Origin of the sequence: Flavobacterium sp. (assembly GCF_031411595.1) — a bacterium.
In the GTDB taxonomy this organism is placed as follows: Bacteria; Bacteroidota; Bacteroidia; order Flavobacteriales; family Flavobacteriaceae; genus Flavobacterium.
In genome coordinates, this window is the sequence record NZ_JANOBI010000028.1 from 1 (window position 1) to 57,671 (window position 57,671).

Annotated in this window: 47 protein-coding genes, 1 tRNA gene and 2 pseudogenes (1 of these 50 running past the window's edge); 26 read left to right on the plus strand and 24 right to left on the minus strand. The window is 38.1% G+C overall.

Annotation, left to right across the window (positions count from 1 at the left end):
* Positions 1–343: 343 nt before the first annotated feature.
* The 3 genes and pseudogenes from RMO03_RS06165 to proC form a co-directional block, all read left to right on the plus strand.
* A pseudogene (locus RMO03_RS06165) lies at positions 344–439 on the plus strand (16S rRNA (adenine(1518)-N(6)/adenine(1519)-N(6))-dimethyltransferase); the annotation flags it as partial.
* Complete coding sequence (mgtE, locus tag RMO03_RS06170) at positions 429–1,778, plus strand: magnesium transporter (RefSeq protein ID WP_309641221.1); 1,350 nt, start codon at positions 429–431, stop codon at positions 1,776–1,778. The pseudogene RMO03_RS06165 and the gene mgtE, both read left to right, overlap by 11 nt.
* 11 nt (positions 1,779–1,789) lie before the next feature.
* Entirely contained in the window at positions 1,790–2,566 is a 777-nt protein-coding gene (proC, locus tag RMO03_RS06175) for a pyrroline-5-carboxylate reductase (RefSeq protein ID WP_309641222.1), read from the plus strand.
* 178 nt (positions 2,567–2,744) lie between these two features.
* Here proC and RMO03_RS06180 read toward each other — a convergent pair whose 3' ends face one another.
* Both RMO03_RS06180 and RMO03_RS06185 read right to left on the minus strand, forming a co-directional pair.
* Positions 2,745–3,704 carry a hypothetical protein gene (locus RMO03_RS06180; protein WP_309641223.1) on the minus strand — a complete coding sequence of 320 codons (960 nt, stop codon included), beginning with the start codon at positions 3,702–3,704 and terminating at the stop codon, positions 2,745–2,747.
* Between the two features lie 12 nt (positions 3,705–3,716).
* Positions 3,717–5,183, minus strand: a complete 1,467-nt coding sequence (locus RMO03_RS06185; protein WP_309641224.1) for an MBOAT family O-acyltransferase — start codon at positions 5,181–5,183, stop codon at positions 3,717–3,719.
* Between the two features lie 195 nt (positions 5,184–5,378).
* On the opposite strand from RMO03_RS06185, the pseudogene RMO03_RS06190 reads away from it, so the two are divergent.
* The 4 genes and pseudogenes from RMO03_RS06190 to RMO03_RS06200 form a co-directional block, all read left to right on the plus strand.
* Positions 5,379–6,269 (plus strand): annotated as a pseudogene (locus tag RMO03_RS06190) (2-hydroxyacid dehydrogenase); the annotation flags it as partial.
* Positions 6,264–6,680 carry a VOC family protein gene (locus RMO03_RS14130; RefSeq protein ID WP_409024910.1) on the plus strand — a complete coding sequence of 139 codons (417 nt, stop codon included), beginning with the start codon at positions 6,264–6,266 and terminating at the stop codon, positions 6,678–6,680. The pseudogene RMO03_RS06190 and the gene RMO03_RS14130, both read left to right, overlap by 6 nt.
* A gap of 40 nt (positions 6,681–6,720) precedes the next feature.
* The gene (locus tag RMO03_RS06195) at positions 6,721–7,005 is read left to right on the plus strand and encodes an NINE protein (RefSeq protein WP_309641225.1); all 285 of its coding nucleotides are present in this window, start codon (positions 6,721–6,723) and stop codon (positions 7,003–7,005) included.
* Positions 7,006–7,052: 47 nt separating this feature from the next.
* Entirely contained in the window at positions 7,053–7,427 is a 375-nt protein-coding gene (locus RMO03_RS06200; protein ID WP_309641226.1) for a VOC family protein, read from the plus strand.
* Between the two features lie 4 nt (positions 7,428–7,431).
* Here RMO03_RS06200 and RMO03_RS06205 read toward each other — a convergent pair whose 3' ends face one another.
* The gene (locus RMO03_RS06205) at positions 7,432–9,243 is read right to left on the minus strand and encodes a lysophospholipid acyltransferase family protein (RefSeq protein ID WP_309641227.1); all 1,812 of its coding nucleotides are present in this window, start codon (positions 9,241–9,243) and stop codon (positions 7,432–7,434) included.
* A gap of 122 nt (positions 9,244–9,365) precedes the next feature.
* On the opposite strand from RMO03_RS06205, the gene RMO03_RS06210 reads away from it, so the two are divergent.
* Together RMO03_RS06210 and RMO03_RS06215 are read left to right on the plus strand one after the other, a co-directional pair.
* Positions 9,366–10,127, plus strand: coding sequence for an exodeoxyribonuclease III (locus RMO03_RS06210; RefSeq protein WP_309641228.1), 762 nt, complete (start codon positions 9,366–9,368; stop codon positions 10,125–10,127).
* A gap of 202 nt (positions 10,128–10,329) precedes the next feature.
* Entirely contained in the window at positions 10,330–11,289 is a 960-nt protein-coding gene (locus RMO03_RS06215) for an OmpA family protein (protein ID WP_309641229.1), read from the plus strand.
* 85 nt (positions 11,290–11,374) lie between these two features.
* Here RMO03_RS06215 and RMO03_RS06220 read toward each other — a convergent pair whose 3' ends face one another.
* From RMO03_RS06220 to panC, 9 genes are all read right to left on the minus strand, one after another.
* Positions 11,375–12,736 carry a PQQ-dependent sugar dehydrogenase gene (locus RMO03_RS06220; RefSeq protein ID WP_309641230.1) on the minus strand — a complete coding sequence of 454 codons (1,362 nt, stop codon included), beginning with the start codon at positions 12,734–12,736 and terminating at the stop codon, positions 11,375–11,377.
* A 107-nt stretch (positions 12,737–12,843) separates the two neighbouring features.
* Complete coding sequence (locus tag RMO03_RS06225) at positions 12,844–14,454, minus strand: DUF4139 domain-containing protein (RefSeq protein WP_309641231.1); 1,611 nt, start codon at positions 14,452–14,454, stop codon at positions 12,844–12,846.
* 70 nt (positions 14,455–14,524) lie between these two features.
* Entirely contained in the window at positions 14,525–16,477 is a 1,953-nt protein-coding gene (locus RMO03_RS06230; protein ID WP_309641232.1) for a biosynthetic peptidoglycan transglycosylase, read from the minus strand.
* Between the two features lie 17 nt (positions 16,478–16,494).
* On the minus strand, positions 16,495–16,959 hold the full coding sequence (locus tag RMO03_RS06235; RefSeq protein ID WP_309641233.1) for a hypothetical protein: 465 nt from the start codon (positions 16,957–16,959) through the stop codon (positions 16,495–16,497).
* Positions 16,960–16,973: 14 nt separating this feature from the next.
* Entirely contained in the window at positions 16,974–18,335 is a 1,362-nt protein-coding gene (radA, locus tag RMO03_RS06240; protein WP_309641234.1) for a DNA repair protein RadA, read from the minus strand.
* A 6-nt stretch (positions 18,336–18,341) separates the two neighbouring features.
* Positions 18,342–19,484, minus strand: coding sequence for an alpha/beta hydrolase-fold protein (locus RMO03_RS06245; protein WP_309641235.1), 1,143 nt, complete (start codon positions 19,482–19,484; stop codon positions 18,342–18,344).
* A gap of 53 nt (positions 19,485–19,537) precedes the next feature.
* Positions 19,538–20,584: a lysylphosphatidylglycerol synthase transmembrane domain-containing protein gene (locus tag RMO03_RS06250; protein WP_309641236.1), complete on the minus strand. Its 1,047-nt coding sequence runs from the start codon at positions 20,582–20,584 to the stop codon at positions 19,538–19,540.
* A gap of 4 nt (positions 20,585–20,588) precedes the next feature.
* Positions 20,589–20,939, minus strand: a complete 351-nt coding sequence (gene panD, locus RMO03_RS06255) for an aspartate 1-decarboxylase (protein WP_309641237.1) — start codon at positions 20,937–20,939, stop codon at positions 20,589–20,591.
* Between the two features lie 8 nt (positions 20,940–20,947).
* Positions 20,948–21,796 (minus strand): pantoate--beta-alanine ligase, encoded by an 849-nt coding sequence (gene panC / locus RMO03_RS06260; RefSeq protein WP_309641238.1) that lies wholly within the window; start codon positions 21,794–21,796, stop codon positions 20,948–20,950.
* 109 nt (positions 21,797–21,905) lie between these two features.
* Between panC and RMO03_RS06265 the strand changes: the two genes are divergently transcribed.
* From RMO03_RS06265 to RMO03_RS06295, 7 genes are all read left to right on the plus strand, one after another.
* Positions 21,906–22,712: a glycogen/starch synthase gene (locus RMO03_RS06265; protein WP_309641239.1), complete on the plus strand. Its 807-nt coding sequence runs from the start codon at positions 21,906–21,908 to the stop codon at positions 22,710–22,712.
* Positions 22,713–22,732: 20 nt separating this feature from the next.
* Positions 22,733–24,310, plus strand: a complete 1,578-nt coding sequence (locus tag RMO03_RS06270) for a DUF4270 domain-containing protein (protein WP_309641240.1) — start codon at positions 22,733–22,735, stop codon at positions 24,308–24,310.
* Between the two features lie 3 nt (positions 24,311–24,313).
* Positions 24,314–26,161 (plus strand): glutamine--fructose-6-phosphate transaminase (isomerizing), encoded by a 1,848-nt coding sequence (glmS, locus tag RMO03_RS06275; RefSeq protein WP_309641241.1) that lies wholly within the window; start codon positions 24,314–24,316, stop codon positions 26,159–26,161.
* A gap of 287 nt (positions 26,162–26,448) precedes the next feature.
* The gene (locus RMO03_RS06280) at positions 26,449–29,364 is read left to right on the plus strand and encodes a TonB-dependent receptor domain-containing protein (RefSeq protein ID WP_309641242.1); all 2,916 of its coding nucleotides are present in this window, start codon (positions 26,449–26,451) and stop codon (positions 29,362–29,364) included.
* A 22-nt stretch (positions 29,365–29,386) separates the two neighbouring features.
* Positions 29,387–30,967, plus strand: a complete 1,581-nt coding sequence (locus tag RMO03_RS06285) for an SGNH/GDSL hydrolase family protein (protein WP_309641243.1) — start codon at positions 29,387–29,389, stop codon at positions 30,965–30,967.
* Between the two features lie 246 nt (positions 30,968–31,213).
* Positions 31,214–32,725 carry a F0F1 ATP synthase subunit beta gene (atpD, locus tag RMO03_RS06290; protein ID WP_309641244.1) on the plus strand — a complete coding sequence of 504 codons (1,512 nt, stop codon included), beginning with the start codon at positions 31,214–31,216 and terminating at the stop codon, positions 32,723–32,725.
* A 72-nt stretch (positions 32,726–32,797) separates the two neighbouring features.
* Entirely contained in the window at positions 32,798–33,079 is a 282-nt protein-coding gene (locus tag RMO03_RS06295; protein ID WP_309641245.1) for a F0F1 ATP synthase subunit epsilon, read from the plus strand.
* Positions 33,080–33,303: 224 nt separating this feature from the next.
* On the opposite strand, the gene RMO03_RS06300 is transcribed toward RMO03_RS06295, so the two are convergent.
* The gene (locus RMO03_RS06300; RefSeq protein ID WP_309641246.1) at positions 33,304–33,513 is read right to left on the minus strand and encodes a helix-turn-helix transcriptional regulator; all 210 of its coding nucleotides are present in this window, start codon (positions 33,511–33,513) and stop codon (positions 33,304–33,306) included.
* A gap of 3 nt (positions 33,514–33,516) precedes the next feature.
* Positions 33,517–34,032 carry a DUF2975 domain-containing protein gene (locus RMO03_RS06305; RefSeq protein ID WP_309641247.1) on the minus strand — a complete coding sequence of 172 codons (516 nt, stop codon included), beginning with the start codon at positions 34,030–34,032 and terminating at the stop codon, positions 33,517–33,519.
* A gap of 130 nt (positions 34,033–34,162) precedes the next feature.
* On the opposite strand from RMO03_RS06305, the gene RMO03_RS06310 reads away from it, so the two are divergent.
* From RMO03_RS06310 to RMO03_RS06325, 4 genes are all read left to right on the plus strand, one after another.
* Entirely contained in the window at positions 34,163–35,317 is a 1,155-nt protein-coding gene (locus RMO03_RS06310; protein ID WP_309641248.1) for a pyridoxal phosphate-dependent aminotransferase family protein, read from the plus strand.
* Between the two features lie 63 nt (positions 35,318–35,380).
* Positions 35,381–35,998, plus strand: a complete 618-nt coding sequence (gene bioD, locus RMO03_RS06315; protein WP_309641249.1) for a dethiobiotin synthase — start codon at positions 35,381–35,383, stop codon at positions 35,996–35,998.
* 2 nt (positions 35,999–36,000) lie between these two features.
* Entirely contained in the window at positions 36,001–37,272 is a 1,272-nt protein-coding gene (bioA, locus tag RMO03_RS06320) for an adenosylmethionine--8-amino-7-oxononanoate transaminase (RefSeq protein WP_309641250.1), read from the plus strand.
* A gap of 182 nt (positions 37,273–37,454) precedes the next feature.
* Positions 37,455–38,612, plus strand: coding sequence for a beta-ketoacyl synthase N-terminal-like domain-containing protein (locus RMO03_RS06325; protein WP_309641251.1), 1,158 nt, complete (start codon positions 37,455–37,457; stop codon positions 38,610–38,612).
* A 495-nt stretch (positions 38,613–39,107) separates the two neighbouring features.
* Here the strand turns inward: RMO03_RS06325 and RMO03_RS06330 are convergent, their stop codons facing one another.
* A complete protein-coding gene (locus RMO03_RS06330) occupies positions 39,108–39,578 on the minus strand; it encodes a regulatory protein RecX (protein ID WP_309641252.1) in 471 nt (156 codons plus the stop codon).
* A 167-nt stretch (positions 39,579–39,745) separates the two neighbouring features.
* Between RMO03_RS06330 and RMO03_RS06335 the strand changes: the two genes are divergently transcribed.
* Positions 39,746–43,390 (plus strand): choice-of-anchor D domain-containing protein, encoded by a 3,645-nt coding sequence (locus RMO03_RS06335; RefSeq protein ID WP_309641253.1) that lies wholly within the window; start codon positions 39,746–39,748, stop codon positions 43,388–43,390.
* A gap of 56 nt (positions 43,391–43,446) precedes the next feature.
* On the opposite strand, the gene bioB is transcribed toward RMO03_RS06335, so the two are convergent.
* The 3 genes from bioB to RMO03_RS06350 form a co-directional block, all read right to left on the minus strand.
* On the minus strand, positions 43,447–44,532 hold the full coding sequence (bioB, locus tag RMO03_RS06340) for a biotin synthase BioB (protein WP_309641254.1): 1,086 nt from the start codon (positions 44,530–44,532) through the stop codon (positions 43,447–43,449).
* A gap of 83 nt (positions 44,533–44,615) precedes the next feature.
* A complete protein-coding gene (locus RMO03_RS06345) occupies positions 44,616–45,053 on the minus strand; it encodes a hypothetical protein (protein ID WP_309641255.1) in 438 nt (145 codons plus the stop codon).
* Between the two features lie 103 nt (positions 45,054–45,156).
* The gene (locus RMO03_RS06350) at positions 45,157–46,086 is read right to left on the minus strand and encodes a bifunctional riboflavin kinase/FAD synthetase (protein WP_309641256.1); all 930 of its coding nucleotides are present in this window, start codon (positions 46,084–46,086) and stop codon (positions 45,157–45,159) included.
* Positions 46,087–46,265: 179 nt separating this feature from the next.
* Here RMO03_RS06350 and RMO03_RS06355 point away from each other — a divergent pair, with 179 nt between their 5' ends.
* Positions 46,266–48,950 carry a reprolysin-like metallopeptidase gene (locus tag RMO03_RS06355; protein WP_309641257.1) on the plus strand — a complete coding sequence of 895 codons (2,685 nt, stop codon included), beginning with the start codon at positions 46,266–46,268 and terminating at the stop codon, positions 48,948–48,950.
* Between the two features lie 72 nt (positions 48,951–49,022).
* Here RMO03_RS06355 and RMO03_RS06360 read toward each other — a convergent pair whose 3' ends face one another.
* The 4 genes from RMO03_RS06360 to RMO03_RS06375 form a co-directional block, all read right to left on the minus strand.
* Positions 49,023–49,610, minus strand: coding sequence for a hypothetical protein (locus RMO03_RS06360; RefSeq protein WP_309641258.1), 588 nt, complete (start codon positions 49,608–49,610; stop codon positions 49,023–49,025).
* A gap of 1 nt (position 49,611) precedes the next feature.
* Positions 49,612–50,235 carry an aminoacyl-tRNA hydrolase gene (gene pth / locus RMO03_RS06365; RefSeq protein WP_309641259.1) on the minus strand — a complete coding sequence of 208 codons (624 nt, stop codon included), beginning with the start codon at positions 50,233–50,235 and terminating at the stop codon, positions 49,612–49,614.
* Between the two features lie 364 nt (positions 50,236–50,599).
* Positions 50,600–51,202, minus strand: coding sequence for a 50S ribosomal protein L25/general stress protein Ctc (locus RMO03_RS06370; protein ID WP_309641260.1), 603 nt, complete (start codon positions 51,200–51,202; stop codon positions 50,600–50,602).
* Between the two features lie 281 nt (positions 51,203–51,483).
* Positions 51,484–52,425, minus strand: coding sequence for a ribose-phosphate pyrophosphokinase (locus RMO03_RS06375; protein ID WP_309641261.1), 942 nt, complete (start codon positions 52,423–52,425; stop codon positions 51,484–51,486).
* 269 nt (positions 52,426–52,694) lie between these two features.
* Between RMO03_RS06375 and RMO03_RS06380 the strand changes: the two genes are divergently transcribed.
* From RMO03_RS06380 to RMO03_RS06390, 3 genes are all read left to right on the plus strand, one after another.
* A tRNA-Leu gene (locus RMO03_RS06380) sits at positions 52,695–52,774 on the plus strand.
* Between the two features lie 366 nt (positions 52,775–53,140).
* Positions 53,141–54,493: a GH1 family beta-glucosidase gene (locus tag RMO03_RS06385; RefSeq protein WP_309641262.1), complete on the plus strand. Its 1,353-nt coding sequence runs from the start codon at positions 53,141–53,143 to the stop codon at positions 54,491–54,493.
* Between the two features lie 41 nt (positions 54,494–54,534).
* Positions 54,535–55,524, plus strand: coding sequence for a glycosyltransferase family protein (locus tag RMO03_RS06390; RefSeq protein ID WP_309641263.1), 990 nt, complete (start codon positions 54,535–54,537; stop codon positions 55,522–55,524).
* Position 55,525: 1 nt separating this feature from the next.
* Here RMO03_RS06390 and RMO03_RS06395 read toward each other — a convergent pair whose 3' ends face one another.
* Complete coding sequence (locus RMO03_RS06395) at positions 55,526–56,374, minus strand: UDP-2,3-diacylglucosamine diphosphatase (protein WP_309641264.1); 849 nt, start codon at positions 56,372–56,374, stop codon at positions 55,526–55,528.
* A 297-nt stretch (positions 56,375–56,671) separates the two neighbouring features.
* On the opposite strand from RMO03_RS06395, the gene RMO03_RS06400 reads away from it, so the two are divergent.
* Positions 56,672–56,995: a hypothetical protein gene (locus RMO03_RS06400; protein ID WP_309641265.1), complete on the plus strand. Its 324-nt coding sequence runs from the start codon at positions 56,672–56,674 to the stop codon at positions 56,993–56,995.
* 62 nt (positions 56,996–57,057) lie between these two features.
* On the opposite strand, the gene RMO03_RS06405 is transcribed toward RMO03_RS06400, so the two are convergent.
* Positions 57,058–57,671 carry the 3' portion of a GntR family transcriptional regulator gene (locus RMO03_RS06405; protein ID WP_309641266.1) on the minus strand. It continues 385 nt past the right edge of the window, so only the last 614 of its 999 coding nucleotides appear in the window; its start codon lies off the right edge, out of view; its stop codon occupies positions 57,058–57,060.

Sequence of the window (57,671 nt, forward strand, 5' to 3'; positions counted from 1 at the left end):
TCGACCTCTATTACCTCGGCTACCGCAACAGCCTCGCCGTGGCGCGCTTCAAACTCTAGTTCAAACATCAGTGGCACGCCAGATCAGTCCTTTCGACGACACGTAAGGCTGATGTGACCATAGGCCTTGCATTTCAAACAATTTTATCCGTGCCGCTCTGCTGTTGCTCGCGCGAAGCGTTATCCGCGCCTATTGACTTTGATTTGGTATATTCAGGAACTAGATTTCTAAGTTGTGTTATGCATCCATCGACGTCTTCTTTAGCAACGCATTTGGATAATTGGTCAATCATACGATTGAGGATTGGCAGATCTATCACACGCGGAGAGGCGATGAGATAGGTCTCTCCGCTCATGCTATCTTTGACCTCCGACCTGAACAATTGTCAGTAGAACAATTTATCGGATTGACTCAAAAAATAGAAGCCGATGGAGTTTAAAATCAGCAAAGAACTAATTCATCAATTAGAGCAACTTATTCAAAATAAAAATGACGAGCAACTCGAAATTTTATTGAATGACTTGCACCATGCTGATATTGCCGAAATTCTGGATGAATTGGATTTCGACGAAGCGACTTATATTTTTAAGGTACTCGACAGTGAAAAAACCGCAGAAATTCTTCTTGAATTGGAAGATGATTTGCGTGAAAATATCCTAAGCCGATTATCACCAAAAGAAATCGCAGAAGAACTCGATGAATTAGAAACCAACGATGCTGCGGACATTATTGCCGAACTTTCTAAAGACAGAAAAGAGGAAGTAATCTCCGAACTTCAAGATGTTGAGCACGCCAAAGACATCGTCGATTTGCTTCGTTATGATGAAGATACCGCTGGTGGAATCATGCATAAAGAGCTCGTTAAAGTCAATGAAAACTGGAACGTGCTTACTTGTGTCAAAGAAATGCGCATCCAAGCCGAGAATATTTCGCGCGTGCATTCGATTTATGTGGTTGATGATGAAGACCGACTCAAAGGCCGTTTGTCATTGAAAGATTTACTCACAACTTCCACCAAAACACCGATTCGCGATATTTATATCAGCAAACTCAATTCCGTAAAAGTCGATACCGAAGATGTTGAAGTAGCGCGAATCATGCAAAAGTATGACTTAGAAGCGATTCCTGTTATTGACGAACTCGGTCGTCTCGTAGGCAGAATCACCATCGATGATATCGTTGACGTGATCAAAGACGAAGCCGACAAAGATTACCAATTGGCTGCCGGTATCACGCAAGATGTCGAAGCCAATGACAGCGTTCTTGAACTCACCAAGGCGCGATTGCCATGGTTACTTATTGGAATGGTTATCGAAATTATAGCGTCTTATGTGTTGAAAGGCAATGAAGCCGCATTCCAAAAATATTCTACGTTAATTATATTCGTCCCGTTACTTTCTGCAACTGCAGGAAACATTGGAGTTCAAGCATCGGCGATTGTCGTGCAAGGTTTGGCGAACGGTACTTTAAAACAATTCAGCAGAAATTATTTCACCAAAGAACTTACGGTTTCGATGATTTCAGGAACCATTATTTCGATGCTATTATTGATTTATCATTCGGTTATGTACCAACAATACATGGTAGGAATTGCGATATCCACATCGATTATTGTCGTGATTTTATTCGCTGCGACTTTAGGGACATTGGTTCCGTTATTTCTCCATAAAAACAAAATCGATCCCGCTATTGCAACGGGACCGTTTATCACCACAACCAATGATGTTTTCGGAATCATTCTCTATTTCGGAATCGCAAGATTGATTTTAGGATTTTAAAACCAAAAGCCATGAACATACACATCATCGGTGGCGGAAATCTTGGCGTGGCCATCGCGTTGGGCATTTCAAAGTATACCGCCAATCATAAGGTAACCATCACGCGAAGAAATATAGAAAGCATTCAATATTTAGAACAAAAAGGCATCACGGTTTCGAGCAACAATACACACGAAATTCAAAATGCCGATGTGATTATCCTAACGATAAAGCCGTATCAAGTCGATACCGTTCTCAACGAAATCACACCATTGATCAACAATAAAATTGTCGCTTCAGCCGTAAGCGGCATGACCATCGAAAGCCTGCAAACCGCAACCCAAAATTCGTGTAGTGTCGTTCGCATTATGCCCAACATCGCAATACAATTCGGCGAATCAGCTACCTGTATTTCATTCCCAGAAAAAGACAAATCCGCCGCACAACCCATAGTCGATTTATTCCAAAAACTCGGCACAGCACCCGTCATAGAAGAAAAACTCATGGATGCTGCAACAGTTCTCGGAGCTTGCGGAACCGCGTATGCACTGCGTTATATTCGAGCGTCAATGCAAGCCGGAATAGAAATCGGTTTCGATTCGCAAACCGCATTAGCCATCGCATCACAAACCGCAAAAGGCGCTGCGCAAATGCTACTCGAAGAAAAAATCCATCCCGAACAACTCATTGATAGGGTCACCACACCACAAGGTTGCACCATCGTTGGCCTCAACGAAATGGAACACCAAGGATTCAGCTCGTCACTCATCAAGGGCATTAAAACGTCATTGAATAAAATCAAAGAGTAACTTAGTGCAATCCGTGTTTAAATTTTATTTGGGCATTCCCCTAAAAGGGTCGGGCTATCCGCACTCGCTTTTTTGCTGCGTTACACTCCACAAAAAGAGCTCAGACAATTGCTACTATCCCTAATGCGGCACCTCGTTTCAAAAGCGCAACAACCGACAACAAAAAATCCCTCACGAATCAACGAATAGGTTGTTTCAAATAAACATTCAAAGAATCTGAAAATTGTTTGCAGAAAACTGCGACGCCAACATCATTCATGTGAAAAGAGTTGTAGAAAAACTGTTTATCATGATTAAAAGGCTGTGTAGAAAAATCCCAAAAAACCACATTTTTATTTTGCTGCGCTATCTTTTTCATTTGTTTTTTCATCTGCGAAAGCGTTGGTTCCTGCAGATCACTCAACTCATTATATTGAGGCATCCAAACGAGTATCAATTTCGATTTGAGTTTGTTGCAATCGCGGATAATGTTTTGTAGTGCATTCAACTGAAGTGCAAGTTCCGCTTTTGAATACTTGATTTTTTTTCCGTGTAAGGATTTTTTTAAATAAATAAAATCATGATTCCACGTTTCGCAGTGTTTGTTGTAGCCTTTTACTTTTTTCCCTTTTTCAACATTAGGAAAACCAAATGCTTTTATAACTTGAAATTCAAATCCACGGTATTTACTCATGGGAATATACTTTTCATAAACAACCGTCGGGTCTATTTTTTTTAATTTATCATATATCGTAGGTTCATTATAATAAGGCAAATATTGTTTTTTATCGGCCAATGGTTTGTTGGTCAATGCATACAAATCAATATTTTGGACTACAATTTTAGGAGGTTTATTATGGGCCAAGTAACTTTTCCAGCGCAATTGTTCGACAGTCAGAGAAGCACCGGCTACGCCAAGGTTATAACTTGAAATTCCGGTATTCTTTTCGATGATTTCGGTATCGAAATGCGCTTCTGTCCTCGAGTTGCCTAAAAAAACCATCGGAGTATTTATTTTTCCTTTCATCAATAAATTCCAATCGTTATAAATAATACTGTTGCTATTTTGCAATCGATAATCCACGAACTTTTCCATCGCCCAAAGCAATCCGTAGAAAAGAATGAAAACAAGACCTGTTTTTTTAAAAAATTGCCGCATTGCTTTTAGGATTTAAAATTGAAAATAGATAAAATTACTGGCTTCATTTTTTACATTCAAAATAATAAACAACAGTGTGATAAAATAAAAACTATAACGAGCCACCGTGATCTGCCATTTTTTAGAAGCGAGATACGGATGCACAACATGATCATTATGTCGGCCAAACCATTCGATTACAATCAAAAAAGAAAGGTAACAAAGCAACGGAATGATTGAATTGTTGTAAGTCAATTCAGAACGTATTGTAAAAAAATGTGGATTCACAAAAACACTTCTTATATATAGAAATGCCTCATTTAAAGTTTTGGCTCTGAAGAAAATCCAAGCAAAAGTGACCATCGAAAAAGTCAAAAGCATCTGAAAAAACGCAGAAAGCGAAGGCCATAATGTTTCTTTTTCAATGCCGATTAATGACTTTTTCGAACTACTGAAAATCAATAATGGCAGCAGAAACAAAGCATTAATCAATCCCCAAAACACGAATGTCCAATTGGCACCATGCCAAAAACCACTGACTAAAAACACGATAAATACATTCCGGATTTTTAAAAGTTTAGAACCTCGATTGCCGCCCAATGGCAAGTACAGATATTCTCGAAACCAAGAAGTCAGAGAAATATGCCACTTCTGCCAAAATTCTGCTATGTTTTTAGAAAAATAAGGGTAATTAAAATTCCGCATCATATCGAAACCAAACAACCGCGCAAGTCCAATCGCAATATCGGAATACCCACTAAAATCGCCATAAATTTGAAACGAAAACAATACCGCGCCCATAATTAATGTACCACCGGAATATTGAGTGTAATGGGTGAAAATATCGTTTACATAGAACGCACAGTTATCGGCAATCACAATTTTTTTAAAGAAACCCCACAAAATGAGTTGCATGCCAACAACAGCTTTGTCACAATCGAAATTTCTTTTTTGGTAAAATTGTGGCAAGAAATGAGTAGCGCGTTCAATTGGCCCGGCCACCAATTGCGGAAAAAAACTCACAAATGCTAAAAAGGCAACGATGTCTTTCGTGGGTTCTAATTTTCTTCTGTAAACACTAATGCCATAACTCAAACTTTGAAACGTATAGAAACTAATACCGACAGGAAGAATAATCGAAAGGGTTTTAATGCCAAGTGGTTGTCCGAAAAAAGAAAATGCCGTGATGAAATTGTCTATAAAAAAATTGTAATACTTGAAAAAGCCAAGTAAGCCAAGGTTTAAAAAGATACTGATGCACAATAAATGTTTCCGGCGTTTGGGTTCGCTTTCTTTTCCTAAAGCCACTCCAACGCAAAAATCTACAAGTGAACTGAAGAGTAATAAGAATAAAAACCGCCAATCCCACCAACCGTAAAAAACAAAACTCGAGAGTACGATTAAGCCATTTTGTACAGTAAGGTTTTTCGACGTGACAAACCAATACAATACAAAAACAACCGGGAAAAAGACAGCAAAATCAATAGAATTAAAAAGCATGTTTTTAACGTATTGGTTTCGGAAAGCTCAGGCAGTGTTTTGGGAATAGCTAATGTATAAAAATACTTTAACAATCTGCCCTGTGGCAAAATCATTTCTAAAGATACTTTTTATAACTTTGAAATCTAAACATTCACACCTTTGAAATCAGAAAGCATCAAAGTTTTACATCTCGACAGCAATCATCCTTTGTTGATGAGACAACTACAAGAATCGGGTTTCACCAATGAGGAAGATTACACTTCTTCTAAAGAAACCATCGAGCAAAAAATTCACGAATATCACGGCATTGTCATCAGAAGTCGGTTCAAAATTGATAAAACATTTTTAGATCAAGCTGTCAATTTAAAATTCATCGCGCGCGTCGGAGCTGGATTAGAAAGCATCGATTGTGATTATGCCACAAGCAAAAACATTCAATTAATCGCAGCACCCGAAGGCAATCGCAATGCTGTTGGTGAACATACTTTAGCTTTGTTATTGGCTTTATTCAACAATATCAATAAAGCCAACAACGATATCAAATCCGGGCATTGGAACCGAGAAAGCAACCGTGGTCACGAACTCGACGGTAAGACAGTGGGCATCATCGGTTACGGCAATATGGGGAAATCCTTCGCCAAAAAACTGCGTGGTTTTGATGTGGATGTTTTGTGTTATGACATTCTAAACAACGTTGGCGATGCTAATGCAAAACAAGTTTCTCTGGAAGAACTTCAGCAAAAAACAAATATATTGAGTTTACACATTCCATGGTCAACAGCAACCAATGGCCTTGTCAACCACGATTTTATCAATGCTTTTCAAAAACCATTTTGGCTACTCAACACTGCAAGAGGAAAAAATGTAGTCACCGCTGATTTGGTGGCGGCCATCGAGTCTGGGAAAATTTTAGGCGCCGGTTTAGACGTCAGCGAATACGAAAACTTATCATTTGAAACACTCGCAAGCGAAAGTTTGCCTGAGCCGTATCAATACTTATTGCAATCCAACAAAGTAATACTCACGCCACACATCGCAGGCTGGACATTCGAAAGCCACGAGCGACTCGCACAAGTGATTGTCGATAAAATCAAAGCGTTGTATTTCGGTGAACCAAAATCAACCGAGGAAGAAAAAAGAGTTACCGGAATTGGTGGTGTATTTTTCAAATCAAAAGACCCGAAAGCTTTGGTGGCTTGGTACGGAAAACACCTCGGATTAAACACCGACGAATACGGTTCTACATTTTGGTGGAAAGACAAAAACGGTAATGATTGCTCCACACAATGGTCACCATTCAAAGAAGACACAACGTATTTTCAACCTAGTGAAAAAGCATTTATGCAAAATTTCCGCGTGCATGATTTAGAAACTTTATTACAAAATTTAAAACAAGAAGGCGTGACCATCATAGGCGAAATAGAATCTTACGACTATGGAAAGTTCGGCTGGATTCTCGATCCTGAAAACAATAAAATTGAACTTTGGGAGCCAATCGACAAAGCATTCCAATAATTTTTATATTTTTATAAAATCAACCAACAAAACAATAATAATGGAAAACGAAAAAAACGAAACTTGGAACCAACCTCAAACACCTCAAACCCGACCTGAAAACAAAAAAGTAGTCGCCGGAATATTAGGCATCTTGCTTGGAGGTTTAGGAATTCATAAATTTATTTTAGGGTATACTAATGAAGGCATTATTCAGATAGTAATTTCAGTAGTTACTTGCGGTATTGGTAGCGTCATCGGATTGATTGAAGGGATTATCTACCTTACTAAAACCGACGAGGAATTTTATCAGATGTACCAAGTCAACAAAAAAGCTTGGTTTTAAAAAACAGAAAAGAGGAAGTTTAGTTTCCTCTTTTTTATTTCACATTTATGAATTTAAATCAAATCACCATTGCAGTTGCCAATGTCGAGCAATCGATTGCATTTTACGAAAATCTCGGATTGCGCTTGATTGTAAAATCGCTGCCGAAATATGCTAGGTTTGAGTGTTTGAATGGCGAATCGACTTTCTCGTTACATCAATCTGAAATTCCGAATAATGGTAATACATGGCTTTATTTTGAAGTCGAAAATCTCGATCAAAAAGTAGCAGAATTAATTCAAAAAGGATTTGTTTTTGAAGAACGGCCCAACGATAAAGAATGGTTGTGGCGCGAAGCAAGAATCAAAGATTTAGACAACAACCAATTGATTTTGTATTACGCAGGAAAGAATAGGAAATATCCGCCTTGGCGTATTTCATAAATCACTATTCGCCTTTCTCCGCAAGCTTTCGTTCAAGTTCCGCCTGAAATTCTTCCATGACTGGTTTCATAGTGCTTTCAGGTAAATCGGCAATTCTGATATACATCAATCCATCAATCGCATTGTTGAATAAAGGGTCAACATTAAAAGCGACTACACGAGCATTTTGCTTGATGTATTTTTTAATCAACACCGGAAGTCTCAGAGTGCCCGGTTCGATTTCATCAATAATCTTATCGAACTTCACCAAATCGGCTTCGGCTTCATCGAAAATAAAATCCTTATCGGCATCTTTTAGTTTAACACGAAATTCCTTTTTAGGATGAATGTATTGAGCGATGTAAGGATCGTAATAATGCGACTTCATAAATTCAATCATCAGCGATTTGGAGAAATCCGTAAACTGGTTGCTGATGCTCACGCCGCCAATCAAAAACTTATGCTCCGGATGGCGTAATGTTGTGTGCACAATGCCTTTCCACAACAGAAATAAGGGCATGGGTTTGAGCTGATAATCTTTGGTAATAAACGCGCGGCCCATTTCAATCGACTTGCTCATCATATCGAAAAGCTCGGGTTCAAAACGAAAAAGCTCCTGCAAATAAAAACCACTAATACCATACTTGGTGAAAATTTCAGAACCCAATCCCATGCGATAAGCCCCGGCAATTTTCTGAGCTTCTTCATCCCATAAAAATAAGTGGTGGTAATATTGGTCGTACTTGTCTAAGTCGATCGGATTGTTAGTGCCTTCTCCGATTTCACGGAAAGTCACTTCGCGCAAACGCCCGATTTCATGTAGAATATTTGGAATTTTATGCGCTTCTGTAAAGAACACTTCGTAGTTTTTACTATGCGTCAATCGCGAATCCGAATGCCTCAAACTTTCGATTTCAGCAATCATCTTTTCCTGATTGGCAGGCGTTGCAATTTCTTTCGGACTTCTAGGAAGCTTCAATTGCAATTGGTTTAGATCGGATAAGAAATTATTATCCTTATCAAACGAATTCGCCAACATATAGGTTTTCTTTCTCAAGAATTCTGAGTAATCTTCAATGGTTTGATGCTCGTTTTGTTCAGCCACAGAAATCGGTTTCCCAATACGCACTTTAATAAGGCGGTCTTTCTGCGTCAACAACTCCGAAGGTAATTTCGCGGTACGCAATGTCGGATTCAATCGCGACAACAAATAAAACAATCGGCTGTTCTTCGCATGAAAATAAATCGGAACGACTGGCACTTGCGCTTTGCGAATCACTTTAATCGCACCTTCTTCCCATGCTTTATCGACCATCAATTTGCCGTCTTTATAAGTAGAAACTTCTCCCGCAGGAAACATACCCAACGGTTTTCCATCGCTCAAATGACGCAGCGTTTCTTTAATACCAATCACACTCGATTTCGCATCTTTGTGCGTTTCGAACGGATTCACTGGCATGATATAAGGTTTCATCGGATCGATGCGGTGCAACAGAAAATTGGCAATGATTTTAAAATTCGGCTCACGCTCCAACATCAATTTCAACAGCAAAATACCATCTATTCCACCAAGCGGATGATTTGAAACCGTAATGTAAGCACCGTCTTTTGGGAGTCGTTTAAAATCTTCTTCAGGAATGTCGAAATTAATTTGAAACTCATCCAAAATGGCATTCAGAAACTCAACATCCGAAAGATGCTTGTTCCTGTCGTAGATTTTATTGAGGGTCGAAATCTTAAGCACTTTCATCAATAACCAGCCTGAAAAAGTCCCAAAGATTCCGTATTTTTCAGCGTTTATTGCTTTCGCAACTTCTTTAGCAGTAACTAAACCCATGTAGTTTTTTTGTTTGTTGAGCCCGAAACAAAGATAGCAAAAAACGCTAATTTCTTTCTTTTTTCTTGATTTTACTTTGCGCTTTTTTATTACTTTTGAACGAGCAATTTTAAACGCCCGGTATGAATATTATTTCCTACAATGTCAACGGAATTCGAGCCGCCATCTCTAAAGGTTTCATCGCTTGGTTGCAAGCCGCAAACCCAGATGTAATCTGCCTTCAAGAAATAAAAGCAACGCCCGAACAAATCCCTTTACTCGATTTTGAACTCGCAGGTTATCCTTACCATTACTGGTTTCCAGCCGAGAAAAAAGGCTATAGCGGCGTGGCCATTTTATCGAAAATAAAACCCAACAATATCCAATTCGGAACCGGAATCGCCCACATGGATTTTGAAGGCAGAAACATCCGAGTAGATTTCGACGATGTTTCCGTGATGAGTTTATATTTGCCTTCAGGCACCAACATCGCCCGATTAGACCACAAGTTTATGTTTATGGACGATTTCCAAAACTACATCAACGAGCTCAAAAAAACGATTCCGAATCTCGTGATTTGCGGCGATTATAACATTTGCCATGAAGCCATCGACATCCACGATCCGATACGCAACAGAACCGTTTCAGGGTTTTTACCCGAAGAAAGAGCTTGGCTTGATGGTTTCATCAAAACAGGATTTGTCGACAGTTTTCGACATATGAATAAAGACCCGCATCATTATACTTGGTGGAGTTACCGCGCCGGAGCACGTGGCAACAATAAAGGTTGGCGCATCGATTATTGCATGGTCAGCGATTCTTTAAAAAACCGCATCAAAAGAGCCGTGATTTTACCCGAAGCCAAGCATTCCGATCATTGCCCGTCTTTGGTTGAAATTGATTAATAGGATTTATTCTGAACTTATTTCAGAAGCCGGGAACCTGCTATCCACTCCCAATCTTTTTATGCTGAACTCGTTTCAGCATCTATAAATAGTGACCGTATTGTGGTGGAGATGCTGAAACGAGTTCAGCATAAAAAGGATTTCCGTTGCTATCAGGGCTAGAGCATACATTACAATTGAAAAAACAAAACAAACAGAAACTATGAAATATACAATAACGCTTTTACTGTCCATCCTAATGTTGGCATCTTCGTGTGTGACCAAAAAAGTCTACCAAGATCTAGAAAACAAATACGCCGATCTTAAAAAAGAGAACCGCAGGATTCAAGACGAAACCGATGACTGCGTCAAATCGAAAGCCGACTTGGATATGGCCTACAACGCCATCAAAGACGAATTGAATACTACTCGTTTAGAACGCGACAAGAACATGGCGGATTACACTTCCACAAGCAATAACCTCAAAGCATTGCAAGCTTCTTACGCCGCATTAGAGAAAAATAGCAATGACGCTTTAGAAGCCAACATGAGCAAAAACCGCGAATTGTTGAAACAGTTAGGCGACAAAGAAAAAGCACTCACAGCAGAACAAAACCGATTGGACAAAGTCAAAAATGATTTGCAAGCTAGTTCACAACGACTCGCAGAACTAGAAAGTCTGATGGCAGCCAAAGATGCCAATATGAAAAAACTAAAAGAAACACTTTCCAATGCGCTCAACAGTTTTGAAGGCAAAGGCCTAACGGTGCAACAGAAAAACGGAAAAGTCTACGTTTCTATGGAAAACAAATTACTATTCAGCTCCGGAAGTTGGGCAGTAGGCTCCGAAGGAAGAAGAGCCGTTGTTGAAGTTGGAAAAGTATTGGCAGCCAACCCTGATATATCGGTACTTATCGAAGGTCATACCGATGATGATGCCTACGGAGGCACCGGACCAATCGCCGACAACTGGGATTTATCGACCAAAAGAGCTACGGTAATTGTCAATATTTTAGGCGAAAACAAAAGCATCAACAGACAAAATCTAACCGCAGCCGGAAGAAGCGAATATGCGCCCTTAGCCAGTAATTCGACTGCAGAAGGCAAAGCCAAAAACAGAAGAATAGAAATTATCTTAACACCAAAATTGGATGAGATTTCTAAAATGCTGAACCAATTGTAAAGAATATTGTTCCTCACAAAGAAGCAGAGCCACAAAGAAAACTATTTCCTTTGCGGCTCTGCTTCTTTGTGAGAAAATCTAAATTTTATCTCACCGATAATTTCGAACTAATACTCAATCCCGATTGGTCGTTAATCGAAACGATATACAATCCGCTTTGCAATGAAGCTATTGAAATGTCATTGGTTTCAGCTCCGATAGTTTGATTGATCAACGTTTTTCCGGAAGTGTCAACAACGGTTAACATCGCAGGAAATTGCAGTCCGTTTGTTTTGAGGAACAATTCATTATCAGCCGGATTCGGATAAATTTCAAACTTATCTTTATCATAACTTGTTGTGCTTAGAGCAGTATCTTTTACTTTATAAATCGTACCTGTTCCGCTGGCACCAACATACACTTCGCCATTAATGTCTTGCCCAAAAGTAGTGATGCTTACGCCTGAAAAAGCGGTTGTCCAAACAATGGTTCCAACATCATTGACATAACCAATTTGGTTGCTACAATAATCTGCGAAGATAAATTTGCCGACTAGATTCGGATATGTAGTACCTCTGTAAACATAGCCACCCGTGATAGAACACCCGCCCGAAGCATGGGAATACTGTGCAATAGGAAATGTGTAAGTTAAAGTACCCGTACAAGTTGAATAAACATTATTGCCTTCGTAGCATTTCCATCCGAAATTCAATCCAGGAGCCGGAGCTACAACGTGATTGATTTCTTCATATTGATTTTGACCTACATCAGCAATCCACAAATCGCCATTGGCCATATCGAAAGAAAATTTCCAAGGATTACGCAAACCGATGGCCCAAATTTCATCATTACCTGCAACTGCACCAGCATAAGGATTGTCTGCCGGAATACCATATGGCGAAGCAGAATCAACATCGAGACGCAACATTTTTCCTAGATTTTCATTGATGTTTTGCGCTCTGTTTCCAGGATCACCAGAACTTCCACCGTCGCCCATTCCGATATATAAATACCCATCAGGGCCAAATCTTAGTGTGCCTCCATTGTGGTTAGAAAACGGTTGGGTAACTGTTAATAATATGGTTCCCGTAGTGTTTGCTACATCGGGATTGGCAGAAACACTATATCTGGCAATTACGGTGTTTCCGGCAGTATTGGTATAATTTACATAAAAATAACCGTTCGTCGCATAGTTAGGATGAAACGCCAATCCTAACAATCCTCTTTCGCCACCGGTAGAAATTGTAGCCGTTGTCAGCGTTAGAAAATTATTGGGTTTAAGGGTTCCGTCAGGGTTTACTATACGAATAGCACCTGATTGTTGTACTACAAACAATCGATCGTCGCCCGGCGGATGTTCAATAGCTACAAGGCCTGATAATCCTGTTGCGAATGTTGTTAGTCCAATGGTTTGCCCATTTGAAAATTGAACCAGAAGAATAATTAGAAAAGTAAAAAATTGTTTCATAGCGGTTGGTTTTATATTTAGAGGTGTAAATATAAATAAATCACTTGATAATTAATTCTTTAACCTTGAATTACATATAAAAAAAACGGAATTGTATAAATTAATAATTACAAATTCCCAATGATTTTGTCCTTCGGATATTTGACTTTATAACTGATGCGGATTTTTTTGGTTTCGTTGGGTTTTAAGTTCAAATCCCAAGTTAATATTCCGGTTTCTGTATTGATTTTCGCATCGGTGTTTTCGATTAAAGTAACTTCAGTTTCCTTATCAGAACTCAACGGATATTGGTCTTTCAACAAAAGTTGAATGGCTTCTTTTTTATTATTTCGAACCGTAATATCGTAAGTAAAAGTTTGCTCCTTTTTGGAAGATAAAAATTTCGTTCCAGATTTATCGACTACTTTTTCACGAGTGATCGAGATTTTTTTATCGCGTCCCATACTCAAATTCAAAGTATCAGAAGTCTGATTCGGATTGATGAAAGTTTTGCCTACATACAAACCTTCAAAAATAATATTGGCTTCACCGGGCAGTAAATTATACTTCGAATAATCGTTGATTTCAGCCAATAGAAATGCTTCTTTCTCCACTCTTGGCGCGGCGTAATATTTATAAGTTGCCGGCAGTTTCAATTCTTTCAAAGCCACACTATGCGCTTTTCCATTCGATAAAATGTCATACGGAATATCAATATCAAACGAAATGTTGAGTTGGTTTTCAACAATATTCGCATTGATAGGTGCGTTTGCATAACCCAATTTTGCATCTTCTTTGTCAGCTACTTTTCTTGTTACAACTACCGATTGTAATTTATTACTTTCATAATCTGCTTCGTAAACATAAGGATTACTATACTGCAACCACCAAGCATTCAATATTGGCGCTTGGTTGTTCTGATTCGGATTGCCGCTCGACAAAGTCAATTTTACTTTTTTCCAATCAATGCCGGTGTTTTGAACAACTTGCGCTTTATACATCATATTGATTGGTGCCGCAATATTCTCCGTTCTCAAATCATAAAACGGCGACCACGACGCTTGGTTGCTGAGGTAATTGATGTTGAAATCGACGTTGCCCGCGATTTCATTCATTACTTGCAGAATCAATTTTCCCTTCGAGGTTTTGTCTTCAATTTTGGTGTTGATGTCGAGTTTGTTTTTCAAATCAGCCAAGGTTTGATTGAGCTTGATTCTTCGATCATCCAAGACATCAATTGCATTGCGGCTTTCTGTTCTTTTCGCTTTATAATAAGTCAGCATTTTCATGAGTTCCGCCACATTCAAACCTGAGTTTAAACCTGAAACTTGTTGGTTTTTATCTAACAATTCAATCGTTTTGTTTTCTGCTTCTTTGGCATTATTGACTCTTTGGAGTTCTTTTTCCACCAACTTAATGCTGTCGCGCACTTTTTTAATCAATGGTGAATTTTCATCAACCTCATATTCTGAAATATAATTGTTCGTAAACTGAACCGAGAGCACCGTCACATGCGATGGCGCGCCAATTTGCACGGTACTTTCATTGAGATAATCGGCCACATTTTTCACCACAATTTCACTGCTGCCTTTTGGGAGTATCGCTGAAGCAGATTGGGTAATTTCAGCAGCATTAAAATAAACCGTAGCAGCATTTGCTTTAGCGGTTGTAAATATTGGTTTTTGAGCAACGGTGATTCCAAATAGAAACAAAAGCAAACAAGTGATAGCGTTTTTCATAGACAAGAATTTTTAATAAAAAGAGTAACGTGAAGTGGCGCGAGAATATTTGACGGTTTTTAAAAAATCATTAAAAATCAAATTCCTCAATCGATGTTGAATCTGATGCTGTCACACTTTCGGCTTTCACTTTTATAAAAGAACGCGCTGCACCGGTCACCATAATCGGAAGCTGATTTATCGTATCATAAGGAACAATCATGCCTCGGCGCATCATGGTGTTTTTGAGCATTTTTTCGCGTGTAAGCGCAAACGGTTTTAAGTTGCCTTCGGAGTTGAATTGGTACATAAATTTGCGTGGACTCGGGACAATATTCGCCAAATACAAACATTCGTTTAGCGTGAGTTGTGACGGATTTTTTTGAAAGTAAAATTGCGCCGCTTCACCAATGCCGTATACGTTTGGCCCCCATTCGATGATGTTGAAATACACTTCCAACATGCGCTCTTTGCTCACAATTCGGTTGTTTTCGAGTATGTAAACCAATAGGATTTCTTCGAGTTTTCGCGACAAAGTTTTCTCACGGGTTAAGAATGCATTTTTAATCAATTGCATACTAATGGTGCTGCCTCCGCGTGAAAATTTCTTGGTTCGAATGTTTTTGACAATCGATTGTTTGAATGCTTCTTTGATGAAACCTTTGTGCGAAAAGAACGATGGATCTTCGGTCGTCAAGACGCACTTGCGCAAGAAAGGCGACATTTGACTCAACGGTGTGTAATTCGGATTTGATTGTCCGACATACACGCCACGTTGTGGCACGTCATTGATAATCGCATGGTACATAAATTCGCTGTTGAGTTTGCTCAAATTCGCTTCTCCGTATTTCGTAATGACGAGATTTTGTTTGTTGAGTTGACTATCGAAAACAAGTGCATTGGGTTTGTTTTTATTGAAGACAAAATTCAAATGATAATCGAAATCTCCAGTGGCTTCCATGCCTGCAAAATGGCGGAACAATCCTTCGGGTAATGAGGCAATGAAGTTTTGCGCTTTCATTTTTGGGATGCTGACTTTGAGCGTATAAATCTTATCCGTTTCATTATTGTACGAAACATACGGATGAAATTTCATTTGATTTAAATCGACTGTCGAACTGCTATCGACTGCAACAAAGTTTTCTCCAAACAACAAATGATAATCGAAACGCGCTTTTTTAATCACAACATCTTTGCTCGCAATTTTAGGATGATTGATGGTGAAATTGGTGATTGATGTGAATCCGTCAACGTGCAATTCGCCACCACTCATATCAATATTCGAAACATTCCAGCGAATCGAATCGAAGCTTGATAGTATGCCATAAAGTTCATCAAAATAAGGCACTTTGATTTTCCCTGAATCGATATTGAAAAAACGAAGATCGGTTTGTTTGTGTCTCGGATCGGCAAAACCTTCAATTTTCCAGCGTTGGTTGAAGGTGTTAGTGTGCACTTCAATCGCGGATTCCATTTGTTTGTCGGCAAGCACTAAAGTATTCATGTGCATCGTGGCTTTCTTGCCCATGTCATTCATCCTCAAAGTAAGATTTTGAAGGTTCATGTCGGTCGGGATTAGGTTGAGTCCACGGTTCAGCAAACGGTAAGCAAGTTTGGCATAATTGGGCTTTTCGCCAGTATCAACCGTATCTTTTTTGGGAAGAAATGCATCGAAATTCCGGCCGTATTTAGTTCGAACCAATTGCACAAATCCGTTTTTCGCTTCGAGGTTTTCGAGTTGCAAATCGCCCGTAAACAAATGCCAGAAATTAACTTTCGTTTTGACAGATTCGATTTGAAGTAAAGTATCGGCATTTTTCGGAACGAGTAAAATGTCTTCCATAGCAACAGCGTTGAAGCCTTCAAATTGTGCTTTTTTAATGGTGAAATTACTGTTGTAATCCGTTTCCATTTTATGCGAAATATGCACAATCGCTTTTTGCAATAAGGCATCACGGAATACGAAAATGGCAATGATGAGCAATACGAAAACAGCACCAACAATTTTGGAGGCTAAGATGACTTTTTGTTTTCGGGTTCTCATAGTGTATGTGCTGAATTTTATTTGGACTGCTTTACATCTAAACCGATTCCGAGGATATTGGGTAAATAGGGTCCGTTGAAATTATGTGAAACGGTCACTTTATAATCTCCTTTCGGCAGGTTGACATTTTTTTTGATATTGTAATTCAGATCGCAGACATCTCCGGCACATTCTGCAAGTTGTTTTCCAGAAGCATCCTTTATTTTTAAATCGATTGGAAATTTTTCTTCTTTTCCGTCAGGATCAACAATCAAAACAAGCATTGGAACGCTGTCGAATTGATAATCAGATACATGGCTGAATTTCAAAGTTACATCATAAGCCGCTTCGTCAGTGATCGAAAATGCGAATTCCTTTTTGTCGGGTTTCTGCCACCGGTTGCTTTCAAAATTGTCGTAGACTTTATAATAAGCCGAACTGGTTTTGTCGCAGGAATAAAAAGTAAACAATAAACTAAAAAGAAGTAAGTATATTTTTTTCATGTGTATAGATTAGTTTATCCAAACAACTCGCTCGCCACATCTTCAATTTTTGAAACGAGTCGAATCTTTATAAACGTATTTTTTAATGAAATCTTATTATACTTAGAAACAAAAATCGTAGAGAACCCTAGTTTTTCTGCTTCTTGTATGCGTTGATCGACTCGATTCACTGGGCGAATTTCACCCGAAAGCCCCACTTCACCTGCAAAACAAAAACCTTCCCCAATCGGAATGTCTTCATTCGATGATAAAATCGCAGCGACAACAGCCAAATCAATTGCCGGATCATCGATAGAAATCCCGCCAGTAATGTTCAGGAAAACATCTTTGGTGCCCAATCGGAAACCAGCGCGTTTTTCTAAAACAGCCAAAATCATATTGAGTCGTTTAGCGTTGTAACCCGTTGTGCTTCGTTGCGGTGTTCCGTATACAGCAGTGGAAACCAGCGCTTGAATTTCTATCATCAACGGGCGCATGCCTTCTAAAGTCGAGGCAATTGCTGTTCCTGAAAGCGTGGCATCTTGGTGTGAAATCAGAATTTCTGACGGATTCGAAACTTCGCGCAAACCGCTGCCTAACATTTCATAAATGCCCAATTCAGCAGTCGATCCGAAACGGTTTTTTAGTGAACGTAAGATTCTGTATACATGATTTCGATCGCCTTCAAATTGCAAAACCGTATCGACCATATGCTCGAGAATTTTTGGACCAGCAATAGTTCCGTCTTTGGTAATGTGACCAATTAATATCACCGGAATATTGGTTTCTTTGGCAAATTTTATGAGTTCGGCGGTGGTTTCTCGAATTTGAGAAATGCTGCCCGGCGAGGCTTCAATATACTCGGTGTGCAAGGTTTGAATCGAATCGATGATGACGATTTCGGGTTCAATTTCTTCAATTTGACGGAAGATGTTTTGGGTTTTGGTTTCTGTTAATATATAGCAATTGTCGCCATTTGGCGTAATACGTTCCGCGCGCAGTTTGATTTGCTTCTGGCTTTCTTCGCCCGAAACATATAAAGTTTTATAAGGCAATTTGAGTGAAATTTGCAACAGCAACGTACTTTTTCCGATACCTGGTTCGCCGCCTAAAAGGATTAAAGAACCGGGAACAATGCCGCCACCGAGCACACGATTTAATTCGCCGTCGAGGGTGTTCATGCGCACTTCTTGAGCGGCATCGATTTCTTTAATTTTTAAAGGTTTGGAAACTTTTTTGGTTTCAGAAGTTGCCGATTTCCAAGCTACTTTTTCTTCTTTCTGGATGATTTCTTCTGCAATGGTATTCCATTCTTTACACGCATTGCATTGTCCTTGCCATTTGGCGTATTGCGTGCCACAGTTTTGACAGAAAAAAGAAGTTTTTACTTTTGACATGGCGGTTTACTGATTCTTTAATTCGTCCGCTTTGTCGAGCATCATATCTTTGGTTAAGTCGCCGATTTCTTCTTTTTGAAAAGCACTTTGATACGCTTTGATGGCTTTTTTGATATCGCCAGTTTTTTCGTAAAACATCGCTTTGTGGTAGTCGCTCAACATCGTTTTTGGATATTGTTTTTTAGACAATTCGGCTAATTTGTCGAATTCATCATAAGCTTTGTTCTTAAGAATTGCCGCTTCAATGGCTTTGAAATCGTTGATGCGAATTGGCATTTTTATATTTAAAGATTTTTCTAAAATCGTGTATTTATTGATTAAATAATCCACATAACCCGAAGGCAAAACCACAATTTTTTCTAGGAATTCTGACGTTGAAATCGGTTGATAAACAGAGAAAAACTGATACAACGCATTAGGAATTGAATGTAAAACCAACGAGTAATGTGAAGCGCCTTTAAATTCATCAAACTTATAATTGACAGAAGGTTTGGTGATGGTTTTTAATGCTTCGTCTAATTCTTTAATTCGTGTTTGCATTTTTTTCACATCGCCATCAGCAGTCGATTGATAGTAAAATATCGGTTGCTCTAAAACGTTAAAACGATCCGGAATATTTTTTTCCATCGCGGTTGGTAATTCCGGGCTCATCGAAATATAAGCGTCGAACAACGGCCTTTCTTTATACAGATAAAAATTCAAAAAACCAGCAGTAATATCATGCCCCGCAATGATTTTAAAAGGCGCAATTCGGTATTTTTTTTCCATGTATGATACGAGCTCCATACCAATAAATTCAAAAAATTGGTTGCCTTTTTCATCTGGTAAACCTGTAGTTTGATCTACGGTACAATCGGTTTCTCGTTCGTTATTTTTGTTTTGATTGACGCCGACAATAATCACTTCGGGCAAATCATCCCAATAAGCGCCGTAGTTTAATGCACCTTGAAAAGGATCAAACAAATAATCGCCGTCTAAGACAATTAGTAAAGGATATTTTTTATTTGGATTTGTTAAATAGGATGCTGGTAATCCGATGGTAATTTCTCTTTTTTCATTGAGTTTTGGAGAGAAAACTTCTTCTGTAACTTTTTGGGAATAAGCATTAAAAGCACAGAAAACATAAAGGAAGAACACTATTTTTTTCATGTTTTTGGGTTTGGTTGTTGGTCATCAATAAAAACAGTGAGCAAGATAATGATTTATTTCTTTCGGTTGAGAACAGGCAATAAGATAAATGACATCAGACCCAATATCAATACTAGCAGCATTTGGGATGTCCAAACAATCCAACCAAAAGCATTTCCGGTGGTTTCAGAAATCGAATAAAAAAGCAGAATTTTCGAAATTAAAAAAGGATACGATCCGAAGCCACTGTTGGTAAAAGCAATGGCGATGCTACCAACTACAAATGAAGTTACTACGGCATTGACAGACAATGTACTCGTTTCCGGAAATACAAAAATCGCAATGTAAAAGGTCAAAACATAAGTAAACCAAATGAAGATGGTGTGGAAACAATAGGCCCATTTTTTTTCCATGTAAAGGATACTAAAAACACCTTCTTCGAGTCCGGATATTTTCTCTTTTATGGCCAAAATCCATTTTGCTTTTGAATATTTATAGAGCAAAATAGCCAATACGAAAAGTAGCAATCCGACACTTAAAAACAATACCAATTTTACCATTGGAATTTTATCTAAAATAAAAGATTTGACGATATCGAATTGCAAATAAACCGCTAATATCATAAAGAAAAGCAGTATTAGCATATCGATAATTCTTTCGGCTACGATGCTTCCAAAGCCTTTGTCGAATGGAATATTGTTGTATTTTTTTACAATCAATGCCCTTGAAATTTCGCCTGATTTTGGCACAGTTAAATTCAAAAGATAACCAATACTAACGGCCATGAAATTGTTGCGAAAAGAAGACTTGTAACCCATTTGTTCGAGTGAAAATTTCCAGCGATAGGCTCTGGAGGCATTTCCTAAAACAGCAATTCCGGCCGCGAGGTAGATGTAGTAATAATTTGCGTTTTTGAAATAGCTTTTTATTTCTTCAACTTGTGCTGGCGTAAATTTTTCGTACGTATAAAAAATCAGAAAGACGCCTAGTAAAATGGGTAGTACAATCGACAGCCATTTGGTGATTTGTTGTTTGATGTATTTTGAAAATGGCATAGCATCAGATTTTTCATCTTGAGTAAAATCGACGTTGGATTGATGTGCCCATTTTTTTTTCATCATCAAATTAAGTTAAAGAGTTGTCTTTTTCGTTTGGAAAAACCAACGATGGCTTGAATTTTTTAGCTTCTTCAAATTCTAAAAGGCCATAAGACATGATGATGATGATGTCGCCTTTGTGCACTTTTCTTGCCGCCGGGCCATTAAGGATAATATCGCCGCTGTTGCGGTTTCCTTTGATGGCATAAGTGTCGAATCGCTCGCCGTTATTGATGTTGACGATGGACACTTTTTCGCCTTCGATGATGTTCGATGCTTCCATTAAAACTTCGTCAATGGTGATGCTTCCGATGTAATTTAAATCGGCGCCGGTGACTGTGACGCGGTGAATTTTTGATTTTACAACCTCAATTTGCATGGTGTTTTTTAGTTTAGTGAAATCGTATCGATTAATCGGATGTTATTGATGAAAACCGCAATGAAGGCGCGGTATTTTTTGTTTTTGTTTTTTCTTAAGCAAGGCAATAATGTGACTTCATCGGCAATTTGAAAATACTCTAAAGTGATGGTTGGAATTGCCTCAAAAGTTTTGGAAACTAAATCTGAAACCGTTGAAGCACTTTTGGTTTTGAATTTGGTTTTAGCTGTTTTTAATATTTTGTAAATCACTGCCGCTTGCTTTTTTTCGCTATCTGAAAGTCTTTCATTTCGGGAACTCATCGCTAAACCGTTAGATTCTCTATGGATGGGACAACACACAATCACAATCGGCATCTTTAATTTTTGAACCAACTTCTTGACGACTTGTAGTTGCTGAAAATCTTTTTCACCAAAATAGGCATGCGTTGGTTTTACAATTTCGAAAAGTCTTTTCACGACGGTTCCAACACCATCGTAATGTCCGGGACGAAATTGTCCTTCCATTTGGTTTTCGAGTCCGTCGAAATTAAAATGTTGTGATACCGTATGGCCTTCATAAATATCTTCTACTGTTGGTGCATACACAATAATTTCATCAGAAACCGTTTTGATTTTTTCGACATCATGGTTTAAAGTTCGTGGATATTTTTCGAGATCTTCTTGATTATTGAATTGGGTTGGATTGACAAAAATGCTAATGACCGTAAAGGCGTTGTTTTGAATCGATTCCTGCAATAAAGACAAGTGACCACTATGCAGTGCGCCCATTGTAGGAACGAAGCCGATGGTGGAATTAGGGTTGGAAATCGACTTGAGATGGGCGTTTAAATCGATTTGTTTCTCGAAAATTTTCATGAAAGTATTCTTGAAATAGACTGCAAACTTAAGATATTAGTTAATACCTGCATAAATTTTTGTACTTTTGCGTGTTTTTTGTTGACAATTAGTAAAAGTAAATTACAATATGGAGGATAAGAGGATATTATACGTATCATCTGAAGTGGTGCCTTATTTGGCTGAGAATGAAGTTTCTTTGATGTCTTATGATGTACCCAAAATGATTAATGATCAAGGCGGACAGATTAGGATTTTTATGCCACGATACGGGAATATTAATGAAAGAAGACACCAATTGCATGAGGTAATTCGCTTGTCAGGAATGAATTTAGTAATCAATGATTTGGACATGCCTTTAATTATTAAAGTTGCATCGATTCCAAAGGAAAGAATACAAGTTTATTTTATTGATAATGATGAATATTTCAAACGCAAAGCTACTTTTACTGATGAAGAAGGAGCATTATATCCGGACAATGACGAAAGAGCCATTTTCTTTGCTAAAGGCGTTGTGGAAACGGTAAAAAAACTCAATTGGGTTCCTGATATTATTCACGTTCACGGTTGGTTGGCTTCGATGTTGCCTATATACATGAAACATTACTATAAAGACGAAGCATTGTTTGCAGATACTAAAATTGTAACGTCAGTATACAGCCAATCTTTTGAAGGCAGTTTGGATATTGAAATGATCAACAAAGTTAAATTTGACGGCATTCCTGAAGAAGCCATTCGCGATTTAGCAAACCCAGATTACGAGCATCTTATGATGGCAGCGATTCTTCATTCTGATGCAGTGATTATTGCTTCGGATAACCTTTCCCCAAGTTTAACAAAATATATTGAATCATCGGGCAAACCTTTTTTACCTTTCTGCCCTAAAGACCAATTTGCAGAAGCGTATACTAATTTCTATAAAAATACGGTGCTGTAATTAAATAGCAATAAAAGAATATGTACAAAAGCATTTTTTTAAAATCACTTTTTTTCGCCATAGTAATCAACAGTATTATTTCGTGTGATAATGATTCGAATGAATTGGGTTCCGATATTATAGGCGGCAATAACTTTGAAACCGGAACTCCGGAAACATACGCCGTAAGTGCGAAAAGCGAAGATACAGGCCCGGTAGAAACATTAGATCTTCCCGTTAATGCCTTAGGAATTTATAAAAACCCAGTGTTTGGAACAACAAAAGCGAATTTGGCTGTTCAGTTGCAAATGGATCCGTTGAAACTCAATCCGACTTTCGACACCGCATTGCATACGGAAATAGAAAGCGTAGTTTTGAAAATACCATATTTTAGTACCAAAGGAACGACAGATACCGATGGGGCAACAACTTATACGTTAGATTCTATTTACGGACCGTTAAATTCAAAAATTAAATTGCGAATTTATGAATCGAAATATTACATAAGAGATTTAGATCCTGAAAATCCGACCGAAGTTCAAAGGTATTACAGCAATCAGAATCAAGAATTTGATCAAGTTAAAGGAGAATTGCTTAATAATTCAGCTGACTTAAGTCAAAATGATCAATTTGTTTTTAGTCCTGCAGAGCTTGTTGAGCCAGGCACGGTAACTGATGAAGATCCAACTCCGGATCCAATTCGTAGTGCACCCGCAATGAAATTAAATTTAAAACCAGAATTCTTTACTTCTAAAATATTAGCAGCTGCATCTACAGGTAAATTATTAAACAATAATGTCTTTAAAGAATACTTTAGAGGATTGTATTTCCAGGTAGAAAATTCAGGAACAGATGAAGGAAATTTAGCGATGCTGAATATTAAAGGCGGAACGATTACCATCAACTACAAACAAGACACAAGCACAACAGATACAACCGTTTTACACAAAAGTTATGTTTTATATTTAAATGGTAAATCAGTTGGGTTTTTTGAAAACGAATCCAATCCGGTTCAAAATACAGATAACATCTATTTAAGAGGAGGACAAGGCTCGATGGCCACGATTGATCTTTTCGGACCTGATTCAGACAATAATGGAGTGGCAGATAAATTAGAGGAACTTAGAGCGAACCACTGGTTGGTTAATGATGCGAGTTTGACGTTTTTTATCGACAATGATGCGATGGGCATTTCAGCCAATGAACCCAATAGAATCTATTTGTATGATTTAAAAAACAAAAGACCATTGATAGATTATTATTCAGATCAAAGTTCTTCATCAAAACGTAATTATTCAAAATCTGTTTTTGGAGGTATTATAAAGAAGACATCAAACAGAGGCGTTTATTATAAAATAAGACTTACCAATCATATCAGAGGATTACTCAACAATATAGATTCTACCAACGTAAGATTAGGATTGGTAGTGACCCAAGATATTGGTAATGTCACAAATAAAAAATTAAAGACGCCTATTCCAATAGCGGATATCAAAGAATTACCGATATCATCTATTACGAATCCATTGGGAACCATATTATTCGGAAGTGGCGATAACGTGCCATTAGAGAAAAGAATTCAACTTAAAATTTATTATACTAAACCTAAACAAAACTAATTTATGTGTGGAATTGTCGGTTATATCGGATTTAGAGAAGCCTATCCTATTATTATTAAAGGATTAAAACGCTTAGAATACAGAGGTTATGATAGTGCTGGAATTATGCTTTTTGACGGAAAGGATTTAAAAGTCTCCAAAACAAAAGGTAAAGTTTCTGATTTGGAAGAAAAATCTTCAAAAGAAAGTACTTCAAAAGGAAATATTGGTATGGGACATACCCGTTGGGCAACCCATGGAGTTCCAAATGATGTGAATTCTCATCCGCATTTGTCAAATTCAGGAAATTTAGCCATTATTCACAACGGTATTATTGAAAATTACGAACCGCTTAAAAAGGAATTGATTAAAAGAGGTTATACTTTTCATTCGGATACCGATACAGAAGTATTAGTGAATTTGATTGAAGAAGTTCAGAAAAAAGACAATCTTAAATTGGGGAAAGCTGTTCAAGTGGCTCTTAATCAAGTGGTCGGAGCGTATGCTATTTGTGTTTTCGACAAGAATAATCCCGATGAAATTATTGTAGCGAGATTAGGAAGTCCATTAGCGATTGGTGTAGGAAATGAAGAGTTTTTCATTGCGTCTGATGCTTCTCCTTTTATCGAATATACTTCTAACGCTATTTATTTAGAAGACGAAGAAATGGCGATTGTTCGTTTACACAAGCCATTGAAAATAAGAAAAATTAAAGACGATTCTTTGGTAGACCCTTATGTTCAGGAATTAAAAATGAACTTGGAGCAAATCGAAAAAGGCGGTTATGATCACTTCATGCTTAAAGAAATTTATGAGCAACCAAGCGTAATCAAAGATACTTATAGAGGTCGATTGTTGGCCAATCAAGGTATTATTCAAATGGCTGGTGTTGAAGATAATTTAGAGAAATTCCTAAACGCTCAAAGAATTTTAATTATTGCTTGCGGTACGTCTTGGCATGCCGGACTAGTCGCAGAATATATCATTGAAGAATTTGCACGTATTCCTGTTGAGGTTGAATACGCATCAGAATTCAGATACCGAAATCCAATTATCAACAAAGGCGATGTCGTGATTGCGATCTCACAATCGGGTGAAACTGCCGATAGTTTGGCGGCTATCAAGTTGGCTAAAGAAAGAGGTGCTTTCGTATTTGGAGTTTGTAATGTTGTTGGTTCTTCGATTTCAAGAGAAACGCATGCCGGTGCTTATACGCATGCCGGACCCGAAATTGGTGTGGCTTCAACAAAAGCATTTACAACGCAAATCACAGTATTAACCATGATTGCTTTGCGTTTGGCTAAAGCGAAAGGAACACTTTCTAATTCTGATTTCCACCGATATTTACAAGAATTGGAAATCATGCCTGAAAAAGTGAAAGAAGCATTAGAAACCAATGATAAAGCAAAAGAAATCGCGGCTAAATTCAAAGATGCTACGAATTGCTTATACTTAGGAAGAGGTTACAATTTCCCTGTAGCTTTGGAAGGCGCATTGAAATTAAAAGAGATTTCTTATATTCATGCAGAAGGATATCCTGCGGCCGAAATGAAACACGGTCCAATCGCTTTGATCGATGAACAAATGCCCGTGATTGTAATTGCTCCAAAGCAAGGACATTATGATAAAGTGGTAAGTAACATTCAAGAAATTAAATCGAGAAGCGGAAAAATTATTGCAGTTGTTACCAAAGGTGATGTTCAAGTTCGTGATTTAGCGGATTATGTTATCGAAGTGCCGGACACAGCGGATGCTTTGTCACCACTGTTAACTACAATTCCATTGCAATTATTATCATATCACATTGCGGTGATGAGAGGTTGTAATGTGGATCAACCAAGAAACTTAGCCAAATCGGTTACGGTCGAATAAAAACAAAATATTGATTTTAAAAAGCGAGATTTATTCTCGCTTTTTTTATGGGTTTTTTAGAACAGTTTGTTGTGATTAATTCAATTTTAATTGCATTTAATAGGCGTGCATAATATTTTTTTTAGCCATATCGACATTACGTTAACAAAAACTTAAAAAACGCTCGGATAGCAAATAAACAGTAAAGAGTTAATTATTTTGAGGATAGTGAAATTTGCACTTCCTTTTTTTATTAATGATAAAAATATTTGTACTTTGGCTAGATAAACCAACAAAATTTAAACCCAATGAAATTGTACTTATTCATTATGTCACTATTTTTTTGTAGCATTATCAATGCTCAGAATATAGTTACAGGTTCTGTTACGGATAGTAACAAGCAGCCCATTCCCGGAGCCAATATTAGAGTTGCTGGCGAATCCGAAGGAACTACTACCGACTCTGACGGTAATTTCAAGTTAAACACTGCCGCAAAATTGCCTTTTTCAATTGAGGTTAGTAGTGTAGGTTATGGGGTGAAAAAACTAAAAATCACTTCCGAAAATCAGAAAGTAGCCATAGTGCTGACTGATGAAGAAACCAAGTTAGATGAGATTGTTGTATCCGCTTCAAGAACTCCGGAACGTGTTCGAGAATCTCCGGTAACTATTGAGCGAATGACAATTAAAGATATTAAGAAAACTGCATCGCCAACATTTTATGACGGTCTCGAAAACTTGAAGGAAGTGCATATGAATACAAGCAGTATGTCATTCAAATCGATTAACACCCGTGGTTTTGCGACAGTTGCTAATAATCGTTTTCTACAATTGGTAGACGGAATGGACAATTCGTCGCCGTTGTTAAACTTTGTTTTAGGGAATTTAATAGGGGTGTCCGAAATTGATGTACAGAATGTAGAGCTTTTACCAGGTGCTTCTTCAGCATTATACGGTGCTAATGCTTTTAATGGAATTTTATTTATGAATAGTAAAAGTCCATTCACATATCAGGGAGTTTCAGCCTATGTTAAATATGGATCGACTAGCCAGAATGCCGCAGGAACAAATGAATATTATGATTATGGTGTCCGGGTTGCCAAAGCTTTTTCACCTTATCTTGCCGCCAAAGCAAATTTTACATTCCTCAAAGGAACGGATTGGTTTTCAACGAACTATAATGAATACAGAAATGGACTTGAAACAGGTAACACAAGAGAGTTTTATGGCTATGACGGACTCAACGTTTATGGTGATGAAGCGGCATTGAATTTAAAATCAAGACAAGCGTTCGGTTCGGCACCTTATAACATTTTACCAAATGATGTGATTACAAGAACCGGATATAACGAAACTGATTTGACAGAAAATAAAGTACGGAATGCGAAGGTAGATTTTTCCATCCATTTCAAGCCATTTGCCAAAAGTGCTAATTATAGCGATATAGAGTTAATCGCGCAAAGCAAGTTTGGTTTTGGGAACTCGATTTACCAAGGAGCTAGCCGATACAATCTAAACAACTTTTTCATACAACAGCATAAGTTGGAATTAAAAGGCAAAAACTTTTTCATCAGAGGTTATACGACAACAGAAGATGGAGGAAAATCTTATGATATGACTTTTACCGCATTGAATATCAACAGAGCATGGAAATCAGATCAAGCGTGGTTTCAGCAATATGGTGCTGCTTATATTCTGTCTACGCTTGCGGGCCAAGCCCCTTCAGGTGCACATGCAATAGCAAGAAATTTCGCCGATTACAACATCACACCCGATCCATCAACAGGGATAAACCTTCCTTCTGTTGCTGCATTAGGAGGCGGGCAGCCGAGATTTATGCCTGGCACTCCGGAATTTAAAAACGCCTTTAATAAAGTAGTTTCAGACCCAGATGTATTAACAGGATCAAAACTTGTAGACAACTCTCAGATCTACCATTCAGATGTGAATTATAATTTCAAAGATATTTTTAAACCTGCTGAGATTCAGGTCGGCGGATCATATAGGTTGTATGATTTGAATTCACATGGCAGAATTTATACTGATGATCTAAGCCATATCACTTATAATGAATACGGGATTTATACTCAGGTTCAGAAAAAACTTATGGAAGATAGGTTGAAATTGACAGGCTCTGTAAGGTATGACAAATCAAAAAATTTCGACGGTAATTTTTCCCCAAGAGTTTCTTTTGTTTATGCTGTTGATCAACAAAAAAACCACAATATCCGAGGTTCTTTCCAAACTGGTTTCAGAAACCCTACAACCCAGGATCAATATATTGGTTTTGATATTGGAAGCCGTGTGCTAATAGGCTCTGCCGAAGACAACCTGCTTAGATTTAATGAGGTCAGAGGAGAAAACATCAACGGAAGCGGCCTGATTTCTGACTACGGTGTAGGGGTGTTAGGCGCAACAACCAAAACTCTAAACGGAGAAGATGCTTATTATAACTCATTTACTGAAGAATCTTATTTGTTATTTGATTCCGCATACCGATCCGGCCCTCCATCAGGTTTGGCCAATGCCGCTAAGTTATTGGTAAAAGCCAACGTGGCATTAGTAAAACCGGAAGAAGTCAAAGCATTTGATTTAGGATACCGAGGAACCGCTAAAGGATTTTCATGGGATGTTAATGGTTATTATAACATCTACAATAACTTCATTGGAAATTATAATGTCGTTACACCATATTATGGTACGGCAGTTACTAACCCAGATACAACTACGAATACTTCAGCAAATGCACTTGCGAACAGAGATTCCAGAGTCTATCAGATTTATACCAATACCGATGTCGAAATTACATCATTGGGTTTTGGAGTGGGCGTTAGTAAAAAAATCATTAAAAACTTCGAGCTTTCGGCTAACTATAATTATGCTGAATTTTCTTTTGATAAAGAAAAAGACCCAAGCTTCGAAGCGAGTTTCAACACACCTAAACACAGAGTTAAAGCTTCGATTAGCAATGATAATTTATTCAAGAATTTTGGATTTAATATCAGCGGAAGATGGAATCAAGAATATTTATGGGAATCTACATTTGCAGACGGTATGATTGATGCAGCTACAGTTCTTGACGCTCAGATCAATTACAATATTCCGTCTTTAAAATCCATTCTCAAAGTAGGAGCGACCAATATAGGAAGCAAAGAATACTATCAAGTATTAGGAGCCGGAGCCATTGGCCAGCAGTATTTTGTTTCTTTGACCATCAATCCTTAATTAAAATTAAAAATACAGAATCATGATAAAAAATTTCAAATGGCTATTACTGGTTTCTTTAACCTTCATAGCGTGTGATAAAAGTGATGAAGTCACAAACTATAATTCTTCAGACGGATTACCCCTAACGGCTGGTGAAGCAGATTTCTCTAACTACGTTTCTCTGGGAAACTCCTTGTGTGCAGGATATAGTGATGGAGCTCTTTTTATAAAAGGACAACAAGGATCTTATCCTAATATTCTATCACAACAGTTTGCACTAGTAGGCGGTGGTGAGTTTAAAATCCCTTATATGAACGATAATCTTGGTGGTTTCTCTGCAGGAGGAGCGCAATTTTCAGCAACACCAGTTAGATTTTACTTGAATGGATGCACATTGCCGGAACTTGTTCCTGGAATTTCAGGCACCCAACTCGGAGTGTCAATCGCGGCCAACGGGCCATACAACAATACAGGTGTGCCTGGAGCCAAATGTATTCACTTGGTAACTCCAGGATATGCTGGCGCAAGCCCGTATTTCGGTAGGATTGCTACCTCTGCAACACAGACTGTTTTAGAATATGCTACAGCACAATCGCCAACATTCTTTTCGCTATGGATAGGAAGCAACGACGTGCTGGGTTACGCTTTATCGGGTGGTGATGGAACAAATCCAATTACGCCTTCTGCGGGTAGTGTTGGAGTAGGTTTTGACAGTTCATATGCGGCCATTGTTGACGGATTAACTGCTAATGGAGCCAAAGGCGTTGTTGCTAATATTCCTTTTGTAAGTACCATTCCTTTCTTTACCACTATTCCGGTAAAACCATTAGCACCTAATTTGATTTATGTTGGTGCCAACCTACCTGATGCCAACGAAACAGATTGTAAAGTGGTCTATCCGGTTTCAGTAAATGATATTGCTGTAATCAATAACTTAAATACCAATTTAATTGGTGTGTTAAGACAATTGTTGACACCATTCGGTCAGGCTGATCGAGTTCAATTCTATTCTACCACTGAAGCCAACCCTTTGTTAATTACCGATGAATCATTAGACGATATGGGAGCTAATATTACTTTCGCAGCTCAAAATAGCGGAAACCCTCAACTGGTTGCTTTGGCACCTTTTCTGGGAGCAACATACGGAAAAGCGCGCCACTCCAAAGCAGGCGATTTGATTCTTTTAACTACCAAAGCCGCTATAGGTTCAACAGTACCTCTTCCGGCATCACTTGCTAGTTTTTCTGTTAGAGGAATTACCTATCCTATGGAAGATAAATATGTGTTGTTGCCATCTGAAATAACAGAATTAAATACGGCGACAACAGCTTATAATATTACCATTAAAAGCCAAGCAGACAGCCACAACCTCGCTTTTGTAGATGCTAATGACATTCTAACAAAAATAAACTCAGGCGGAATTGTAGCCGACAGTTTCACATTAACTTCAGCATTCGTATCCGGTGGTGTGTTTTCACTCGATGGTGTTCATCCTAGTCCAAGAGGTTATGCTTTTATTGCAAACAAGTTTCTCGAAAAAATCAATGAGAAGTACCATTCTAATTTAAAAGGAGTCAATGTAGGTAGTTATCCGATTTTGTATCCGTATAATTTGCCTTGATAAATCAGTATTAATCAATATAAAGCCACTCAAAATACCGAGTGGCTTTTTTATTTAAAAGCATTTCAAAATAAGATTCACTGCTTTAAATACCATTAACAAACAATACCACAATTTCTTGCTGTTTTTTTATCAAAAAAATATTGATTTTTTATTTTAAAAAATTATCTTTGCACTCGAAAAAAAGAGGTGTTTTTACGCTCTATTTTCATAAACCTAAATAGCTATTTAATAAATACATAAGCAATGTCAAAAGTAATAGGAAAAGTTGCACAAATCATCGGCCCGGTAGTCGACGTAGTTTTCAACGGTAAAGATGTTGAACTTCCAAAAATTTATGATTCATTAGAAATCACTAAAAAAGACGGTACTTTATTAGTACTTGAAGTACAATCTCATATTGGTGAAAACACCGTTCGTACCATTTCGATGGATTCAACCGACGGTTTGAGCAGAGGTTATGAAGTAGTAGGAACAGGAAACCCAATCAAAATGCCAATCGGGGCAGATGTTTACGGACGTTTATTCAACGTAATCGGTGATGCTATTGATGGCTTGGGTGAATTGCCTAAAACGGGTGATAATGGTTTGTCAATCCACAGACCGGCACCAAAATTCGAAGATTTATCAACGTCATCTGAAGTGTTATTCACAGGAATCAAAGTAATCGACCTTATCGAGCCTTATGCAAAAGGAGGAAAAATTGGTTTGTTCGGTGGTGCAGGTGTTGGTAAAACCGTTTTGATTCAGGAATTAATCAACAATATTGCAAAAGGTCACGGTGGACTTTCAGTATTCGCAGGAGTAGGTGAAAGAACGCGTGAAGGAAATGACTTGCTTCGTGAGATGTTAGAGTCAGGAATCATAAAATATGGTGATGCCTTTATGCATTCTATGGAAGAAGGCGGATGGGATTTATCAAAAGTAGATATGCCGGGCATGAGAGAGTCAAAAGCGACTTTCGTTTTCGGACAAATGAACGAACCACCTGGAGCTCGTGCTCGTGTAGCACTTTCAGGATTAACCATCGCAGAATATTTCCGTGACGGAGCAGGAACAGACCAAGGAAAAGACGTATTGTTCTTCGTAGATAACATCTTCCGTTTTACCCAAGCAGGTTCTGAAGTATCAGCACTTCTAGGCCGTATGCCATCAGCGGTAGGTTACCAACCAACATTAGCAACAGAAATGGGTGCGATGCAAGAACGTATCACATCAACCAATAAAGGATCTATTACTTCAGTACAAGCGGTATACGTACCTGCGGATGACTTAACCGATCCGGCACCGGCAACAACATTTGCCCACTTAGATGCAACAACCGTATTGTCACGTAAGATTGCCGAGCTAGGAATTTACCCAGCGGTAGATCCACTTGATTCTACATCAAGAATCCTAACACCACAAATCTTAGGAGCTGAGCACTACGATTGCGCACAAAGAGTTAAAGAAATCCTTCAGAAATACAAACAATTACAAGATATCATCGCCATCTTAGGTATGGAAGAATTGTCAGAAGAAGACAAATTATCCGTATCAAGAGCGCGTCGTGTACAACGTTTCTTGTCACAACCTTTCCACGTAGCGGAGCAGTTTACAGGTATTCCAGGCGTTTTGGTAGATATCAAAGACACCATCAAAGGATTCAACATGATCATCGACGGTGAATTAGATCACTTGCCAGAAGCGGCTTTCAACCTAAAAGGAACCATCGAAGACGTAGTAGAAGCCGGACAAAAAATGTTGGCGGAAGCATAATAAGAATTACGAATTACGAATTACGAAGCATCATTCGTAATTCGTAATTTAAAATTCGTAATTAATCAAATTATGATTTTAGAAATAGTATCACCAGAATCCAAATTGTTCCAAGGCGAAGTTACTTCAGTAACACTTCCGGGCGTTGCAGGTAGTTTCCAAATTCTAAACCACCACGCACCGATTGTAGCGACACTCAAAGATGGCGACATCAAGATTGCTGCAACAAGTTTCAAACTCGATAAAGAAGTTGCCGGAAAATTCACCAAAATCAACGAGCAAACCTACACGATCGCGATTGATTCCGGAACCATCGAGATGAAAGACAACAAAGTCATCGTCTTAGTCGACTAAAAAAAATAAGTTATAAAAAGAACGCCTCGATTTTGTCGGGGCGTTTTTATTTGCAAGTCATTGCGAGTGAAACGAAGCAATCTCAATCAGCGTAAGTACCAGAAGCTATTTCCGGCTATCCATTCCCAATCTTTTGCGCCACCCGAGCCTTGGCGAACTGACGAAGTAAACGCCGGCACAAAAGGATTTCCATTACTATCCGGGCTAGGGCAACGTTCTAAAAACTACTTTTCCGCCACATATTCCAAAATATCACCGGGCTGACACTCCAGAATTTCACAAATCATTTCCAACGTCGAGAACCGAACCGCTTTGGCTTTCCCGGTTTTTAAAATCGAAAGATTGGCCGTAGTAATGCCAATGCGTTCCGCGAGTTCATTCGACCGCATCTTGCGTTTGGCAAGCATCACATCCAAATTTAAAACGATAGGCATGGTTTAAATGGTAAGTTCATTTTCATCTTTTATCATCTTCGCTTCATTAAAAATGTAACTCAAAATAATAAAAAACAAAGAAATAATAATAGAAAATGCCATCGACTCGGGTCTGATCGAACTCATGGTTAAGTGAATGGTTGCGTCATTCAGTGCGCCATAAATATATGCCGGAACCATAATCAATACTGACGAAGCCAACATCGAAATACCAATTGTTTTCAAAGATTTGACGGATAAATCGGTAAAGAATTCTTTTCTAACAAACATGGCAATGAGTTTCTTCAACTCATAAATCGAATAAACAAACAAACCATAACCGGAAGCCATTAATAACGCGACGACGTAAAAAGCCGCATCAAAATGATCTATTTTCTCACCGCCAATTTCGACATTCAATTTCGACATGTTACCGGTTATTAAACCCAAAAGTAAACCAAGAAGCCCGGCAACCATAACGACCATCGAGAATACGATAACAATATCCAATATGCTTTTAAGTTGGTAAATTTTTTTCATTTTTGTTATGTTTAAAGTGGCATCAAATATATAAAAATTATTGATAAACGATAATAAAACAATTAAAAACAATAATTTTATTTTTAGAATACTTAAATGAATGTTTGCCAAAAACCATAACTTTGCTTTCATGAAGTTTCCAAAAAACCTAACCGACAAACTCGAAACCCGAAAGCAAAACAACGCGCTGCGCCAATTGCCTTCTGCAACATGCAACATCGATTTTGCTTCGAATGATTATCTGGGTTTTGCAAAATCTGAAACTATTTTTCATCAAACGCATCAGTTCTTAATCGACAATGATTATCTCGAAAATGGCGCAACAGGTTCACGGTTGCTTTCAGGAAATCATCCTTTATATGCCATTACAGAAAATCAGATTGCAAAATTTCATCAAGCCGAATCCGCATTGATTTTCAATTCAGGTTATGATGCCAACGTTGGATTTTTTAGCAGCGTTCCTCAAAAAGGAGATTTCATTTTATACGACGAATTATGCCACGCTTCGATTCGTGACGGCATCCGAATATCAAGTGCGAAGTCCTATAAATACCACCACAATGACTACGAAGATTTAGAGCGACTATTGCAGTTTTGTCACACAGAGCAACCGACAATCATCTACATCGCTACGGAATCTGTTTTTTCAATGGATGGTGACGCACCCAATCTCGAAGAACTCACTAATCTCGCCGAAAAACATCAAGCCCATCTTGTCATTGATGAAGCCCATGCCTTAGGCGTTTTCGGAAATCAAGGAGAAGGATTAATACAAAGTCTGCAACTTCAAGATAAAATTTTCGCAAGAATCATGACGTTTGGAAAAGGATTGGGTTGTCACGGAGCTGCAGTTTTAGGAAGCCATCAACTCAAAAATTACTTAGTCAATTTTGCGCGAAGTTTTATCTATACAACCGGACTTTCGCCACACGCGATTGCCACCATCTTGATAGCGTATCAATATCTGCAAACTCAAAATAATGAAACGAACCAATTGCGCGCCAACATCAATTCCTTCAACCAACAAAAAATGCAACTGGGATTGAAACCCATGTTCGTTCAAAGCAAATCAGCCATTCAAAGTGCCATTATACCCGGCAATGAAAAAGTAAAAGCCATCGCTACACAATTGCAACAAAACGGTTTCGATGTCAAACCCATTTTATCACCAACAGTACCTGAAGGTCAAGAGCGACTCCGGATTTGCCTGCATAGTTTTAATTCAGAAAAAGAAATTACAACATTGCTATCTTTGTTAAGTACTTTTGTATTCGAAAAGCAATAAATATCAGTAACTAATATCTTTGTGAACTTTGCGAAGCCTTCGCGAACTTTGCGGTTAAAAATTATGAAACTATTCATCACCGGAATCGGAACCAACATAGGCAAAACCATAGCCGCCGCCATTATCACTGAAGCACTCGAAGCCGATTATTGGAAACCCATACAGGCAGGCGATATTGACAATTCCGACAGTCATACAATTAAAAAATATCTTTCGAATATCCAGTCGAAAATTCATCCCAATAGTTATGCTTTGCAAACGCCTGCGAGTCCACATCTTGCTGCACAACTAGACGGAATCACCATCGATTTAAAAAAAATCACCGAACCAAAAACCAAAAACCACCTCGTCATTGAAGGCGCAGGCGGTATTTTAGTACCATTAAATGACACCAATACTATCATCGATTTAATCCAACCTGATTATAAAGTAATCCTCATTTCTCGCCATTATTTAGGAAGTATCAACCATACATTACTAACGATTGAAGCGCTGCAAAACCGTAAAATAAAAATCGTCGGAATTATTTTTAATGGCGATGAAAATGAAGCGACAGAATCGATTATCCTCAACAAAACCAATATCCCAATGATTGGGAGAATTAACGATGAACCCTATTTCGATCAAAATGTCATTGCAGAATATGCCGATGCGTTCCGTGAAAAATTAGAAAAGTTATAAGCATGAACCTATCCGAAAAAGACCAATTATATCATTGGCATCCATATACGCAACATAAAACTACGGGCTTGCTTCCTGCGATTGTAAAAGGCGAAGGTGCTTTGCTTTGGGATGAAACCGGGAAAGAATACATCGATGCGATTGCTTCTTGGTGGGTGAACCCGTTCGGTCATTGCAATCGTGTTATTGCCGATGCGATATACGAACAACTGACAACACTCGAACATGTGCTTTTCGGAGGTTTTACAAATAAACCCGCAGTATTATTGTCGGAGCAATTATTACAAATCCTACCTTCAAACCAAAAGAAAATTTTCTTTTCCGATAACGGTTCAACCGCCGTCGAAGTTGCACTCAAAGCAGCTTTGCAATATTTTTACAACAAAGGTGAAAAACGCACCAAGATCATCGCGTTCGAAAATGCCTTTCATGGCGATACATTCGGAGCCATGGCTTCGAGCGGGATTTCTTTTTTTACCGAAGCATTTCAAGGTTCGTTGATTGATGTCATTCGGATTCCGGTACCGACTTTAGGAAACGAAACTCGAAGTAAGGAAGCGTTACAAAATGCGATTCAATCCGATGCTTGCGCGGCTTTTATTTTCGAACCGTTAGTACAAGGTGCCGCTGGAATGGTGATGTATGCGCCGGAAATCCTAGATGATTTACTTTCTATTTGCAAAGAAAATAACGTTTTCACCATTGCAGATGAAGTCATGACGGGTTTCGGAAAAACCGGAAAAACCTTTGCCTGCGATTATCTTGTGCAGCAACCCGACATGATGTGTTTGTCGAAAGCCTTGACCGGCGGTACGATTCCGATGGCGATTACGACATTCACCCAAGAAATTTTCAACGGATTTTACGATGACGACACCAACAAAGCATTATTTCACGGACATACATTCACGGCAAATCCAACAGGTTGTGCGGCTGCATTAGCGAGTTTGAAGTTGTTGCAATCCGACGAAATGCAAGCCAATATTGAACGCATTCATCAGCGTCATGTACGCTTTCAAAGCAAAATAAAAAACCATTCGAAAGTAAAGACGACAAGGATTTTAGGTGTCATCTTCGCACTAGAAATTCAAACCGAAAACCAAGAAAGTTATTATGGAACCTTGCGCAACAAACTCTACAATTTCTTCATCGAAAACGGTATTATCATGCGCCCAGTGGGTAATATTATTTATATTTTACCGCCTTATGTTATGACCGACAATCAACTCGAAAAAGTCTATCAAGTTGTAGAAAATGCTTTAGAAATAGTGTAATTTTGAGGAGCTATTTCCTGCTATACGCTCAATCTTTTGCGCCGAACACCGGCACAAAAGGATACCGCTGCTATCAGGGCTAGGGCATCAAGCCACCAACTAAAATCGATTTAAAACAAAGTACCCAAACCGTTGCGCTCCTTGCGAAAAACTTTGCGACCTTTGCGGTTAAAATCTGAAACTTGTCTGAAATTATTGCCATCACCGCTCTCGCTTCTCTATCGCCTTTAGGGAACCATCCAAAACAAATTTGGGAACAATACAACAACCCAAACCATTGTTTTGTATACCAAGATTTTGGCACCCAAAAAGCCTTCATCGCACCATTGGATTCCGATTCTAAAGCATTGATTGATGCCTTAAAAAAATCAGACATCAAATACAAATCCTTAGACGATTCCGTTTTGTTTGCCATTGCAGTTTCCAGAAAAGCCATCAAACAATCGGGTTGGAATAAAGAAGCTGTTTTTGGAATCAACATTGGTTCATCGCGCGGAGCAACTTTATTATTCGAAAAACACCATATTGATTTTTTAAAAACAGGAAGAGCACAAACCTTAGCTTCACCGACTACAACTTTAGGCAATATTTCTTCTTGGGTGGCACATGACTTACAATCCGACGGCCCGGAAATCTCACATTCGATTACGTGTTCAACTGCTTTGCATGCATTATTAAATGGCGTCGCTTGGCTCAAATCTGGGATGGCAGATAAGTTTTTGGTCGGTGGAAGTGAAGCGCCATTAACCGATTTCACGATAGCACAAATGCAAGCAATGAAAATTTACTCCAAAGAAAATCAGGACTTTCCTAACCGTGCACTCGATTTAGAGAAAACCCAAAACACAATGGTTCTTGGTGAAGGCGCAGCAGTTTGCTGCTTAGAACTTGGTAAAAAAGAAAACGCATTGGCCTATATTGAAGGCATTGGCTATGCAACAGAATTGCTCGAACACAACACTTCAATTTCTGCGGAAGCTGATTGCTTTCAAAAATCGATGGCGATGGCATTGCAAAACACCAATCTTTCAGAAGTAGATGTGATTGTGATGCACGCACCGGGAACCATCAAAGGCGATTTATCAGAATACAAAGCCATTCAAAAAATATTCGGAACCGATTTGCCGATGCGGACTACAAATAAATGGAAAATTGGACATACGCTCGGCGCTTCAGGAATGCTTAGTATCGAATTGGCTGTTTTAATGTTGCAGCACCAACAATTTATCGGCGTCCCATTCACAAAGATTCAGAACGTAAAAAAACCAATTCGAAAAATATTAATCAATGCTGTTGGTTTTGGTGGCAATGCGGTTAGTGTTTTAATTTCCAAAGCATAAAAAACCTCTTACAATCTGCAAGAGGTTTTATTTTATAAATTTCCCTGTCATCACGTTTTATCGCCTTCTAGGTTGATGCAGTTTCAACGCTGTATAATATTAACACAATTGTAATAATGATCAGATGCAATTGATTAAATAAGGTTGTAAGGATTTTGGTGTGCTTTTCTTTTAGCTTAAAAGGAGTAATACTTTTCATAGGTTTTGAGATTTGGGTGACACATGATTAAAATAAAACATAGACCAAATGTAACATAAAACCGATTAAATACACAAATTTAATTTAAACAGATATTTTTTCTTACAAAAAATAAAATAACCCAAGAGAACTTAAAATCGGTTAAGTCTTTGGTTTTCAGTAAAATAAAAAGAGGATGAGTTTTTATATGTGAATTTAAAACTGTAAGAAAAGTTTTTAAAAATGTAAAAAACCACTTCATTAAAATGTTATAAAAACATTCAACGAAGAAAACATATATAAAAAATAGAAAGAGATTATTCTTTTTCCAATTGCTTTAGTTTATCATATACGAGACTACTTTCATAGCCTTTGCGAAGCATAAAATCACAAAATTTTTTTCGTTTTTTTAAGCTATTTTTTTCGAGAATGCTTTCCCAATGACGTTCGCTTAAAGTGTGAAAAGTAGTAGAATATTCTTCAGAAGTAATTTCTTTTAAAGCAATTGCAATAATATTTTGTGAGATATTTCGTGCCTTTAATTCGTTAACGATTCGAACCTTTCCCCAATACTTGATGCGGTGTTTTCCTCGTGAAAAACTACAGGCAAATCGTTCTTCGTTAAGAAATTGATTTTGTATCAAATGCACTACAATTTCATCAATACTTCCCGAATCGATTGCCATACTTCGCATTTTTTGAATTACCTCATTATGACAACGCTCTTGATAGGCACAAAAATGTTCTAATTTTTGTTTAACTTCTTGATTCGTATAGTGTTTCGACATAAATAAAAATGCAAAATTGTAAAGACTTGTTAGTAATTTAGTAATGTTAAAATGTTGATTTTAATAAAAATAGCCTTAATTTTGACTACCCAATCTACTGAAAAAAACTAGCAGCCTACTTTTTTTGTGCGATAAAGTTAGCGTTTATATTATTTAATATTATGACCATGAAATTAAAAGTTCTTTTATTGCTCTTATTGACGAGTTCGTTCTCTTGGAGTCAAATAACTGAAGGTTTCGAATCAGGGCTTCCGAGTGCATATACAGCTACAACTTCATATACTCTGGGCTCTGGTACGTGGGCAGGACAAGCCAATGGTGTTATTAGAGGAACGAGTGGTGTAAAATCAGGAATGTATAGTCTTCAATTAAGAAGCCAAACGGGAGCAATGGTAATATCACCAAATATTACTAGTGGCGTAGGAACTGTTAGTTTTTGGGGGTCATCAAGTACGGCTTCAGGATCAGTTCAAGTTAATTATTCTGTAGATGGTGGAGCCAATTGGATTGCCGCAACGGGGTCTCCATTTTCACTCACTACTGGGGCACCAGTCTTAAAAACGGCAACAGTAAACGACTCGAGTCCCAATATAATTTTTCAGTTTTATAGAACTGCATCCACAGTATATATTGATGATGTTGCGACCACAATCTATACAAATTCAGAAATGAATGTTCAAGGGAATGCAACCAATATTGCTGATGGAGATACAACGCCTTCTACCGTAGACAATACGGATTTTGATTTAGTATCTGTTGGAAGCTCAGTAAACAAAGTATTTGTAATTCAAAATACAGGAACTGGTGCATTAAACCTAACAGGAGCAAGTCCATACATAACAATAAGCGGAACTAATGCCGCAGATTTTTCTGTGTCGGTTATTCCTGTTACTCCGGTGGCAGCAACTTCAGGGACAACAACTTTTGAAATTACGTTTACACCTTCAGCAGCCGGATTAAGAACCGCTACTTTAACCATAGCCAATAACGATTCGGATGAAAATCCATACAATTTTAATATACAAGGAACAGGAACCACGTGTACTTCGGCTGTAATTGCGTCTGTTTATCCAGCATCAGGGCCACAAGGAACAATAGTTTCTATTACGGCAAGTTCAGGAAATTTAGCTTCAGCAACTGCCAAAGTTGGCGGTGTTACAGCCACAGTTTTATCGAGTACAGCGACACAATTAGTTATTGTTGTTCCTGTAGGCGGGTCTTCAGGCGGAATTGTAATTACGGATATTCAACCTTGTGCCGCCACAGCAGCATTCACTTATATTGATAAGTCTTTGACTTCTTGTGAAGGAACTTCTGCCGTATACACCGATTTAATTATTTCAGAAATATATGATGCGCAAGCTGGTTCAGGTGGTGTTATTGAATTATACAACGGTACTTCGGGTGCAATTGATATGACGGGATATAAGCTAAGACGTTTTGCCAATTTTACTGATGTCGGAGCACCGGCGATTGAAGTTGCCCTAACCGGAATTATCGCTGTTGGGCAAGTGATTTTGATAAGAGCTGATGCCACAGTAACTTGTGCCGCACAAGTAGGAACACCATATGGCACTTTAGGGTCAGGTTTTAATGCGGATGATAGAATTGATTTGACAAAAGGAGGGTCGGCAAATATACTTGTTGATCGAGTAAAGACTAGAAATAACGTCGGGTATTCGATGATTCGTGTGTCATCAACTGGACCATCAATGACCTTTGTTGATGCTGATTGGAATTCAAACGACACCGAGAATTGCGCCAATTTAGGAATCTTTGATTCTACACCGCCAGTACCGCCAACGATTTCAGTACAGCCAGCAGTTTCTTTAACTTGCACTAGTTCAACAGCTGCTTTATCTGTTACCGCTGCAGAAGGATTTGTAGGAAGTAACCCATTGGCTTATCAATGGTTTGTAGTGGCGCCGAATACTGCCGCTTGGACTTCTTTGACGAACACTGGTGTTTATACAGGAACAACAACAAATTCTCTTAATATTGCATCAATTGCGGGTTTGAATGGATACCAATATTATTGTCAAGTAAGAGAAAATACTTCAACCTGTTATTTGTCGACAATAGCTGTGCAAATTTCTAACGGGACTTTAACCTGGAATGGCACCGATTGGCGTGATACCAATAATATAGTAGGAGTGACATCTGCTACAAAAGTGGCAACCATTAATGCTAATTATGATACCGCAACCAATGGAAGTTTTGATGCTTGTAGTTTGGTTGTCAATAACGGATTTATTGCAACGATTTCACCCAATGATTATATCAATATTCAGAATGATCTAACGATGGTTGGGACAGGGAATTTAATAGTGCAAGACAATGGAAGTTTAGTTCAAGTCAATGATACTGGCGTGAATACTGGTTCTGTTACCGTAAATCGTATTCATACTGTAAAGAAATTTGACTATGTTTATTTGTCATCACCGGTATTTAATTTCCCACTTACCAGTGTTTCTCCAACAACTTCGACGGCGCATTTATGGAAATGGATTCCGCAAATCGGCGGTTTTTTTGGAACTTGGGTCAATACGACAGAAAACATGATCACGGGAAAAGGCTATATTGTTCGGGGGCCAAGTGGTTTTAATAATACGACTGCAGCAGATTATACAGCTCCGTACAGAAACGTTCCAAACAATGGCATAGTGGCCGTGGATGTTGAGCGAGGTGGTTATACAGGTCCTGATTATCCAAATCCAAACCCGGCGATTACCGACTTGGTTACCAATCATGATGACAATTGGAACTTAATAGGAAACCCTTATCCATCGGCTATTGATGCCAAGGCATTCATGACTTACAATACTAATATTGAGGGTGTCATTAGAATTTGGACACATGGAAATTTACCAAACGCGGCATATACCAATCCTTTTTATGCTTCCTATTTATACAACTATACCGCTTCGGATTTTATTCTTTATAATCTAACGGGGCCAAGTGTGCAGATGGGCTACAATGGTTACATTCCTTCTGGGCAAGGTTTTTTTGTTTCCATGATTGATGGTCTGGCGGATAATACACAAAAAGTATATTTTAATAATGCGATGCGAAGTAAAACCTTCGATAATTCGCAATTCTTCAGATTGAGCCATTCGAGTCAGAGTAATTTGGCTGCGGATAAAAGTAGAATTTGGTTGGATTTGGTCGGGCCAAACGCAACAGTTTCGAGAACTTTAGTTGGCTATGTCGACGGTGCTACTTTTGATAAAGACAGGTTGTATGATGCCTATTTAAAATTCGATTCGAATCAGAATTTATATTCATTAGTTAATGATGAAGCTTTAAATATTCAAGGCAGACCCATTCCTTTTGACAATTCAGATTTGGTTCCGTTGGGAATTAAAGTAGCTACAGCTAATACTTACACGATGGCAATTGCCAGCACTGACGGATTGTTTAAAGACAACAATCAATCGATTTATTTGGAAGATAAAGATTTGAATATTATTCATGATTTGAAACAAGCACCCTATACTTTTTCAACAGCATCAGGAAGATTCGACCAACGTTTTGTTTTGCGTTATACGAATCATTTATTAGGAAATGACACGTTTGAGAATTTGAATCAAAATGTTGTGGTTAGCACGAAAGAGCAAATCAACATCAAATCATATATAGGAAATATAAACAGTATTATAGTTTATGATGTCCTGGGAAGGACTATATATAGTAATGACAAAGTCAATAAAGAGGCGCTTATCATCAATGAGATTTCGCCAAGCCATCAAGTCTTACTGATTAAAATTAAACTCGAGAATGGTATGTCTATCACTAAAAAGATAGTTTACTAAAAATAAAAAATCCCGTTTAATTTTAAACGGGATTTTTTATTGATGATATAAACCGTTTATTTTCCTTTAACGGACGCTTCTAAATTTCTTTCAATAACATGTCCTGGTCTAGACCATTTTGGTTTTTCTCCTAAAGGTGCAAACTGTGAATCAGCAGCTTCAACGGTTGTTGGTTGCATGATTTTGACAAATGGTTTTTGAGGTTTCAATCCCAACATCTCAAACATTTTCATGTCTTCATTCACATCCGGATTTGGAGTCGTTAATAATTTATCGCCTGCAAAAATCGAATTTGCTCCTGCAAAGAAACACAACGCTTGCCCTTCACGACTCATGTTCATTCTTCCTGCTGAAAGCCGCACTTGCGTTTCCGGCATGATGATTCTTGTCGTCGCTACCATTCGAATCATTTCCCAAATTTCTACGGGTTTTTCTTCTTCCAATGGCGTGCCTTCCACAGCCACTAAAGCATTGATTGGAACAGATTCCGGTTGTGGATTTAACGTAGAAAGCGCCACTAACATGCCTGCACGATCTTCAATAGATTCGCCCATGCCAATAATGCCACCGCTACAAACGGTTACGTTGGTTTTCCGAACATTTTCTATGGTTTGCAAACGGTCTTCAAAGCCGCGCGTTGAAATGACTTCTTTATAGTATTCTTCCGAAGTATCTAAGTTGTGATTGTAAGCATACAAACCTGCTTCTGCTAAACGTTGGGCTTGATTTTCAGTAATCATTCCTAAAGTGCAACACACTTCCATGTCGAGTTTGTTGATGGTTCTGACCATTTCTAAAACTTGGTCGAATTCGGGCCCATCTTTTACGTTTCGCCACGCAGCACCCATGCATACACGAGATGAACCGCTGGATTTTGCTCTTAAAGCCTGTGCCTTTACTTGTTGTACCGACATCAAATCATTGCCTTCAATATCAGTGTGATATCGTGCTGCTTGTGGGCAATAGCCACAATCTTCTGGACATCCGCCGGTTTTTATAGAAAGTAATGTAGAAACCTGAACCACGTTTGGATCGTGTTTTTCTCTGTGAATGGTGGCCGCTTCAAAAAGCAAATCCATCATCGGTTTGTTGTATATGGCTATAATTTCTTCTTTGGTCCAATTGTGTTTCATGCTACTCATACATCAATTTTTATAATGCATCAAAAGTAGTCAAATAGTTCTAAAATAACAATGCAGGGTTGTTTAAAATAAGGACCGAAATTTTAGTCGATTGCGTATTTATTGTTGTGGTAAAACATTAGAATCAAGGTCACAATAATGCATGAGCCAATGCCTTCAAAAAGCAGATACACACAATAAGTACTCAATGGAGGATTCTTGCCCACTAAGAAAGTTTTTGCTAAAGTATGCACAAAAGCATCACCGCCAAGCATGTGGCTGTAAATCCATAATGCGCCAATACTCAAAACAACACCTATAAAAGCAGTCAAAAAAGCAGAAATAGCACCAGGCAGAAAATCTTTTTTTCCTTCATTAATATTCGACATAATAGTTCTATTGACACCATAAACAATAAAGAGAATATTAAATAGTCTTAAGTAAGTGACATCGGAAAACCCCAAAAAATTCATGATTAAAAAATAGGCTCCGATACCTAGAAATATTACAAATCCGTTGGTGAGTTCTTTTGGAATTTTCATGATTTTTATTTTTAAAGTTTAAACATTAAATTGATAATCAGATGTCTAGTAGAATATCAAATTTACAAAAAACAACTTTAAGTCTATAAATAATCAGTAAACATTACAAATTTTTTAGAAAAGTTATAACTGTGTTTTTATCTTTTTCTAGTTGTGCCTTCAACAAATCGATGGAAGCGAATTTTTCTTCCGAACGAATAAGTTGCAACAAACTAACCTGAATTTTTTGGTCGTATAAATCGCCATTGAAATCTAAAAAGTAAATTTCTATAGAAACAGATTCTCCGCCAACAGTAGGATTAATGCCGATATTCATCATGCCATAAACGGTTTTCCCATCGAGAATACTCAGCACAATATAAACGCCTTTTTGCGGAACGAGTTTGTAGTTTTCTTCGATTTTAAGATTGGCCGTCGGGAAACCAATGGTTCTGCCAAGCTGTTTTCCTTTTCGAATGACGCCGGTTAGGAAATAATCATAGCCTAAATATTGATTCGCTAAGTTGATATTTCCAGCATCTAATGCGCTTCGAATTTTGGTTGAACTTACAGAAACGGCTTCGATTTCTTGCGCTGAAATTTGTTCAACTTCAAAACCATATTTTTCTCCAAACTCGATTAAATCATCAATGTTGGCGGTGCGATTTCTTCCGAAACGATGGTCATGGCCTATCACAATTTTTTGAATATTCAACTGATCGACGAGTACATCTTTAACAAATTCCTCAGCGGTTAATCTTGAAAATGTTTTGTCAAACGGGTGAATAATAAGATTGTCGAGTCCGGTTTTTTGCAATAATGCGGTTCGTTCTTCAATGGTATTGAGCAGTTGAATCTCCGATTGTTCTTGCAACACCATTCTCGGATGCGGAAAAAAAGTAAGAATTAAACTTTCGCAATTGCTGGTTTTGGCATTGTGTATTAATTTTTCAATGATTTTTTGATGACCAATATGAACGCCGTCAAAAGTACCAAGGGTAACAATGGTTTTTTTGTTGGTTTGAAAGGAATTAATAGAATGAAAAATCTTCAAAGGATTGCATTTAATGCGCAAATTTAAGTTATCCGATTGACATTTTATAATTTGATTTTAGGAAGATTATAAATTTTTAAAGCTCAAAAATAATTAACAATAAAACGCTTTTACGAAGACAATATTTTTATTAAAAATTGTATATTTGAAGCCTATTAATCAATTTATCATCACAAACTATGAAAAAAGCTCTATTTTTAATATTGGTTCTTTTTGCAGTTAGTAATTCTTTTTCACAGAATGCTATCTGGAAAAAAATCACCAATAACGAGGTAAATTCTCCTATTTTGGCGCGAGATTCTCACCCTTCAGAATTTCTATTGTATTCGCTTAACCTAGAAGTTTTAAAAGCAAAATTAGCCACAGCACCTTCTAGAAATAATATTGGACAAGAATCTAGTGTTATTGTTGCTTTTCCAAATCCACAAGGTGAAATGCAAAATTTCAGAATATATGAAGCTTCTGTAATGCATCCAGAATTGGCGGCAAGACATACCGAAATTCAATCTTATGTTGGTTTGGGTGTTGAAGATAAAACCGCTATGATTCGTTTTAGCACCACTATTTTTGGTTTGCATACGATGACATTTTCGGGCGTTAATGGGACGTCTTACATCGATCCATATTCAAAGGATTTGAAGAATTATATGGTATTTAGTAAGTCTTCTTTAACGACTACTAAAATGCATCAATGTAACGTAATTGACCAAGGTATTGATTTATCAGAAGACATACCAGTAAGTGATTTGCCTTTGTTGCGCGCTAACAATAGCTTGTTTAAAACGTATCGTTTGGCTTTGGCTTGTACTATTGAGTATGCTGCATTTCATGTGGCTGCTGCAGGTGTAGGTGGTGGAACTTTAGCGCAGAAAAAAGCTGCGGTTTTGGCAGCTATGGTCGTAACAATGACAAGAGTCAATGGTTGTTTTGAAAAGGATATGGCTATCACTTTGACGTTGATTGCTAATAATGATGCCATCATCAATATCACTTCAGATACGTATGATAATAGCAATACTGCCAACATACTTTTAGATCAAAATCAAACGGCGATTGACAACACAATTGGTGATGCAAATTATGATATAGGCCACGTTGCCAGTACTGGTGGTGGAGGTGTTGCAAGTCCGCAATCACCATGTGCTCCAGGATCGAAAGCAAGAGGCGTAACAGGACTTGATTCTCCTGTTGGAGACCAATATGATATTGACTTTGTAGCGCACGAAATGGGACATCAATTTGGATGTTCTCATACATTTAATGGTGATGGAGGAAATTGCGGTGGAGGAAATAGAGTAACAGCTTCAGCATTTGAACCAGGTAGTGGCACCACTATTATGGCTTATGCGGGTATTTGTTCTCCGCAAGATGTTCAGCCTCATTCGGATGCATATTACCACGCAAGAAGTATCATACAAATGATAGCGTTTGTAAATGGAGCAGGAAATTGTGGTGTTATTCAGCCTAATGGAAATGCTGCGCCAGTTGTTAATGCCGGTTCTAATTATACAATTCCATATGGAACTCCATTTGTACTAACAGGTTCTGCTACTGATGCTGATAACGATGCGCTAACATATTGTTGGGAGCAGTATAATGCCGGAACAGTTACATCAAACGCGACGGTGACCTCTACTACTGGACCTAATTTTAGATCATTCAATCCATCTGCATCTCCAAAAAGATATTTCCCGGCGTTCTCTAACGTATTGGCCAATAATTTAGCAACTACGTGGGAAGTTGTTCCTAATGTTGCTCGTGCGATGACTTTTTCTTTGTTAGTAAGAGATAACAGAAGCCCATTAGGAGGCCAAACACAAAGAGCTACTATGATTTTAACCTATGCTAATGTTGGACCGTTTAAAGTAACTTCACAAAGCACGCCAACGGCTTGGGCTCAAAACTCATCACAAACAGTTACTTGGGATGTTGCAGGAACTGATGCCAACGGAATTAACACGACTTTAGTAAACATTAAAATGTCAACGGATGGTGGAGCAACTTTCCCTTATTTGTTAGCAGAAAATACGCCGAATGACGGAAGCGAAGTGATTACAGCACCGAATGCTGTTTCTCAAAATTGTAGAATTTTAATCGAATCTGTTGGTAATGTTTTCTATGCAGTTAACTCTAAAGCATTCAATTTAGGGTATGCGATAGTTAATACTTGTACTACGTATAATTATTCTGGAGCTGCGTTCAATTTAACAGATGGTTCGACTAGTTATACTGTAAAACAAATCAATGTGCCAACAGCAGGGACGATTAGTGATGTAAATATTACCATTAATGCGACACATCCAAACCTTCAAAACTTGGTGATGGCTGTGATCAGACCGGGCGGAACTTTGGCTACTTATTTCAATCAACAATGTACAGGGAATGCCAATATGAATGTTACTTTCGATGCTCAGGGAAGCGCGCTTACTTGTGCGAGTCCAACATCAGGAACGTACATTGCACCATCTTACGATTTGAATAACTTAAACGGATTCAGTCAGCAAGGAAACTGGCAATTTGGATTTAAAGATGTAGTTGCCGGAAATGCAGGTTCTATCAATTCTATTGCATTAGAAGTTTGTTCTCAGACATTGGTTTTATTAGCTAATAATGCTTTTGAGTTTGAAAACTTTGCTTTATATCCAAATCCGAACGACAGTAACTTTACAGTTCAGTTTAATGCTGCTGGTAAAATCGGAATCATGGTTCATGATATCAGCGGCAGAAAAATATTTGATAAAAGCTACAACAGTAACGGATTATTCAATCAAGAGTTGCACTTAGAAAATGCGCAAGCCGGTGTTTATATGGTTTCTATAACTGATGGAACTAGAAAAATGGTAAAACGTATTGTAATACAATAAGAAAAACCTTTATCAATAAAAAAAAGAGTCATTAGCAATAATGACTCTTTTTTTATGCGGTTTAAATTCTAGTTACTTTATAGAAAATCCAACATGATGAATGATTTGAGGAACTTCATCGGTTTTGAAATTTAAATCAACCTCTTTTTCATTGACCTTTTTTGACACAGTAAGTTTTCCTTGATTTATTTTATAATAACCTGTTTGTCCACGGCAAAAACAAAATCTGCCGAAAAGGAATTGAGTATTTTCTAATGCAGCGTCTGAAAAATGTAAATTTTCCGCATTGTTATCAATTTCAAAAACAACTTCTTCTCGGTAATTGGCATCTTGAATGTCGCCTTTTACGGTTCTTTTATAAGTGTATTGCACTACGCTTTTTGAAGTACTTTCTTCTAAAGTATAAAACACACTTCCGAATTCGTCTTTCTTTACGACCATGCTTTTGTTTCTTGATAATTGTATCGTGCAAGTTCCGTCTTTTGGACATTCGCTAGTTATTGCAGCTGTTGTTTGCGCTGCTGCTTTTTTGCATTTACAAGATAATACGCAAAAAAGGACGAATAATAAAGCTATTTTTTTACTCATGCGTAAATATTTTTTTTGGTATTCGTGACCCGAGCCTGAAAGGCGAACTGATGTAATAATCTTCGATTTCATTTTATTTTCCATTAAAAGTTGACATAGTATTTTCTATTCCGGCAGTTCCGAATGATTTTATGATTTCTGAAGCGAGTTCTAAACGCTCGGGAAGTTTGGCTTTTTCATCATCTCCCCAATCGCCTAAGACATAATTGACTTGTTGCCCTTTTTTGAATTCGTCGCTGATGCCAAAACGAAAACGCGTATAGTTTTGTGTATTGAGAACCAAGTTGATGTTTTTCAATCCGTTGTGACCACCGTCGCTGCCTTTGAGACGAATGCGGATGGTTCCGAAAGCCAAGTTCAAATCATCGGTAATCACCATGATATTCTCGAGTGGAATTTTTTCTTTTTCCATCCAGTATTGTACGGCTTTTCCACTCAGGTTCATGTAAGTGTTGGGTTTGAGTAATAAGAAAGTTCTTCCTTTTAATTTGTATTCTGCTAACGAACCCAATTTCACAGTTTCAAAGTCTATCGATTCTTTTCGTGCTAAGAAGTCGAGGATTTTGAATCCGATATTGTGGCGGGTATTGACATATTCTGCGCCGATATTGCCTAAGCCAACGATTAAAAACTTCTTCATAGGATCTGTAATGTCGGTTGTTTTTTTGGATGTAAATAAATTGGTCAACCATTTCATGTTGTAAATGTAGTTAATTTGAAAATGTGAAGATTTGAAAATTTGAAAATGAATGCTGTTGTTTGCAGGAATTCCCTAGCCCTGATAATTTGATATTAAGAGGAGGAAGCCCAGTGGGCTTCAGGTATTTTTTAGATGCACAACTGAAAATGGATTTGAACTTTTATACAAAAGCCCTAGCCCTGATAGATGAGGTTATCCTTTTGTGCCGTTGTTCGGCGCAAAAGATAGGAACGGATAGCAGGTTCCCGGCTCCTGAATAAAATCATGGTAAGTTGGACAGATTGCTCCGCTGCGCTCGCAATGACGTATAAAAAAAGCACCAGCCTTTCGACTGATGCTTGGGTATGAAAAAGACAGAATCTTATTTCTTTTTGGTAGGCGCTTTTGCTGCTTTCGCTGCTTCTTGAGCTGCCTTCATAGCCGCACGAGAAATTCTCACTTGAGCTACCACCGTGTTGTCAGGGTGCAACAATTTGTATTTGTCAGAAACCAATTTCGTCACATACAATTTGTTACCCATTTCTAGTGGAGAAATGTCCGCATCGATAAAATCAGGTAGGTTTTTAGGCAAAGCTTTCACTTTAAGTCTACGTTGGTTCAAACGTAAAACACCTCCTAATAAAACTCCTGGCGACACTCCTAATACTCTCACCGGAACTTCCATAGTGATTTCTTTGTCGTCAAATAATTCGAAGAAGTCAATGTGCAAAATTCTGTCTGAAACAGGGTGCACTTGAATGTCTTGTAGAATTGCATTGTACTTTTTACTACCCAATTCGATCGCAACGGTGTGTGCGTTTGGAGTGTAAACCAAGTTTTTAAATGCAATTTCTTCTGCTGAGAAATGTACTGCTTGCTTTCCTCCGTATAAAACGCAAGGAACCAATCCAGCATTACGTAAGGCTTTAGTCGCAACTTTGCCCACGCTTTCTCTTTCTGATCCTTTAATCGTAATCGATTTCATTGTAAAAATATATAGTTAATAATAAAAATTTGTTGTCGGTTGTCGGTTGTGAGTTGTCGGTTTTACCCGGTTTCTTACGTTCGACTTTTCTTGCTTCTTATCTCTTTCATCTTTCTTGGGCGTTTCCCTGCGGGTCGGGCTTTCGCACTCGCTTTTTTTTTGCTACGTAAACTTCACAAAAAAAAGAGCTCAGACAATTGCTCAATCCCTAACGCGGTTTATCCTATTTTACGTGCTCGAGTCTTTCATCTAGCAGCGAAGCGGTCTTGCGTCTTTCTTCTCTACATCAGGAATTTACCGCTGATGGAATTGTTGTGCTGTACCATGTTCATCACATCGGCAAAAAGTGGCGCACAACTAACCACTCTTATTTTTTTGGATTCCTTCTTTAATGGAATGGAATCGGTAACAATCAATTCTAACAATTTAGAATTTTCTATTTTCTCGTAGGCCTCGCCTGATAAAATGGCGTGTGTACATATCGCTCTTACACTTAGGGCTCCTTTTTCAATCATCAAATCGGCAGCTTTGGCTAATGTGCCTCCGGTGTCGATCATGTCGTCTACCAAGACTACGTTTCTGCCTCTGACTTCTCCGATGAGTTCCATTGTGTCGATGACATTGGCGGCTCTTCTTTGTTTGTAACAGATTACAACATCCGATTCTAAAAACTTAGAATACGCATAGGCTCTTTTCGATCCCCCCATATCCGGCGATGCAATCGTCAGATTTTCTAAGTTCAGGCTTTTCACGTACGGCAAAAATATGGTCGATGCGAAAAGGTGGTCTACGGGTTTTTCAAAGAATCCTTGTATCTGATCGGCGTGTAAATCCATCGTCATAATTCTCGTTGCTCCTGCAGCATCTAACAGATTCGCTACCAATTTGGCTCCAATCGGAACTCTTGGTTTGTCTTTCCTGTCTTGACGTGCCCATCCGAAATATGGAATTACAGCGGTTACGTGTCTGGCTGATGCGCGTTTTGCGGCGTCAATCATCAGTAACAATTCCATCAAATTGTCGGCACTTGGAAAAGTGGAACAAACGATGAACACTCGTAATCCTCGAATCGACTCTTCGTAAGAAGGCTGAAACTCGCCATCACTATATTTAGAGAACGTCACTTTACCCAGCTCAACGCCATAATGCGAGGCAATCTTTTCTGCCAAATATACACTTTGCGAACACGCAAATATCTTTGCTTCCGGTTCTTGGTGTGACATTGTTTTGTTGTTTTATTCCGTTGCTCTCCATACAATTCAGCCTTATCATTGATATAAAGCTTCCTGTAATAAACGCCTCGGGTGTAGTTAGTTAGTTGTGTGCTGCCTGAACAGCGGTGCAAATTTAGGAATTAAATCCAAGTAGGAAAGGAAAATTTAGAGTATTTTTTTAGAATGTCTAATATTATTTTTTACATTTGCACCGTGTTAAAGGAAAGGCATTGCTTTTCTATTGCGTTAAATCATGCAAATGATTTTTCGTCTGCTGCGCCCGGATGGCGGAATTGGTAGACGCGCTGGTCTCAAACACCTGTGGGAAACCGTACCGGTTCGACTCCGGTTCCGGGTACTTAAAAAGCTCTTCTTTATTGAGGAGCTTTTTTATTTTAGAAAAAATAGAGTAGGAGTCAAACTAATTTTAGTTTTCCGGTTCCGGGTACATAAAAACCTCTGAGAAATCAGAGGTTTTTTATTTTTTGTTAGTGATGAAAACATTTTGTCAAAACTAATATTGTAGCATCGGGAAACCTACTATTTCTTAACCATTACCTAGCAGTTAGTTCACACTGATTCTTTTACTTTGAAAAAAAAGTAATGAGCTACTTCAAATTTTCTTATTGGTATTCATTGAAAAATGTATTGGCCTTCATTAAGGAATGGCTTTTTCTTCGAGCCATGCAGTCTACCTTTCTTCATTAGTTGCCACTAAGCCAATATGGACAAAGAAATGCATGTTGATTTTTCAAAGCAACAATTTGGAGCCGATTTTAAATGGGGTGTATCTACAGCTGCATTTCAGATTGAAGGTTCTGATAATGTTGATGGGAAAGGCTTATCGATTTGGGATGTCTTTGCCGCCCGTAGAGGAAAGATTAAAAAAGGGCATCAACCCGCTGATGCTTGCGATTTTTATAACCGCTTTAAAGATGATATCGCTTTAGTCCGGGAACTCAATATTTCAAACTTTCGTTTCTCTCTGAGTTGGACAAGATTATTGCCTGAGGGTTCAGGAAGTATCAATTACAAAGGAGTTGATTATTATAACAGGGTGATCGATTTTTTGCTCGAATGCGGCATTACGCCTTGGATTACTATATATCACTGGGATTTACCTCATGCATTGGAACTTAGAGGCGGTTGGACCAATCGCGACATCGTTTCCTGGTTTTCAGATTATTCCGAAATATGTGCCATAAATTTTGGTGACAGGGTAATCAACTGGATGGTGATGAACGAACCATCAGTATTTACCGGCGCAGGATATTTTTTAGGCATGCATGCTCCTGGGAAAAAAGGACTTACCAATTACCTCAAGGCCATTCATCATTCGACTTTAGCAACAGTTGCGGGAGCTCAAGCATTGCGTGCGCAAGTTCATGAAGCCAACATCGGAACCACTTTTTCGTGTACCCATATAGAACCTATAAACCAGTATCAAAACAATGTTTTGGCAGCAAAGCGTGTAGATACGCTTTTGAACAGGACTTTTATCGAGCCAATTTTAGGTCTTGGGTACCCTCATTCGGATTTGCCGGTTCTTAAAAAAATTGAAAAACACATGCGTCCTCAAGATGAGAAAAACATGGCTTTTGATTTTGATTTTATTGGCATCCAATGTTATACGCGCGAAATCGTAAAATCGTCAATATTTGTTCCTTACATCGGTGCAAGAATTGTCAAAGCGTCGAAGAGAAAGGTGCCTTTCACAGCGATGAACTGGGAAGTATACCCGCCTTCCATTTATCAAATGATTAAGAAGTTTAATGCCTACAAAGGAATTAAAAAGCTTCTCATAACAGAAAACGGTTCAGCTTTTCCTGATGTCATTGAAAATGGGAAAGTAAATGACATTGATAGAACCACGTATCTTCAAAATCATATAGGTGAGGTTTTGAAAGCCAAGCAAGAAGGTTTTAATGTAGATGGTTATTTTGTATGGACACTGACGGATAATTTTGAATGGGCGGAGGGTTTCCATCCCAGATTTGGATTGGTTTATGTTGATTTTAATACACAACAAAGAATCATTAAACAATCCGGTTTATGGTTCAAAGAATTTCTGAAGTAACCACTTTTTGACAGCAAGAAAAATTTTATAAATCTATCTGAATGAAAATATTATACGCAGTACAAGGAACAGGTAATGGGCATTTAAGTCGAGCAATTGACATCATCCCTTGTCTTCAAAAGCATGGCGAAGTTGATATCTTAGTGAGTGGGATACAGGGCGACCTTGAATTACCATTTCCAATAAAATACCAATTTAAAGGACTCAGTTTCATTTTTGGAAAAAAAGGCGGCGTTGATTTACTAAAAACCGTTACCCGAAGCCATCCAAGGAAATTATATAAAAGCATTCAGGATTTGCCTGTAGACGACTATGATATAGTGATTAGTGATTTTGAACCTGTGTCCTCTTGGGCCTGTGTTCTAAAAAACAAGCCATGCATTGCGCTCAGTCATCAAGCAGCGGTACTTTCAAAAGCCTTCCCACAAGCAGAAGAAACCGATAAAATAGGGAAACTGATATTACAAAATTATGCACCTGCTGATTTTAAATACGGTTTCCATTTTAAAGACAATGGAGAAAACATTTATACTCCAGTAGTACGTCAGCAAGTTCGGAATCATGCCGTTACCGATACCGGACATTACACAGTCTACCTTCCTTCTTATGATGATGCGGCACTGATTGAAAAATTATCAAGGTTTCCGAAAATCAAATGGGATGTTTTTTCAAAGCATAACAAAAAGAAATTGGTATTGAATAATATTGTAATCCAACCGATAAATAATTTGCTATTTACGGCCAGTATGGCTTCATCAACGGGAGTCTTATGCGGAGCCGGATTTGAAACACCCGCTGAGGCATTATTCTTAGGAAAGAAACTTTTAGTCGTTCCAATGAAAAATCAGTATGAGCAACAGCTCAATGCCGCGGCTTTAAAAACTATGAATGTGCCGGTGATCAAAAGCCTGAAACCGAAATGGGATGCTGTAATTTCTGAATGGCTGCAAAGCGGACAACGAGTAGCGGTTAGCTATCCTGATATCACACAGGACATTATCGACAGTATTATTTCCAAGTATTCTGCCTGATTTATTCTTTTGATTGGACGACCTCGATAAGTAATGCTTTCATGTCTAGCAATGCATTGAGATCCTGATGGTCAACATCTGTACTGTCTTCGGATTCTTCCATGCAATCTGAGGCTTCATACCTAAAAATTTCCCATTCCCCATTATGATACTCAAGTGCCGTAAGGTTTTCTACCCAATCGCCCGAATTAAGGTATATTACGGAACCTTTTTCATTATCAATCTTTCTGATTTCAGGTTGGTGAATATGCCCGCAGATTACATAACTATAGCCGTTTTCAATAGCTAAATCCGCAGCAGTGTTTTCAAAATCATTGATAAATTTTACAGCATCTTTAAAGCGCGCTTTGATGCGTTTTGAGAAACTCATTTTTTCTCTTCCAAGAAGTTTGAGACACCAATTAACGAAACGGTTGATTAATATTAATGTGTCATAACCAATCGCGCCAAGTTTGGCCAGCCATTTAGAATTCTGCATGGTCACATCAAAAACATCACCGTGGAAAAGCCATGCTTTTTTACCATCCAAATTAAGTACTAATTTGTTCTGTAGTTTAAAACTACCAACATTAAGACCCGTAAATTTCCGAAGCATTTCATCATGATTACCCGTAAGATAATAAACCGGTACGTTTTCAGCAACGTATTTCATAATTTTTCGAACCACTTTCATATGCGATTGCGGCCAGTATGATTTACTGAATTGCCAGATGTCGATGATATCGCCGTTGAGGACTATGGCTTTTGGGTTGATGCTCTGCAAATAGCGAAGAAGCTCTTTGGCATGACAGCCATAAGTGCCTAAGTGCACATCGGATATAATGACAAGGTCTACATTGCGTTTTCCCATCGACAAATCTTCTAAAATAATTTTAAACTTATGGTTAAGGACATGTCATTAAATCGTCATTAAAATTGATTTTGATATTATGATGTACAATTTAAACGAAACTTTTTATGGGAAAGGGTCAATTTAGTGGATTTGTATTAGAATATTATCGATGAAATGCATGTCTTTTAGCTGAAATACTTCAGATTTGACTTTTTTGTATTTTAAACGAGTTTTGGGGTTAGTTACCGAAGCAATTTCGTTAGGCTGTGTTGTTGCCATAGATTTGTCATGTACAAACAAAGTAACACAAACGATATGAACACAACATCAAACACTACTACTTCAAACAGCATCAAAATGATGGTTGTCTTAGTAATGATGTTGGTATCAAGTGTTGGGTTTGCACAAAACACAATTGAAGTTCCTGCCACGGTTGCATCAACAACTACAACAGTAGAGTCTAACGCTTCAATGAATATGGTTTCTTGGTTTATGGGAACAAAACAAAACACCAACGAAAACATCACAAAAGAATCAACTTCAAAAAAACAAATGATGACATCAGGAATTGCTCCAAACAGATTGTTGATCAAAACGTTTTTGAAAAAAGCGTCACAATACGCTTCCAACATCGCATAGTTTTATTTTAACATAGTTAGGTTAACTCAAGAAATGCCTCCTTCGTCAAGGGAGGTTTTTTTTTACAATGAGTTTCGCAAGATTAACGAACATTCGTTTTCGATTTGCTCTTTCTTTCCTTCTAAAATCATTTTTGCAATAATCTCGCCCATGATTTCAAATTTTGTAGATATGGTGGTGATGCCGTTTTCAACTACTTTTTTAAGCGGTGTGTCATTGTAGGAAATAATGCCAAAATCAGTTCCCAGTTTTAAATTTTGAAGCTTCGATTTTTCGATGACACTTACCAAATCACGGTCGTTAGGAATGATATACACTTCTTTATTGTTGATTTCACGATTGTTGAATTCTGTAATGATTTCATATTCAAAATCGAAATCTTGACAGAAACACAGAAAGCCTTCTTTCATACCTAAAGGTTCTCTAAAACCAGGAAAGATTAAGATTAATTTTTTATAGTTATTGAGCTTGACTTTGGCTTTTGTCAATGCGTCATACATGTCTTTGATGAAATTTTGATATACTGCCGGGTATGATTTTAAATCGATATTCGTTTGGTCGAGGATAAAAACTTCATTAACCGGTAGGGTTTTTATCATGGCCACAGCTTCTTTTAAATTGGTGGGCATGATAATGTATCGCGTATAATTTCCGTTACTTTCCTGAATCAATTTTT

What these genes read in the sequence shown, in the direction of transcription:
- RMO03_RS06375 (WP_309641261.1), bottom strand. Translation starts at nt 52,425, where the DNA reads ATGTCACACCAAGAACCGGAAGCAAAGATATTTGCGTGTTCGCAAAGT.
- RMO03_RS06295 (WP_309641245.1), top strand. Translation starts at nt 32,798, where the DNA reads ATGATTTTAGAAATAGTATCACCAGAATCCAAATTGTTCCAAGGCGAA.
- RMO03_RS06330 (WP_309641252.1), bottom strand. Translation starts at nt 39,578, where the DNA reads ATGTCGAAACACTATACGAATCAAGAAGTTAAACAAAAATTAGAACAT.
- RMO03_RS06285 (WP_309641243.1), top strand. Translation starts at nt 29,387, where the DNA reads ATGATAAAAAATTTCAAATGGCTATTACTGGTTTCTTTAACCTTCATA.
- bioA (WP_309641250.1), top strand. Translation starts at nt 36,001, where the DNA reads ATGAACCTATCCGAAAAAGACCAATTATATCATTGGCATCCATATACG.
- RMO03_RS06355 (WP_309641257.1), top strand. Translation starts at nt 46,266, where the DNA reads ATGAAAAAAGCTCTATTTTTAATATTGGTTCTTTTTGCAGTTAGTAAT.
- RMO03_RS06395 (WP_309641264.1), bottom strand. Translation starts at nt 56,374, where the DNA reads ATGGGAAAACGCAATGTAGACCTTGTCATTATATCCGATGTGCACTTA.
- RMO03_RS06210 (WP_309641228.1), top strand. Translation starts at nt 9,366, where the DNA reads ATGAATATTATTTCCTACAATGTCAACGGAATTCGAGCCGCCATCTCT.
- RMO03_RS06245 (WP_309641235.1), bottom strand. Translation starts at nt 19,484, where the DNA reads ATGAAAAAAATAGTGTTCTTCCTTTATGTTTTCTGTGCTTTTAATGCT.
- RMO03_RS06400 (WP_309641265.1), top strand. Translation starts at nt 56,672, where the DNA reads ATGAACACAACATCAAACACTACTACTTCAAACAGCATCAAAATGATG.
- RMO03_RS06185 (WP_309641224.1), bottom strand. Translation starts at nt 5,183, where the DNA reads ATGCTTTTTAATTCTATTGATTTTGCTGTCTTTTTCCCGGTTGTTTTT.
- RMO03_RS06310 (WP_309641248.1), top strand. Translation starts at nt 34,163, where the DNA reads ATGAAGTTTCCAAAAAACCTAACCGACAAACTCGAAACCCGAAAGCAA.
- bioB (WP_309641254.1), bottom strand. Translation starts at nt 44,532, where the DNA reads ATGAGTAGCATGAAACACAATTGGACCAAAGAAGAAATTATAGCCATA.
- RMO03_RS06370 (WP_309641260.1), bottom strand. Translation starts at nt 51,202, where the DNA reads ATGAAATCGATTACGATTAAAGGATCAGAAAGAGAAAGCGTGGGCAAA.
- glmS (WP_309641241.1), top strand. Translation starts at nt 24,314, where the DNA reads ATGTGTGGAATTGTCGGTTATATCGGATTTAGAGAAGCCTATCCTATT.
- RMO03_RS06265 (WP_309641239.1), top strand. Translation starts at nt 21,906, where the DNA reads ATGGAGGATAAGAGGATATTATACGTATCATCTGAAGTGGTGCCTTAT.
- RMO03_RS06225 (WP_309641231.1), bottom strand. Translation starts at nt 14,454, where the DNA reads ATGAAAAACGCTATCACTTGTTTGCTTTTGTTTCTATTTGGAATCACC.
- RMO03_RS06180 (WP_309641223.1), bottom strand. Translation starts at nt 3,704, where the DNA reads ATGCGGCAATTTTTTAAAAAAACAGGTCTTGTTTTCATTCTTTTCTAC.
- proC (WP_309641222.1), top strand. Translation starts at nt 1,790, where the DNA reads ATGAACATACACATCATCGGTGGCGGAAATCTTGGCGTGGCCATCGCG.
- RMO03_RS06300 (WP_309641246.1), bottom strand. Translation starts at nt 33,513, where the DNA reads ATGCCTATCGTTTTAAATTTGGATGTGATGCTTGCCAAACGCAAGATG.
- RMO03_RS06305 (WP_309641247.1), bottom strand. Translation starts at nt 34,032, where the DNA reads ATGAAAAAAATTTACCAACTTAAAAGCATATTGGATATTGTTATCGTA.
- RMO03_RS06345 (WP_309641255.1), bottom strand. Translation starts at nt 45,053, where the DNA reads ATGAAAATTCCAAAAGAACTCACCAACGGATTTGTAATATTTCTAGGT.
- RMO03_RS06360 (WP_309641258.1), bottom strand. Translation starts at nt 49,610, where the DNA reads ATGAAATCGAAGATTATTACATCAGTTCGCCTTTCAGGCTCGGGTCAC.
- RMO03_RS06250 (WP_309641236.1), bottom strand. Translation starts at nt 20,584, where the DNA reads ATGATGAAAAAAAAATGGGCACATCAATCCAACGTCGATTTTACTCAA.
- RMO03_RS06270 (WP_309641240.1), top strand. Translation starts at nt 22,733, where the DNA reads ATGTACAAAAGCATTTTTTTAAAATCACTTTTTTTCGCCATAGTAATC.
- RMO03_RS06200 (WP_309641226.1), top strand. Translation starts at nt 7,053, where the DNA reads ATGAATTTAAATCAAATCACCATTGCAGTTGCCAATGTCGAGCAATCG.
- panD (WP_309641237.1), bottom strand. Translation starts at nt 20,939, where the DNA reads ATGCAAATTGAGGTTGTAAAATCAAAAATTCACCGCGTCACAGTCACC.
- radA (WP_309641234.1), bottom strand. Translation starts at nt 18,335, where the DNA reads ATGTCAAAAGTAAAAACTTCTTTTTTCTGTCAAAACTGTGGCACGCAA.
- RMO03_RS06280 (WP_309641242.1), top strand. Translation starts at nt 26,449, where the DNA reads ATGAAATTGTACTTATTCATTATGTCACTATTTTTTTGTAGCATTATC.
- mgtE (WP_309641221.1), top strand. Translation starts at nt 429, where the DNA reads ATGGAGTTTAAAATCAGCAAAGAACTAATTCATCAATTAGAGCAACTT.
- RMO03_RS06205 (WP_309641227.1), bottom strand. Translation starts at nt 9,243, where the DNA reads ATGGGTTTAGTTACTGCTAAAGAAGTTGCGAAAGCAATAAACGCTGAA.
- RMO03_RS06220 (WP_309641230.1), bottom strand. Translation starts at nt 12,736, where the DNA reads ATGAAACAATTTTTTACTTTTCTAATTATTCTTCTGGTTCAATTTTCA.
- RMO03_RS06335 (WP_309641253.1), top strand. Translation starts at nt 39,746, where the DNA reads ATGAAATTAAAAGTTCTTTTATTGCTCTTATTGACGAGTTCGTTCTCT.
- bioD (WP_309641249.1), top strand. Translation starts at nt 35,381, where the DNA reads ATGAAACTATTCATCACCGGAATCGGAACCAACATAGGCAAAACCATA.
- RMO03_RS06215 (WP_309641229.1), top strand. Translation starts at nt 10,330, where the DNA reads ATGAAATATACAATAACGCTTTTACTGTCCATCCTAATGTTGGCATCT.
- atpD (WP_309641244.1), top strand. Translation starts at nt 31,214, where the DNA reads ATGTCAAAAGTAATAGGAAAAGTTGCACAAATCATCGGCCCGGTAGTC.
- RMO03_RS06230 (WP_309641232.1), bottom strand. Translation starts at nt 16,477, where the DNA reads ATGAGAACCCGAAAACAAAAAGTCATCTTAGCCTCCAAAATTGTTGGT.
- RMO03_RS06195 (WP_309641225.1), top strand. Translation starts at nt 6,721, where the DNA reads ATGGAAAACGAAAAAAACGAAACTTGGAACCAACCTCAAACACCTCAA.
- pth (WP_309641259.1), bottom strand. Translation starts at nt 50,235, where the DNA reads ATGAAATGGTTGACCAATTTATTTACATCCAAAAAAACAACCGACATT.
- RMO03_RS06390 (WP_309641263.1), top strand. Translation starts at nt 54,535, where the DNA reads ATGAAAATATTATACGCAGTACAAGGAACAGGTAATGGGCATTTAAGT.
- RMO03_RS06385 (WP_309641262.1), top strand. Translation starts at nt 53,141, where the DNA reads ATGGACAAAGAAATGCATGTTGATTTTTCAAAGCAACAATTTGGAGCC.
- RMO03_RS06235 (WP_309641233.1), bottom strand. Translation starts at nt 16,959, where the DNA reads ATGAAAAAAATATACTTACTTCTTTTTAGTTTATTGTTTACTTTTTAT.
- panC (WP_309641238.1), bottom strand. Translation starts at nt 21,796, where the DNA reads ATGAAAATTTTCGAGAAACAAATCGATTTAAACGCCCATCTCAAGTCG.